Origin of the sequence: Thioalkalivibrio sp. AKL17 (genome assembly GCF_000377885.1) — a bacterium.
GTDB lineage: Bacteria > Pseudomonadota > Gammaproteobacteria > Ectothiorhodospirales > Ectothiorhodospiraceae > Thioalkalivibrio > Thioalkalivibrio halophilus.
On the sequence record NZ_KB898764.1, the window covers coordinates 590,075 to 646,533 of the forward strand.

Consider the following 56,459-nt stretch of genomic DNA (forward strand, 5'->3'; position numbering starts at 1 on the left):
GGCCGTGGCGGTCATCTCGTTCATCGAGGTCGCCACCTGCTCGATCTCCCGACGCTGACGATCCCCGCCTTCGCGCGTGCGATCGGACACGTTCGAGACCTCTTCCGCGGCCGAAGTCAGCTGCCCGCTGGAACCGACCACCGCACCGATCAGGGAGCGGAACTGTTCCATCACGTCGTTGAACGCCCGGGCCGCACGCCCGACCTCGTCATCGCCGTGCACGTCCAGCCGCCGGGTCAGATCGCCCCCGCCCCCGGCGATGTCACGCAGCCCTTCCGTCATCTCGGCGAGGGGGCGCGTAACGAAACGGCGGATGAACAGAAAGATCGCACCCAGCAGCGGCAGGCTGACCAGGATCGCGAAGCCGAACAGCTGGATCCCGAAATTCGTCGCTCCCTCGTGCACCTCGGTCATGTCGAGACGCATGGACGTGGCCCCGAGAACCTCGCCTTCCTCCGCGACCCCGTGACAGGTCATGCAGTTGCGCCCCAGGTAGTCGCGCTCATTGCGGATCGGCATGACCACGCGGAGCTCGTCCGTCTCGCGGTCCACGCTGACGAACGATTCGCCACCGGCGAGGACCTCGCGCTCGATTTCATCACGGGGGGCGCTTTCTTCCGTCCCCTCACCCCACTGTTCGATCACGCCGTCGCCGCGCACGGCACGGAGATCCCGCACATTGCCCATTTCCTGGATCTGTTCCATGAACTCGTGACGCTGGTCCATGGTGCCGGTGATCATCAGGGTCGTCAGTCCCGCCCAGGTCATCTCGTGCAGGCTGCCGGCAAAATGCCCGGCCTGCTCCTGTGCGGTGTCACGCTGCTCCAGCACCGCCCATCCGATCATGCCGGACCAGACGAAGACCAGGATCAGCCAGATGACGCCGAGCAGCCTCAGCCAGATGGGAAGATCGTACAGGCGACGCAGCATGCGGTTACCCCGAGGTCATGGATTGCGGGCGCCCGGACTCACCGGCGCCTCCATCCGGGTTTTCGGCCGTTCGGCCCCAACCTTGAATGGCCGAAGGGACCTGCGAAGACCCGGCAGGCACCCCGCAAACGAAAAGGCCCGCCGGCATAAAGCCGGCGGGCCTGCAATCGAAGATGGAGGCTGGGCCCGGAATCGAACCGAGGTACGCGGATTTGCAGTCCGCTGCATCACCACTCTGCCACCCAGCCGGGGCAAGGCTTGTTCGACGGTCATGGATGCCGCCGAAACAGAAAGCCCCGGCGGTGCCGGGGCTTCGGGAAATCGTTTGGAGCGGGAAACGAGATTCGAACTCGCGACCCCAACCTTGGCAAGGTTGTGCTCTACCAGCTGAGCTATTCCCGCCCGTCGACAGATGCGTATTCTACAGACAGCGCCGGCGTCGTCAACACCGGATACAAAAAATTCGTTCAGGCGTCCCGGGCCGCGGCCAGCATGTACTGCACCATGGACACCAGCGTCAGCACCGCCGCCAGGTACAGCAGCCATTCCCCGATCAGGAACAGCGACAACCCCGCCACCGGCTCGGCCCACAGCAGCAGGAAGATGGCCACCATCTGGGCGCTGGTCTTGAACTTGCCGATCCAGGACACGGCCACCTTCGCGCTCGTTCCGACCTCGGCCATCCATTCACGCAGCGCCGAGATCGCGATCTCGCGGCCGATGATCACGATCGCGGCCAGCGCCAGCCCCAGGCCGGGGTTGTGGTCCACCACCAGCACCAGCGCGGCGGCGACGATCAGCTTGTCCGCCACCGGGTCGAGAAAGGCACCGAAGCGGCTGGTCACCGACCAGCGCCGGGCCAGATAACCGTCCAGCCAGTCGGTCACCGCGGCCAGCGCAAAGATGATGGCCGCCACGATCCCCGCCACCGGCATCGGCAACGCATAGAAGGCCCCGATCATCAGCGGGATCATCACGATGCGCGACCAGGTCAGCCAGGTGGGGAGTCGTGGAAACATATCGGATCAGGCCTCGTGGAACTGGTCGTAGATCGCCTGCGCCAGGCGGCGATTGATGCCGGGCACCTTGGCCAGCTCGTCGACCCCCGCGCGGGAGACCCCGCGCAGCCCGCCAAAGTGCTTGAGCAATGCAGTGCGACGCTTGGGCCCCAGCCCGCGGACCGACTCCAGGGTGGACTCCTTGCGCGCCTTCGCCCGCCGCGCCCGATGACCGCTGATCGCGAAACGATGGGCCTCGTCACGGATCTGCTGAATCAGGTGCAGTGCACTCGAATGGGGCGGCAGTATAGAAGGCGCCTCCACCCCGCTCAACACCAGGGTTTCCATGCCGGGCCGGCGCTCTTCGCCCTTGGCCACCCCGACCACCCGGATGTGATCCAGCCCCAGATCGGCCAGCACGTTCAGCGCCTGGGTCACCTGTCCCTTGCCGCCGTCGATGAACAGGATGTCCGGTTCCCGGCCCTCGCCCTTTTTCAGCCGCGCGAAGCGACGGCTCAGCGCCTGGTGCATCGCGGCATAGTCATCGCCCAGCTCGATCCCTTCGATGTTGAAGCGCCGGTAATCGGATTTGATCGGCCCCTCCGGCCCGAACACCACACAGGACGCCACGGTGCCCTCGCCGCGGGTGTGCGAGATGTCGAAACATTCCATGCGCTGCGGCGGTGCCTCAAGTTCCAGCTCCGCGGTGAGCGCATCCAGGCGTGCGGTCTGCCCGGCCTGACTGGCCAGCCGGGTCTTCAGGGCCTGCTCGGCGTTGCGCTGCGCCATGTCGACCCAGCGGGCGCGTTCGCCTCGTAGCGACCAAGCCAGCCGCACGCGTGCCCCGCGGCGTTCGCCCAGCAGGGTCTCCAGGGCCTCGGCCCCTTCCGGCGCGTGCGACAGCAGCACCTGCGGCGGTGGCTCACGTTCGGCGTAGTACTGGGCGAGGACCGCAGCCATGATCTCGTCGTGGCCCGCCGCCTCGGGGACGTCCGGGAACAGTTCACTGTTGCCCAGATTCTGGCCATTGCGAACGAAGAACACCTCCACCGCGAAACTCCCGCCGGACTGTGCCAGGGCGATCACATCGGCATTGCCCTCGCCGCCGGCGACAAACTGCTGCTGCGAGATCTCGCGCAGCCGGCCGATCTGATCGCGCAGGCGCGCCGCCTTCTCGAACTCGAGTGCGGCCGAGGCGGACTCCATGCGTTCCATCAGATCACCGATGACCGCCTCGCTGTCACCCTCCAGGAAACGCACGCTGGCCTCGACGTCGCGGGCGTACTCCTCCGGTGAAATATAGTCCACGCAGGGGGCGGTACAGCGACCGATCTGGTACTGCAGACACGGCCGACTGCGATGCGCGAACACGCTGTCCTCGCACTGGCGCACCTGAAACAGCTTCTGCAGCAGTGCAAGGCTTTCGCGCACCGCCCCGGCCGACGGATAGGGCCCGAAATAGCGGACCCCCTTTTTCTTCGCCCCGCGATGAAACCCCAGACGCGGATATTCGTGTCCGGAAACAAAGATATAGGGGTAGCTCTTGTCATCGCGCAGCAGCACGTTGTAGCGCGGCCGGTGCTGCTTGATGAGATTGGCCTCCAGCAGCAGCGCTTCGGATTCGGTGTGCGTGACCGCGATGCGGATGTCCGCGATCTGCCGCACCATCGAACGGATGCGCGGACCGCGGTCATCCCCGCCGCGGAAATAACTGGTGACGCGGCTGCGGAGGTTGCGGGCCTTGCCCACATAGAGCACCTTCCCGTCCACGTCCAGCATCTGGTACACGCCGGGCGAACGGGTCAGGTTCTCGAGGAAGGGTTCGGGGTCGAATCCGGTCTCTGGCGCGCTCATGGCGCTGTCAGGATACCTGTTCACGGATGCGGGCGAACAGCGTCCGGAACATCGCCGGGGTCAGGCGCCCGGTCTGGGTGTTGTAGCGCGAGCAGTGATAGGAGTCCACCAGCACGGTGTCGTCATCCAGCCGGTGCTCCGCGGCGTGGGCAAACGGGTGCCGGGCGAGTGCCAGCCCGCGCGTGCGCAGCACCGCGTCGTGGGCGACCTTGCCCAGCGCCAGGATCACGCGCGGACGGACCCCGGCGATCTCCGCCGCCAGGTAGCCGTTGCATTCGCGGATCTCGGCGGTGGTCGGACGGTTCTGCGGCGGCAGACACTTCACCGCATTGGTGATACGGCAGTCGTGCAGCGCCAGACCGTCATCCGCCCGTTCGCTCTCGGGCGCGCTGGCGAATCCGTATTCGTGCAGGGTGGCGTACAGCAGGATGCCGGCATAATCGCCGGTGAACGGCCGCCCCGTCGCGTTGGCCCCGTGCATTCCGGGGGCGAGACCAACGATCAGCAGCCGTGCATCGACCGGTCCGAACGACGGCACCGGAGCCGCATGGTAGCGGGGGTGCTCCGCACGTACCTCGTCGAGGAACTGCGCGAGGCGGGAACAGCGCCGACAGTCGGGGGCAAACCCTCCGGACGGTTCCGGAGGCGCCCCCCCCCTCCGCCGGGTCACTCACCCCGCTCCCACTCGCTGTAGGGGTGGCGCGCCAGTTCGGTATTGTAATAGCGCGGATCGTGCGAGACCTCGTCGCCGAGCCATTCCGGACGCGGAAATTCGGCGTCCGCATCGTCGAGTTCCAGCTCGGCGACGATCAGCCCCGCATTCGCCCCGTGGAATTCGTCCACCTCGAACACCCAGCCGTGGTGATCGACCCAGTGGCGGGTCTTCTCCACCTGCGCTCCGGCAAGGGTATCCAGCATTGTGTGTGCTTCGGCTTCCGGAACCGGGTACTGGTATTCGTCGCGCTCCACACCCAGGGTCGCGCTCTTGATGTTGAGGTTGGCGGCCCCCGACTCCACCCGCACCCGGATGGAGGCCCGCTCGTTGCCGCACAGGTAGCCCTGGCGCATGTAACAGGACCGGTGCGCCTGCTCGCGCCAGCCGTCCCCTGCCAGCAGGAACTTGCGTTCGATTTCGCGTCCCATGTCGGTGTTTCCCCTACATGCGGATCAGGGCCGAGCCCCAGGTGAAGCCGCCGCCGAAGGCCTCGGTCAGGATCAGGTCCCCGCGCTTGATGCGTCCGTCGCGTACCGCCGTGTCCAGCGCCAGCGGCACCGAGGCCGCCGAGGTGTTTCCGTGTCGATCCACGGTGACCACCACGTCATCCATGGACATGTTCAGCTTCTTCGCGGTGGCCTGGATGATGCGAATATTGGCCTGATGCGGGACCAGCCAGTCCAGTTCCGACTTGTCGATCCCGTTGTGCTCCAGGGTTTCGTCGACGATCTGGTCCAGGGTATTGACCGCCACGCGGAACACCGCCCGGCCTTCCATGCGGATGAAGTCCAGATCGGGGTTGTCACCGGGCTGCGAGATGCCCCCCGGGACTTCCAGCAGGGACCGGTGCTGGCCGTCGGCATGCAGGTGGGTGGAGATGATGCCGGGATCAGTGGACCGCGAGAGCACCACCGCGCCGGCACCATCGCCCCACAGGATGCAGTTCGAGCGGTCGGTGTAATCGGTGATGCGCGACAGCGTCTCGGCCCCCACCACCAGCACGTGCCGTGGCCCGCCGTTGCGCATGAAACGGTCGGCGGTCGCCAGGGCGTACACGAAGCCGCTGCACACCGCCTGGATATCGAACGCCGGGCAGCCACCGATGCCCAGCTTGGCCTGCAGGATACAGGCGGTGCTGGGGAAGATCTGGTCGGGCGTCGTGGTCGCCACCAGGATCAGGTCCAGGTCGGAGGCCTTCAGGCCGGCTGCATCCAGAGCACGCTGCGACGCCTGCAGCGCCAGATCCGAGGTCAGCTCCTCTTCCGCGGCGATGTGCCGCTCGCGGATCCCCGTGCGCTCGCGGATCCAGGCGTCGGAGGTCTCGACCATGGATTCCAGTTCCTCGTTGGTGAGGATGCGCTCGGGGAGGTAGCTCCCGGTTCCGGCAATACGGGCGTGGTTCACTCCGGCGTCTCCTGCCGCAGCAGCCGCTCCAGCTGCTTGTCGATGCGGGTCGCGATATTGGCCTCGGCCTCGATCCGCGCGATGCGAATGGCATTGGCGAAGGCCAGCGAATCCGCGCTCCCATGACTCTTGATCACGATGCCCTGCAGCCCCAGCAGCGAGGCGCCGTTATAGCGCCGGTGATCGAACCGCTGGCGCAGTCGGCGCAGCACCGGCAGGGCCATCAACCCGGCCAGACGCGAGTACAGCGAGCTGCGGAACTCGGCCTTCATGTTGCTGGTGATCATCTTCGCCACGCCTTCGCTGGTCTTCAGCGCGACGTTGCCGACGAAGCCGTCGCACACCACCACGTCGACGTCACCGCAGTAGACATCGTTGCCCTCGACAAAACCGACGTAGTTCAGTGAGGACTCCTCGAGCATGCGCCCGGCTTCGCGCACGCGGTCGTTGCCCTTGATCGCCTCCGAGCCGATGTTCAGCAGACCGACCCGCGGGCTGTCCAGGCCGTCCACGGCCTTCGCCAGCACCGAGCCCATCACCGCGAACTGATACAGGTGCTCGGCCTCGACATCGACGTTGGCGCCCAGATCCAGCATGTGGGTATGGGTGTTCATCGACGGCAGGGCGGTGGCGATTGCCGGCCGGTCGATCCCGGGCAGGGTCTTGAGCACGTAACGCGCGGTGGCCATCAGTCCACCGGTGTTGCCGGCGCTCACGCAGGCCTGGGCCTCGCCCTTGCGCACCTGGTCGATGGCAACCCGCATGGAGGAGTCCCGCTTGGTACGCAGGGCGACCGCGGGCAGTTCCTCCATGCCCACTACCTGGGACGCATGGACGATCTCCACCCGCTCACGCTCCGCAGCGTTCCAGTCCTCCAGCTCCGGCTCGATCACCGCCTGATCGCCGACCAGCTGCAGCCGGAAGTCACCCTTGCCCTTCAGGGCCTGACGCGCCGCCGGAAGCACCACGGGCACGCCGTAATCGCCGCCCATCACGTCAAGGGCGATGGTGTAGCTGCTGCTCATGCCGAGTACCGTTGTGGCTGCCGGAACCGGGGCTCCCCGGAAACAACGGGGCCACGAGGCCCGTTACCCCATGGCCCCCGCATGTCCTGCAATTCAGTCTTCGTCGTCGTCGACTTCGACCGGCTGCTGCACGACCTGACGGCCGCGGTAGAAACCATCCGGCGTCACGTGATGCCGGCGATGGATCTCGCCCGTGGTCGGATCGGTGGACAGGGTCGCGCCCTTGAGCCCGTCGTGGGAACGGCGCATGTCGCGCTTGGAACGGGTCTTGCGGCGTTGCTGAACGGCCATGATGAATCTCCAGATTGAAGCCAGTTGGTACGGATAGCCCGTAAAACGGGCGGCAGTATAGCGTTTCACCGCGGCGAATGCCCGCCCCGGTACCTGCGGTCGGGTCAGGAGTCGTCCCCGCGGCCGGCGAGGTCGTCCTTCAGCCCGGCCAGCACCGCAAATGGATTCTCGCGTCCCTCGCCCTCGGCGAATTCGTCCGTCCGACCGGTGTTGCAGTCCTCGTGGCGCGGCACCAGCGGCCAGGCCAGCAGGACCTCTTCCTCCACCCAGTCGCGCGGGCGCAGCAGGCCCTCGGCATCCAGCTCGACGAAGTCGTCACCGGCATCGAGGCCCTCGATGGATCCCTCCAGCGGCACCAGCACCGCATCCGGCGTCAGGCGGAAATGCCAGGCCATCGGCTGCAGACAGCGCTGGCACTCGTGCCACAGCTCGCCCTCGATGGTCCCGGAGAGCCTCAGCTCGCCCAGCGCCCCCCGCCGGATCTCGAACCGCGCCGCCACATGCAGCGGATGACCCTCCAGCGACTCGGCACGCAGACGCGGCAGATCGCCGGCCACGAGCGCGTCCATGACGAACTCGCGCTGCTGGACGCGGGGCTGCTGCGGATCAAGTGAGGCGGGGACGCGGCTCATACAAACGGGACCGTGTACAAGGGCGCGGATTATGCGCGCGCGCGAACGAGGCGTCAAACCGAAACAGAAACTTGCGGGCACCCCCCGGGCGTGTCGATACTGCGGTTTCCAGGGTCGCCCGGAGAGCGATGTTGATCCGCAAACTCCTGATCGCCAACCGCGGCGAGATCGCCGTCCGGATCATCCGCGCCTGCCACGAGCTGGGCGTCACGCCGGTGGCCGTGCATACGGACGCCGACCGCCACGCCCTGCATGTCCATCGCGCGACGGAAGCGGTCGACCTCGGCCCCGACACCGAGTCCGGTTACCTCGATATCGCCCGACTGGTGGAAGCCGCCCGGACGCGGGGTTGCGACGCCGTGCATCCGGGCTACGGCTTCCTGTCGGAAAACGCCGATTTTGCCGAGGCCGTCACGCAGGCCGGCCTGATCTGGGTGGGTCCGCCGGCCGAGGTCATCCGCCGCATGGGCGACAAGGTCGCCGCGCGGGCGACCATGCAGGCGGCCGGTGTCCCGGTTACGCCCGGGTCCGAAGGCAACGTCGCCGACGCCGCCGATGCACGCGCGGTCGCCGACGCAATCGGTTATCCGGTAATGCTCAAGGCGACCAGCGGTGGTGGCGGCCGCGGGATCCGCCTGTGCGAGGACCCCGAGGCGGTGGAACAGCAGTTCGAGCGCGTGCGGTCGGAGGCAACCCGTGCCTTCGGTAACACCGAGATCTTCCTCGAAAAGGCGGTGGTCAATCCGCGCCACATCGAGGTCCAGATCCTCGCCGATACCGAGGGGCGCGCCGTCCACCTCTACGAGCGCGACTGCTCCATCCAGCGGCGTCACCAGAAGCTCCTGGAGATCGCCCCCTCGCCGGCCCTGACGAGCGACCAGCGGGAACACCTCGGCGCCCTGGCGGTGCGCGCCGCCGAGGCGGCGGGCTACCGCAATGCCGGGACGGTCGAGTTCCTCCTGGATCACGACGGATCCATTCATTTCATGGAGATGAATACACGACTTCAGGTGGAACATCCGGTCACCGAGATGATTACCGGTGTCGATCTGGTGCAGGCACAGCTGCGCGTGGCGGCCGGTGAACCGCCGGGTTTCACCCAGGCCGACATCCGTCCACAGGGGATGGCGATCGAATTCCGCATCAACGCCGAAGACCCGGCGAACGATTTCCTCCCCGACATGGGCCGGATCACCCGTTTCGTTCCGCCCGGGGGCCCGGGCGTGCGTACCGACAGCGCCCTGTACGATGGCTACGTGATCCCGCCGAATTTCGACTCCATGTGCGCCAAGCTGATCGTTCACGCCAGCGGCTGGGCATCCCTTCTGCCACGCTGCGAACGTGCGCTGAACGATCTGGAACTGCGCGGCGTACGCAGTACCGTGCCCTACCATCTGGCCATCCTGAATGACACGGACTTTCGCCGGGGGGTGTTCGATACCGGGTTCATCGCCGCCCGACCGCACCTGGCACGGGCTCAACCGCCACCCGACCCGCGTCACCGCGCCGCGGTGGTGGCAGCCGCCATCGCTGCTCACCACGGACTTTAGCAGGCTCACATGTCCGGACCGTTCACTTGTTCCCAGCCAATGGATCGCCCATGGACCGCGTTCGCCTGACCGACGTGACCCTCCGCGACGGGCACCAGTGCCTGATCGCGACCCGCCTGAGGACCGAGGACATGCTGCCGGCCTGTGCGCAGCTGGATGCCATCGGCTTTCATTCCCTCGAGGTCTGGGGCGGTGCCACCTTCGATGCCTGCCTGCGCTACCTGGGCGAGGATCCGTGGGAGCGTCTGCATCGCCTGAAGGCGGCCCTGCCCCGCACCCCGCTACAAATGCTTCTGCGTGGCCAGAACCTGCTGGGCTATCGCCATTACGCCGACGACGTGGTGCGCGCCTTCGTGGAGCGCGCGGTGGCCGGCGGGATCGACATCATCCGCATCTTCGACGCGATGAACGATGCGCGAAACCTGAGGGTGGCGATCGAGGCGACCCGCGAGACCGGGGCGCACGCCCAGGGTACGCTCTGCTACACCACCGGGCCGGTGCATGACAGCGGCCAGTTCGTGGCGCTGGCGCGCGAACTCACGGCCATGGGGGCGCAGAGCATCGCGATCAAGGACATGGCCGGCCTGCTGACACCTTCGGCCACGCGCGAACTGGTCACCGAACTGGTCGACGCCCTGGACGTACCCGTGCATCTGCATGCCCACGCGACCTCGGGCCTGTCCGAGCTGTGCCACTGGGAGGCGATCCGTGCCGGCTGCCGGCACATCGAAACCGCGCTGACGCCATTCGCCGGCGGTACCAGCCACCCGCCGACCGAGAGCATGGTGGCCGCGCTGGCCGGCACCGAACACGACACCGGCCTGGATCTGGAGGCCCTGCAGACCGTCGCCCGCCATTTCCACGACGTGCGGCCGAAATACCGCCGCTTCGAGAGCCGCTTCACCGGGGTGGACACCCGGGTTCAGGTCAACCAGGTGCCCGGCGGCATGGTCTCCAATCTCGCCAGCCAGCTGCGCGAACAGGGTGCCCTGGACCATTTCGACGCGGTGCTGGAGGAAGTGCCGCGGGTCCGCGAGGACCTAGGATACCCGCCGCTGGTCACCCCGACTTCGCAGATCGTGGGCACCCAGGCCGTGCTGAACGTGCTGAGCGGAGAACGCTACGCCCGCATCACCAACGAGGTGAAACGCTATCTCGGCGGCCACTACGGCCGGGCCCCGGGGCCGGTGAACGAAGCCGTCCGTCGTCAGGCCATCGCCGACGGGCCGATCCTGGAAGAACGCCCCGCCGACCGGCTGGAGCCGGAAATGGAACGGCTGACCGCCGACGCCGGCGACCTCGCCGAATCCCCCGAGGACGTCCTGACCTGCGCGCTGTTCCCCGAGATCGGACGGCGCTTCCTCGAGGACCGACGCGCCGGGACCCTCGCCCCGGAACCCCTGGACCTGCCCGGCGATGACCGTCCCGGCTGCCCCGCCCCGCGGCGTTTCACGGTGCAGCTCGACGGCGAAGCGCACGAGGTGGAAATCCGCGGCAGCGGGCCGCGCGACGATGGGACCCGGAACCTGTTTCTGAGCGTGGACGGCGTTCCCGAAGAGATCGGCCTGGTCACCCACGACAGCATCGAGCTGGCCCCGTGGGGCAGTAGCGCGACGGCGCCGCCGGCGTCGTCGCCGGTCGCAAAAAGCAAGCCGGGCCCGAGCGCCGGTCCGGGCGATGTCACCACCACCATGCCCGGAACCGTGGTGGACATCCTGGTGGCCCCGGGAGATCCGGTGGAGGCCGGGCAGGCGGTGGTGGTGGTCGAGGCGATGAAGATGGAATCCGAACTCGTCGCCCCCGCCGGAGGCACCGTGACCGCAGTACATGTGGAACGCGGCGCCGCGGTGACCGCCGGGTGCGTGCTGGTGACGGTCGAAACCGCCGTCGCCACGGGAGACTGAGCCATGCCATCGCCGGAACGCAGCGTCATCCTCGCCTCGACCTCGCCCTATCGCGCACAGCTGCTGCAGCGTCTGGCGCTGCCGTTCGGCACCGATGCCCCCACCGTTGACGAAGGGCCGTACCCTGGCGAAGCACCGGCGGATCTGGTCCGCCGCCTGGCCGAAGCCAAGGCACGCGCGGTCAGCGGGCGCCACGGCGACGCGCTGATCATCGGTTCCGACCAGAACGCCGCCCATGCCGGGCGCATCCTGGGCAAACCCGGAGACGAAACAAGCGCCCGCGAGCAACTGGCGATGCTGTCGGGGGGCACGGTCACCTTCCACACCGGGCTTTGCCTGCTGGACACCGCAACCGGCGAGGCGCGAGTGGAAGAGGTCCCCTGCCGGGTGACCTTCCGCGATCTGGACGCCGCCGAGATCGCCGCGTACGTACGCCAGGACCAGCCGCTGGACTGCGCCGGCAGTTTCCGTTCGGAAGGCCTGGGCATCAGCCTGTTCGAGCGCATGGACACCGAGGACCCCACCGCACTGGTCGGCCTGCCCCTGATCCGCCTGGCCGCCCTGCTGCGCGCGGCGGGCGTGAGCGTTCCCCCGCGTACCTGAATCCGGGACATTGGTCCCGCAGCGGTTTGCGAGTATGATTCGCGCGACTGACTGCAGCCATTGCCCGGTGATCCCCTGATGAATTCGTCGCAGGAGCTGCTCGACCATCTGAGCCGCAACAGCGCGCCCTACGAGGATCCGCTCCTGCGAGTGGAATGGGAGACGTTATCCCTGGACGATTTCTGGATCCCGGAACAGGCCATCTCGCTCTACGGGACACCCGAATACGAGCAGCTGCCCGAGGCGCTCAAACGGCGCCTGTCGCAATACGAATTCATCTACTTCATCAGCGGGGCCCTGTGGCTGGAGGGGCTGTTCATGGAGCGCATCGCGCGCATCTCGATGCACTCCGCCGACCGCCTCGACCGGCTCAATTACCGTCTGCACGAACTGCGCGAAGAAGCCGGTCACAGCCTGATGTTCATCGAGTTCATGCGGCGCAGCGGTCTGGAACTGCCGATCCGGCGGTTCCCCAAGCCGCGCATGGCCACGCTGGTCGGACGCTTCGCCCCGTTCGAATCGGCGATTTTCTGGATCGCGGTGATGATCGGCGAGGAGGTCCCCGACCGCATGAACCGGCTGATCCGCCGCCACCGCGAGGACATCAGCCCCGCCGTGCATGACGTGGTCACCACGCACATGATCGACGAGGCCCGGCACATGGCCCACGCCCGGGATACGCTGGAACAGCACATGGAAACCCTGCCGAACTGGCAGAAGATGCTGTACCGCCCCCTGATGCGCCGGGTGTTCCGCCAGTTCGTGCACGCCTTCTATTACCCCACACCGGACATCTACCACCTTGCGGGACTGCCCGAAGGCCCCGATTACCGCCGGATCGCGCGGAACAACCCGCAGCGGGCCGCGTTCATCGACGACTGCGTGGACCCCGCCCTGCAGATCCTGCGCCAGCAGGGTCTCGTACTCCACTGGCGCTGACCCGAACCGGCCGCTGATCCGAATCACGGATCCGGAGCGGCACGATGCGCTACCCTTCGGCCCATGCGCCCGACCCGCCGCCTCCGCCCCGCACTCTCCACGCGCCACCAGATCGAACTGGGCGTGTTCATCGTGGTGCTGGTCGCGCTCGCCCTGCGGGTGTGGCTGCAGCCCGCGCCGGTCACCGAGCAGATCCAGTTCCGCGAGGAACTGCGGGTGGCCTTCGTGGAACACGCCCTGGGCCGCTCCGACCTGGCGGACTACGGCGGGCGCGAACAACTGGAACTGGAGCTCCTCGACCGCCTCGCCGAACGTCTGGGCGTTTCCCTGGAGGTCCGGCGCGTGGAACGCCCCGCGGATGTCCACGCCCTGCTGCGGGCCGGTCGCGTCGATCTTGGAGCCGGTCTTCTGGTACCGCCGGGCGACGATTCCGGACTACGACGGGGCCCCGAGATTCTCGAGGTTCAGCGTATCCTGGCCTACTGGCGGGGTTCCGCGAACGGCGGCCCCCTGCTGTCGCCCATGGACATCCCCGCAGGCAGCCGGATCGGCGTCCCCGCGGGGGCATCGCTGCCGCCCATGCTGCATCGCCCGCACCGGGAGGATGGCCAGGATGACGTCGCCACCACGGACCCGCACGAGATCCTGCCCCTGCCCGGGCCGCAGCTCATGCGCGACGCCCTGGAGCGCGGCGAGATCGATTTTGCCCTGATGACATCGCTGGAATACCGGCGCCTGCAGCGGCTGCATCCCGAACTGCGCGCCGGGTACGAACTGTCCGGAAACACCCCGGTAGTCTGGCTGTTGCCCGACCGTGGCGACACCAGCCTGGAGCGCGAGGCACGGGCACTCCTGGATGAACTGCGGGGGCACGGTGCGCTGGAGCGGCTCATCGATCAGTATCTGGGTCACCTGGAAACCCACGACCTGGTCGATACCCTGACCTTCGAACGACGCGTCCATGACCGTCTGGAACGCTTTCGCGATCTGTTCGAGGCCGCCGGCGAGAAATACAACCTCGACTGGCGCTTCATTGCCGCCGTGGCCTATCAGGAATCGCACTGGAACCCCGACGCGGTCTCGCCCACGGGGGTGCGGGGTCTGATGATGCTCACCCGGGCCACCGCGCAGGATCTGGGGATCCCCGACCGCACCGATCCACAGGCCTCGGTGGACGGGGGCACGCGCTACCTGCTGCAGATGCGCGAACGCCTCCCCGAAAGCATCCCCGAACCGGATCGCACCTGGATGACCCTGGCCGCCTACAACGTGGGCCTGGGGCATGTGAACGACGCACGTGCGCTGGCCGCCAACAACGGCGACGATCCGGACCGCTGGGTCGACGTGAAGGAATGGCTGCCGCGACTGGCCGAATCCCGCTGGTACGAACAGACCCGGCACGGCTACGCCCGCGGCTGGGAGCCGGTCAGCTACACCCGCAATATCCGCAGTTACTACGACAAGCTGATGCAGCGCTTCCCCGAACCCGGCGATCGCGTGCAGCCCCCCGCCCCCGGTTACCGCAACACCCCCCTGGCACTGTAGCCGGGTTATTCGGCACGCCCGCCCGACGATCCGGCACAGTAGCGTGCCAGCAGGGACACGTCGGCGTCACCGCGCCCGTCCGCGCAGGCGGCGTCCACGGCAGCGCCGATACGCCGGACCCCGTCCAGTTCCAGACCCGTGCGCCGGGCCAGCTCGGCCACAATCCCGGCGTCCTTCTGGTAGAGTCCCAGCTGGAACCCGGGCTCGAAGTCGCCGTCCAGCAGCCGCTGGCCGTGTACCTCGAGGATCCGCGATCCGGCAAAGCCGCCCAGCAGCGCCTCGCGAATGCGTGCGGGATCCACGCCCTGCCCCTCGGCCAGCGCAAAGGCCTCGCCGATCGCCGCCAGGGTCTCGCCGACCACCAGCTGGTTGCAGGCCTTGGCGATCTGCCCGGCACCGCTGTCACCGACATGGGTGAGCGTGGAACCCACGGCCTCCAGCAGGGGCCGGATCTGCTCGACCGCGTCCGCGGGCCCGCCGATCATCAGGCTCAGGGTACCGGCGCGAGCACCGGGCTCGCCCCCCGAAACCGGGGCGTCGATAAACACCATGTCACGCTCCGCCGCGGCGCGTGCGAGCTCGCGGGAACGTACCGGCTCGATGGTGCTGTGGTCGATGATGATCAGGCCCGGACGACCGTGTTCGAGCACCCCGCCGGGCCCCTCCATCAGGGCCGCGACGTCGGGCGTATCCGAAACGTTGAGCACCAGGACACGGACCTGCGCGAGCAGCCCGGCCAGATCCCCGTGCACCCGGGCACCCTCCGGTTCGAAGGCCCGCGCCTGTTCCGGACGTCGGGCCCAGACATGCACCTCGGCCCCCGCAGCAAGCAGGTTGCGGGTCATGGGCGCGCCCATGATGCCCAGGCCCACGCAGCCGACCGGCTGCAACGCGGCGGGGATCGTCGCTGACGACATGGAAAACTCCTCGGACTGGAAATCCGGCCAACGTAGCAGAAAAGGAGCCCGCATTGATTCGCAACCTCAGTCCGCACGCCACCGGTGCCCTGTTCGCGTTCATCGGAGTCATGGCGATCAGCTTCGACGGCCTGCTGGTACGCCTCGCCGATGCCAGCGCGCCGGACATCCTGTTCTGGCGCGGCCTGTTCATGGCGATCACCCTCACCGTCGTGCTGCGACTGATGAACGGGCGCTGGACCTGGGCCTGCATGCAGCGCGGCGGCATGGACGCATGGTGGACCGCGACCGGATTCGCTGCCACCAACTATCTGTTCGTCCTCGCGGTTTTGCATACTACCGTCGCGAACGCCGTGGTCATCCTCGCCGCCTCGCCGCTGTTCGCGGCCCTGTTTTCGGGCCTGATCCTGCACGAATGGATCCCGCTGCGGACCTGGGTCGCGATCCTGCTCAGCCTGGCCGGCATCGTCGGCGTGTTCGCCGGCTCGCTGGAAACCGGCGGCTGGCTGGGGGACCTGTTCGCGCTGGGCGCGGCCATGGTGGTCGGCCTCAAGCTGACCCTGCTGCGCCGTTCGCCGCAGATCGACCGGCTCGCGGTGATCGCCACCGGCGGCCTGCTGGGCGCGGTGATTGCGCTCTTCTTCGCCGCGCCGCTGGCGGTGTCGGCCACCAGCCTGGCCACACTGCTGCTGATGGGCGCGGTGCAGCTGCCACTGGCGCTGGTGATGATCGCCCTGGCCACCCGCCACCTCCCGGCCGGGGAAGTCGCCCTGTTCCTGGTCCTGGAAGCGGTGTTCGGTACCCTGTGGGTCTGGCTGTTCCTGGCCGAGGCGCCGCCGCTGATGACGCTCGTCGCGGGGACGGCCGTTCTGGTAACCCTGGCTCTGCACGCGCTGGCCAGCTGGCGCGACGACGAGGCACGCTGAAAGCCGGTTATACTCGGCGACAGGGAACAGTACGGGGAGCCCCATGCCGGGAAGGCACGATCCACCCGCGAAGAGTCACGGACATCCGGCACGGAGGTACGCGTTACTGGCCTGGATATTGATGGGCTTCCTGCTGCTGTCGCTCGCCGGCGGCACCGCCCAGGCCCAGACCCCGGGTGGCGAACCCGACGACGCCGACGGGGCCTCCCCTGCCATCACCCTGCATTTCTTCTGGACCCGCGAGTGCCCCCGCTGCCTCGACGCACTGCCCGTGGTCCATCAGCTGGCGCAGGACTACCCCTGGCTGGACGTGCGCAGCTACGACCTGACCGCACACCCGCAACTGGGCTCGCTCTACCGCCAGATGGCCGCCGAACGCGGCGAACAGGCCCGGGCGGTGCCCGGTTTCCTGTTCTGCGGCGCGATGCTCGAGGGGTTCGACACGCGCGGACGCCAGGAGGCCCGGCTGCGCGAACTGCTGGAGACCTGTCACCGGCGGGTTCAGGCCGGCGAACCACCCGAGCTGGAACGCGCGCTGTGGACCGAGGCCGAACCGCTGCGCCTGCCCCTGTTCGGCGAGCTGCACCCCGACCGGCTGTCCCTGCCGGCGCTGACGCTGATCCTCGCGGGCTTCGACGCGTTCAATCCCTGCGCCTTCTTCGTCCTGCTGTTCCTGCTGAGCGTGGTAGTGCACAGCCGCAGTCGGGGCCGCATCCTGCTGATCGGCGGGGTCTTCGTGACCATCTCGGGGGTCATCTACTTCACCTTCATGACCGCCTGGCTGAACGCCTTTCTGGTGCTCGGCGAGATGCCTCTGATCACGCGCATCGCCGGGGCCGTGGCGCTGGCGATGGCGCTGATCAATATCAAGGACTACTTCCTGTTCAAGCGCGGAGTATCGCTGAGCATCCCGGACTCGGCCCGGCCCGGACTGTTCCGCCGCATGCGCGAGCTGACCCAGGCCGACAGTCTGCCCTGGGTGCTGGGCGCCACCGTGGTCCTGGCGGTGGTGGTCAACCTCTACGAGATCCTGTGCACCCTGGGCTTACCGATGATCTACACCCGGATCCTGACCACCCACGACCCCGGGGCCGTGGGCTATTACGGCTATCTGCTCGCGTACAACCTGATCTACGTGCTGCCGATGCTGGCGATCGTCGCGCTGTTCGCCTTCACCCTGGGCAACCGCAAGCTGCAGGAACACGAGGGGCGCCTGCTCAAACTGCTGTCCGGGATGATGATGCTGGCGCTGGGCCTGTTACTGCTGCTGCGCCCGGACCTGCTCTCCAGCCCCGCGTTCGCGATCGGGGCGATCGGCGTGGCCGTCCTGCTGACGCTGATCATCCGCCGGTTCACCCGAGCGCGCGCCTCGAGCTGAGGAGGTTCCTGTCACACCCGGGCCGTCGGCTCGAACGGGACGACCAGAGCCTGCTCCTCCTCCTGCATCCGCTCGCGTTCTTCCTCGGCCGCATCCTGCAGCCCGAAGAACCACACCACGAACAGCAGCGTGAACACGATGAAGAACGTCATCCCCGCCCAGGACAGTACATGCATGACCGGACCCGGGCGGTCCTTCTCCGCCACCTCGGGGCGCTGGATGGCGCGGTAATTGAGCCAGGCGAACACCGGGGAAGTCAGGAACGACACCACCATCGCGAACTGCAGCATCGCCAGCAGATCGGTCAGCAGAAACTGAATAATCACGATGCAGACCACCACCGTGAACAGCAGCCATGCGACCAGCGCGCGCCGCAGCCCCGCCTCCGGGCGGTCGAACAGCAGCAGTGTGCTCATCGCCAGCGAGCGCGGCCAGCCGTCCATGCAGGTCAGGGTGGTACTGAACATCGCGGAAAACGCCGCCAGCACGATCAGCCAGTGCGCCCAGTCGCCGATGGTCGAGGTGTACATCTCGATGAACCGGCCGGAGAACTCGCCGGCGGTCATGTCGGCCAGCCCGATGCCGGTCCCGGAGTGGTACATCACCAGCGCCCCCAGGGCGAGGAAGAACACCGCCAGGACCACGGTCACGATGTAGCCGATGTGGAAATCGGTGGTCGACTCGCCCACCGTGGCGCGGTGGCCGGTCTCGATCTCGCGCGAAGTCCGCCACAGCGACGGCCACGCCGCGATGTCGATGGGCGCCGGCATCCAGCCCATGAACATGATGATGAAGCCGATGGAGGCAAGGTCCCAGGGGTCGCGTCCGACGAACCCCTCGGGGATCTCCGCGCTCTGCCAGATCGCCACGATCACCGCGGTCAGGGTGGACACCGCCAGCAGGAAAACCACGACCTTGGCGATCTTGTCCAGCAGCTGATAATGCCCGGCGATGATGATGGCGGCACACAGCAACAGGATGCCGATGGCGATCCCGGTTACATGCTCGGCCGCATCCACGAACGGGAACGCCAGAAACAGACTGGCGGAGATGAACGCGACCCCCGCGGTATTGAGGAAGGCATTGACCAGATTCAGGCCAAAGAAGGCCGCGAGGAAGCCCTTCCCCATGCGCCGGTAGCCATGCAGGATCGTGTCGCCGGTGGCCGCGCGGTACTTCACCGCGTACAGGAAGAACGGGTACTTGAACAGGTTGGCCAGCAGCAACAGTCCCAGCAGGGACCAGCCGTAGAGCGCCCCGGCCTGGGTCGAGGACACCAGATGGGAACCGCCGATCGCGGCGCCGGCCATCAGGATGCCCGGACCGATGGCCTTGCCCAGATCCGTCCGGGGCTGCCAGAACAACTGCATGGATCACCTCGCGTTGGCCGGAACAGTCTGCCGCAGAGCTGCTGCCTTTACAGGAGCGCGCTTGCGCGCGAACGCGGCGAAGGGTAGCGCATTGCCCCGGCAACGACCATGGGCACCGGAAATCCCCGTGCTGTCCTGCCCCCTTCGCGGCACCCGGCGGGAACACCTTACACTGTGCGGGATCCCGACTACTCGTTTTGCGAAAAGGACACCCCTTGACCGCCATCCGCATCCAGGACCTGCGCAAGTGGTACGACGGCACGCCGGTGGTGGACGGCGTCAACCTGGACATCCCGGAGGGCGAGTTCTTCGGCCTGCTGGGCCCCAACGGGGCGGGCAAGACCACCACCCTGCGCATGCTGCTGGGCCTCACGCCCATTGATGCCGGTCACATCGAGGTCCTCGGCCGGAGCATGCCCGAGGGCGAGCGGGCGGTCCGCCACCGACTGGGCGTGGTGCCGCAGTTCGACACCCTGGATCCCGATTTCACCGTCAGCGAGAACATGAGCACCTATGCCTCGTATTTCGGCCTGTCCGGCCCCTCGCTGCACACGCACATCGACCGGCTGCTGGAACGGGTGAACCTGAGCGACAAGCGCGACGCGCCGATCCAGTCACTGTCCGGGGGCATGAAGCGCCGCCTGACCCTCGCCCGCGCGCTGATCAACGACCCGGCCGCGGTGATCCTCGACGAACCCACGACCGGACTCGATCCCCAGGCCCGTCACCACCTCTGGCGACAGCTGCGCGAGCTGCGTGCCTCGGGCGTCACCCTGGTGCTGACCACGCACTACATGGAGGAGGCCGAGGAGCTGTGCGACCGCATCGCGATCATCGACCATGGCCGCATCATCGCCTGTGACACGCCCGCCGGGCTGATCCAAGAGCACGTCGAGCCGTGGGTGGCCACGGTCGCCGGCCACGGCGCCGCGGCCTCCATCGAAAACGAACTGGGGCCGCGCGACCGCGCCCACCAGGTCGCCGACACCTGGCTGATCTACACCCCCGACCCGGAAGGCCTGCGCGGCCGGCTGGAGGCGCGCGGGGAACGCATGGGCCTGCGCGAGGCCAACCTCGAAGACGTCTTCCTCAAGCTCACCGGCCACGACCTGCGGGACTGAATGCCCATGCGCCAGCGCACCCACCCCCTGCTGCCCCGCCCCGGCCCGCGCCTGTTCACGGTGTGGCGCCGCAATCTGCGGGTGTGGCGCAAACTGATGCTGCCGGCGGTGGTCGGCAATTTCGGCGAACCGATCCTCTACCTGCTCGCGTTCGGGGTCGGCTTTGGCGCCATGGTGGGCGAGGTCGACGGCATGCGCTACATGGTGTTCATCGCCTCCGGCATCGTCGCCTCCAGCGCGATGATGACCGCCAGCTTCGAGGGCATGTACTCGGCCTATACGCGCATGGCAGAACAGAACACCTGGCTCGGCATGCTGGCGACCCCGCTGACCCTGGACGACATCGTCTTCGGCGAGGCGATCTGGGCGGCCACCAAGGGCCTGGTCAGCGCCATCACCGTGCTGATCGTCGCCAGCCTGCTGGGCCTGGTGACCGACGCGCGCGCCCTGCTCGCACTGCCGGTGATCTTCCTCGCCGCCTTTACCTTCGGGGCGCTGGCGCTGGTCGTCACCTCGCTGGCGCGCAGCTACGATTTCTTCCTCTACTATTTCACCCTGGCGGTCACGCCCATGCTGCTGCTCTCTGGAGTATTCTTCCCGCTGGAACAATTGCCCGACTGGGTGCAGACCCTGGCCTGGATGCTGCCACTGGCCCACGTAATCGAGCTGGTCCGACCCTTGATGACCGGCAGCTGGCCAGTGCAGTGGCTGCCCCATCTTGCCGTCATCACCGGCTACGGCGCCGTGGCCATCAGCCTGGCCAGCTACCGCATCCGTCGCCGCCTTCTTCGCTGACCCCGAAAAATCAATTGACAGCGTTAACAAAAGGGATTTAGCTTCAGTTCCGCCCGCAGCCGCCGTAAGCCTGCAAGAGACCCGGCAACACGGCCTTTCCCGAGGGGGAAACATGAAGAAGAATCTTCCGGTCACCCAACGTGAGGTGGACTACCCCGAGAGCGCCAATATTCTTTCCACTACCAACCTCAAGGGCGCCATCACCTACGTGAACCCGGATTTCCTCCGGATCAGCGGTTTCGAGCACGAAGAGCTGATTGGCAAGAACCACAACGTCATCCGCCACCCGGACATGCCGCCGGCCGCCTTCGCCGATCTCTGGAACACCATCAAGAGCGGACGCTCGTGGATGGGCATGGTGAAGAACCGCTGCAAGAACGGGGACCACTACTGGGTCAGCGCCTATGTCACTCCGGTCATGCGGGATGGTCAAGTGGTTGAATACCAGTCCGTACGCACCAAACCCCGGCGCGAACACGTAGAAGCGGCCGAACGCGTCTATGCCGATCTGATGCAGGAGCGCACGCCACTGGCCCTGCGCCTGCCCCGGATGGGCATCAAGACCCGGGCCCTTGCTTCCATCGCCGGCGGGCTGGCGGCCGGGCTGGGCGTGGCCGCCGCCTTTACCGGCCTGACAGCCCCCAGTGCCGCAGTGATCGCCGCTTCGGGACTGGTGGTGGGTGGCGGACTGGCGTGGAACGGTCTTTCTCCGTTATGCAACGCGGTCGCCCGGGCGCGCCGACTCACCGGCAACCCGATCAGCCAGTACATCTATACCGGCCGCATGGACGAAGCCGGGGAACTGGAATTCGCCATGCGGATGCTGGAAGCCGAAGCCGGCGCGGTGGTCGGCCGCATGGGCGACGCGGCGGAACAGCTCGGCGAGACCGCCGAAGGCCTGACGGCCGCGGTCAATGAAAGCCGCTCCGCCTGCGACCGGCAGCAGCAGGAGACCGAGGAGGTCGCCAGTGCGACCAACCAGATGGTCAACAGTGTGCAGGACGTTGCCCGCAGCGCACAGAGCACCGCGGACGCCGCCGATCAGACCGATTCCGAGGCCCGCGAAGGCCAGGAAATCGTCCAGAAAAGTACCCGCTCGATCGAAACCCTGGGTGAAGAAGTTGCGCGCGGAGCCGCGGTCATGAGCGAACTGGGGGAAGAAAGCGAGAAAATCAGCAGCGTTCTGGACGTCATCCGGGGTATCGCGGAGCAGACCAACCTGCTCGCCCTGAATGCGGCCATCGAGGCCGCCCGCGCCGGCGAACAGGGTCGCGGGTTCGCCGTGGTCGCCGACGAGGTCCGCACCCTCGCCAGCCGAACCCAGAACTCCACCTCCGAAATCCAGGCGATGATCGAAAGGCTTCAGGACCGGGCCCGGGCCGCCTCGGAAGTCATGAACCAGAGCCATGAACAGGCCCGTGCGAGTGTCGACCAGGCCCGCCGAGCCGCCGAATCCCTGACTCATATCACCGAAGGGATCGCGCGCATACGCGACATGAGCAATCAGATCGCCGCCGCCGTGGAAGAACAAGGGACCGCCGGAGGCGAGATTAACCGCGGCGTGGAAACCATTCGCAGTGCGGCCGACACGACGGCCACGCGCGCCGGGGACAGCCATGGTGCCGCCCGTTCCGTCAGCGAACTGGCGGCCGGTCTGCAGAATCTCTCCCGACAATTCTGGGAGCAGCGGCGTCAGGGTTGAAGAGACACGGATTCATGCGCGCACTCACCGGGCCCGGTCTGGTAGGTTATTCCTCCTGCCAACTGGTTCCGGAGGGCTCATGAAGGCCTGGTTGTTTGCAATTTTCATCACTCTGATCCTGCCCGCCACCGCGCTGGCGGAAAACGTCCAGATCCGCGACCTCGAAAAAGGCGAAGGCCCCGAGGTCGTGCGTCATGACACCGTGACCGTACATTACACCGGCTGGGTGTACGAGGATGGCGAGGACCAGGGCGAACCCTTCGACTCCAGTCGCGACCGCGGCCAGCCGTTTACCCTGACCCTGGGCGCCGGCGAGGTCATTCCGGGCTGGGAGAAGGGCCTGGAAGGCATGCGCGAGGGCGGGAAGCGCGAGATCATCATCCCGCCGGAACTGGGCTACGGGTCACGCGGCGCCGGTGACGTGATCCCGCCGAACGCCACTCTGCGCTTCGAAGTGGAGATCCTGGAAGTGGAGCGGGCGCCCTTCGGCGGCCTGAACAATAACGAGCTGGCCGGGATGCTCGAACGCGACGACGTCACGATCATCGACATCCGCCGCCCCGACGAATGGGCCGAGACGGGGGTGGTGAAAGGAAGTCTGCGCATGACCGCCTTCGACGAACGCGGCCAGTTCATTCCGCAATTCGGTCAGGCGTTCACCGATGCGGTAGACCCGGATGACACCGTAGTCCTGATCTGCCGCACCGGCAGCCGCACCGGCGTACTGGCCCGCGCGCTGGCCGACGGTCTGGGGTACGGGGACGTCCATAACGTCACCGACGGCATCAAGCACTGGCTGGAAGAAGACCGCGTGGTGCAGCACGACTGCCCCGATACCGAGGAGACGGCGGTTTGCTGATGCGGCGACATGGCGGCCCCGGTGCCCTGGGTCTGGCCCTGCTGCTGCTTGCCGCCCCGGCCCCGGGCGAAGAAGACAACCGCGAGGAACTGCCGGCGGTCATTCCCGAGCCGGTGACCACCATGCATTCGCTGGAAACGGTGGATGGCGAACGGCTTGAATACCGCGCGACGGTCGGCTACACCCCGCTGGGCGAGGATCGCGAACACCCCGAGGCACGGGTCTTCAGCGTGGCCTACACGGTGGAGGATGAAGACACCGACCGCCCGGTGACCTTCCTGTTCAACGGCGGCCCGGGGGCGGCCTCCGCCTATCTCAACGTCGGCGGGCTTGGCCCGCGGGTGCTGGAGACCGACGAGCGTGGCCTCTCGGCCACCACCCCGCCGCGCCTGGTGGACAACCCGAAGACCTGGCTGGCATTTACCGACCTGGTCTTCGTGGATCCGCCGGGCACCGGCTTCAGCCGGGTGATGGAGGCCGGCGATCCCGAAGATTTCTTCGAGCCGGAGGGCGACCTGGCCGCCCTGGAAGAAACCCTGGAACGCTGGCTGGACGACCACGGACGGCGCGGCGACCCGGTGTACCTCGGCGGGGAAAGCTATGGCGGCTATCGCGCCGGTGCCCTGCCGGCGCGGCTGATGCGCAACTCCGGCATCAGCGTCTCGGGCACGGTGCTGGTCTCCCCCGCGCTGGATTTCGGCATGCTCGAGGGCGGCACCGGCCGCCCGCTCCCGCACGCACTGATGCTGCCGGCGCTGACCGCCTCGGCACGCGCGCATGACCGCCTGGGCGATGACCCGCCGAGCCTCGAGCAGGCGGAGGCATTCGCGCTGGGGGACTATCTCGAAGGCCTGCTGCATCCGGACCGGATCGACGCGGACTGGATCGATGAAGTGGCCCGATTCACCGGGATCGACCGCGACCACCTGCGCGCGACCGGCGGCCGCGTCACCCTGAACATGGCGCAGCGTGGCCTGCTGCGGGACGAGGGCCGGCTGGTCAGCCTGTACGATGGCGGGCTCGATTCGCCCGATCCGGTCCCGACCCGCGCGCGACCGCGGGCCGATGCCATCCTCGACGGTCTGGTGGCCCCGCTGTCCACCGCCATGCTGGACCACCTGCGCAACACCCTGGACTGGTCACACGGGCATCAGTATCGCCTGCTCAGCCGCGAAGTCTTCGGTGCCTGGGACTGGGACAGCTCGCAGCGGACCGGCCCGGCCTCGGCGATGGACGACCTGGCCACCGCGCTGGCACTGGATCCCCGCTTTCGCATCTTCAGCGTGCACGGCGAGGCCGACCTGATCACCCCCTATTTCGCCACCGAATGGCTGCTGGGGCAGATCGCGCATGCCGCGGACCCGGGCGACGACGAGCGCATCGTCACCGGCCGCTATCCCGGCGGGCACATGCTGTACATGCGTGCCGACACCAACGCCGAGCTGTTCGACGACGCCCGGCGCTTCTACACCGGGCACGCAGCAGACGAGGACGGGGCCGCAGCGGACCCCGACTGACCGCTTGCCGACCCGGGCGCCCTCCGGTTACTGTAATTATGAACAGTATCCGGAGCCGCCCCCGTGTCGTCCGTCCCGTCGCTCACCCCGCGCCAGCAGGCCATCCTCGACTACATCACCGAGGTGGTCACCACCCAGGGCACCGCGCCCACGCGCAACGAGATCGCCACGGCCTTCGGTTTCCGCTCGCCCCATGCGGCGGAATGCCACCTCAAGGCCCTGGCGCGCAAGGGTGCGATCGAACTGGTGGGCGGGGCGGCCCGCGGGATCCGCCTGCCTCCCGACACGCGCCCCTCGCCCGCCACGCCGTCCGGGGCGGAGGGCATCCCCCTGATCGGCCGGGTTGCGGCCGGCTCGCCGCTGCTGGCCACCGAACACATCGAGGGGCACTACCAACTCGGCGACGCACTGTTCCGGGCCCGTCCCGACTACCTGCTGCGGGTGCACGGCGAAAGCATGCGTGATGCCGGCATCCTCGACGGCGACCTGCTGGCCGTGCGCCGCACCCCGGAGGCCCGGGAGGGCCAGATCGTGGTCGCGCGCATCGAGGACGAGGTCACGGTCAAGCGCTTCCACCACGATGGTTCGCGGATCCGCCTGCTGCCCGAAAACCCGGACTTCGCCCCCATCGAGATCGACCCCGAACGCCGCGAACTCGCGATCGAGGGGATCGGCGTAGGGGTACTGCGAAATCTGGAAGGCGAATGACCCGCGCCCTGGACTCGCTGCTGGAGCACCCGGCCCTGTGGCGCGGCCGCCAGGGCGCCCCCGCCAGTGGCGACGCGGTCTGGCCGGCGGGGACACCCGAACTGGAAACGGCCCTGGGCGGCGGCTGGCCACGCGGCCAGCTGGTGGAACTGCTGGGCGCGCCCTTCGGCAGCGGCGAGACCCGCCTGCTGGTCCCGATGCTCGCCGCCTGCGCGCGCGCGCGGCTGTGGATCGCCCTGATCGGCCCGCCGGCCACCCCCTGGCTGCCCGGCTGGCAGCAGCTGGGCATTCCCCCGGAGCGGGTCCTGCTGGTGCGGGCCGACCAGGACGGCGAACGCCTGTGGAGTGCGGAACAGTGCCTGCGCGACCCGGCCTTTGGCGTGTTGCTGATCTGGATCCACGGTCCCGCGGAGACCGCACGACTGCGGCGTCTGCGCCTGGCGGCCGGCGAAAGCCGCGCCTGTGCCGTGCTCTACCGTCCGCCGCAGGCGGCCGAACAGCCCTCGCCAGCGCATCAGCGCCTGCAGTGGCAGCCCCATGGCCGGGGCCTGCGCCTGCACTTTCTCAAAGGCAACGGCGCACAGTACCGACGCGGTCGGCCGCTGGATATCTCCGTTGCACACCCGCCCCCCGCGGAGGACGCCCCGTGATCCCGGACGCGCACCCGTCGCAACCGGCGCCCGCCCACGACCGCGGCCCTTCGGGCCCCGCCCTGCAGCTGCTTCCGGGGCTCCCGGAGCTGCCCCGCGATTCTGCACCCGCCCCGTCCCCGAACGCCGCGCCGGGGGCCCCGGAGTGCTGGCTGGCCATCCAGCTCCCGCATCTGGCCCTGGACCTCCAGGCCCGCCGCCGCGCGGATGCCGCCCGTCTCGCGCAGCATCCCCTGCTGATCGTGGAACGCGGGGAACGACCCCGGGTGCATGCCGCCAACCGTGCCGCGCGCCGCGCCGGCGCCCGCCCGGGCATGCCCCTGGGCGATGCCCTGGCCCTGCTGGACGCCCCGGAACTGATCGAGGACGACCCGCCGGCCCGTGAACGCGAGGTCCAGCAGCTGGCCGCCGCCCTGCTGCAGTTCAGCGACCATGTGCATCCCGAACCCGGAGCACAGCGCATCCTGCTCGAAGCCGGGCGCAGCCGGCGCCTGTTCGGCGGGCTGCCGGCCCTGCGCCAGCGCGTGGAGGCCTTGCTGCGCGAACTGGGTTTCCAGCCTCGTACCGGCATGGCCCGCAGTCCGGCCGCCGCCCGCCTGTTCGCCACGCACCGGCACCCGGAGATTCCCGAGGACCGTGATGCCCTGCGTCGCAGCCTGGCTCGCTTCCCGCTGGGCACCCTGCCTCTGCCCGCAACCACCCGCGAGGCCCTGCAGGCCACCGGGCTGCGGGTGTTCGGCGAGCTGCTGCGCCTGCCCCGTGCGGAGCTGGCCCGGCGCCACGGGCCGGACCTGCTGCAGACCATCGACCGTCTGCTGGGCGATGCCTGCGAAACCCTGCCGCGTTTCGTCCCGCCGGCGACCCTGGAACTCACCCTGCGTCTGGATCACGAGATCCGTGCGAGTACGGCCCTGGTCTTCCCCTTGCGGCGCCTGCTGCAGCAGGCCGAGCAGCAACTGCGCGGCCGGGCCCTGAGCCTGCAGGGCATGCAGCTGGATCTGCAGCATCGGGAGGACACCACCCGCCTGAATCTGGAGCGCGGGCAGCCGGGCATCCGTGCGGCGGACTGGCTGAGCCTGTGGCAGACGCGGCTGGAGCGCGAGACCCTGCAGGCCCCGGTTATCGGCCTGCGCCTGCACTCGGCCGAACTGCTCGAGCCGCCCGCCACCGATGACGGGCTACTGACCGGAGACCCCGCCGGGGACCACGACGATGCCGGGCACGGCGCCGGCCACCCCGGGCACCTGCCCGCCGTGCTCGCACGCCTGCGCGCGCGTCTGGGGGCGCAACAGGTCGGACGCCTGGTCAACCGCGGCACCCCGGCCCCGGAAGATGCGCAGGAACCCGTGTTCGCCGCCATGCGGCCGGGGCCGGACACCGCCACACATCCCCCCAGCCCCGCGCAGCAAGCTTGCGGTACGGCCCTGTGGGTGCATGCCCCGGAGCCGGTGCCGGCACCCCGAAGCGGCGACACCCAGCCACTGGGGCGGCTGGAAAACGGCTGGTGGGACCGGGAGAACGACCGACGCCGCGACTATGCCCTGACCCGCGATGTCCGCGGCCGCTGGATCTGGCTGTTTCGCTGCCTGCGCAATGGGGGCTGGTTTCGCCAGGGGTACTGGGGGTAAGACCCGCTCCTTGTGTGCGGCACCGAACAGAACCCACACCGACACAAATGCATTCTCGTCCCGGCACGGGGAAGCGAGTCGTGATCATCGGCCCTGCCCCTGCCCAGGAAATATCCCGAACCCACCCCGCACAGGGACACACGACGAGGCATGCATTATGAAAAAACCTTTCACGCTCATGCTCGGCTATGCCGGGACCATCCCGTTCGCCGCCCGCGTCCAGATGGTGCCGGCGGCCGGCCTGGCCCCCTCCTCGAAGGGCCTGGCTGGATATTCATGCCCGACCCCCCGTCCGCAAACCCGGAATCAGCACGCTGAGGTAAACCCATGGATCTGATGATCAACGAACCCTTCCCCGGGTTTAACCGTCCTCTGGAGGTCCTGCGTACCTGTCACCGCCGCCTGCTGGCCTGTCTGGAGCGGCTGGAACACCTGCATGCGCACGTCCCGGAACACGGAGCGGATGCCACGGCCCAGGCCGCCGCCCAGCGCCTGCTGCATTATTTTTATTCGGCCGCTCCGCACCATCATGCCGACGAGTACGAGGACCTGTTCCCGAGGCTCAAGCGCCTGGGCGACCATCCGGCGTCTCACCCCCAGCTCCCCGCCTGGCTGGACAGCCTGACCGCGGATCACGAGGCCCTCGAAAGGGGCTGGGCCCGGCTGGAGCCGGACCTGCTGGACATCGCCGAAGGCCGCCCGGCTTCCCTCGCGGGAGCCCCGGAATGGGTCGCCCGCTATCGCCGGCACCTGAGCCTCAAGGAACAGGCCGTGCTGCCCCTGGCCGAGCACCTGCTGGACGCCGATCAGTGCCGCGCCATCGGCGAAGCCATGGCTCGCCGGCGTGACATCGAAATTGAATGCCGTGCCTGACCCCTCCGGAACGGGAGCGGGTTAAACCAACCTTTCTTTAACCCTTCCCCGACTCCGGCGGGTTCTGCGGCCCGCCGGAGTCGGCGGCATCTTCGGATTCGTCGCCGGGGACGACGAGCATGTGTCGGGCCTTGTCGAAGAGCTCGCGGGATACGTCGGGTTGTTCCTTCAGGCGCCGGCTCCAGTGCGGGAACAGGTTCTGTTCCTCGCGCCCTTCGTGCTTGGCCAGTCCGCCCGAGATCAGGGCGAAGAAGGGCGCGATGACCCCGGGTTCGTCGACCCCCTCGGAGAATTCGTGTTCCAGCATCGCGGTCTGATCCAGCAGTTCGTCATGTTCGCGCAGCATGATGGACGTCGGGTCGTCTCCGCCCGGATGGCGCGGCAGATCAAGCAGCGGAACGATCAGTTCATTCTCCACGTGAACGTGGCGTCGCAGTCCGGCCACATAGGCGTGGAATGCCGGAGCGGCACCCTCGGCATCGCCGGCATTGACCCGGTGAAGGGCGCTGGCGAACAGGCGGTCGATGCGCAGGTGGTCACGAGTGAGGAGGTCGACCAGGTCGACGGGTTCGGTGTCGTCGCGCCGGCGCACGCGCAGGGTCCACAGCGGTGGCCCGGCTTTTACGGTTTCCCAGTGGATGGCGTGGCGCAGCTGCTGCGCGACGGCGGCCATCAGCAGTTCGGGCTCTTCCTCTACCAGTACGTCGAAGGTCTGGCCGGGGCCGAGTTCGCGCAGGGTGTAGTAGGCGCGGGTATGGGCGTGGTCGCCCAGTCCGCGCAGGTCCAGGGTGAAATCAGTCATGGGATTCGGGGTCCAGGTCGCGCCGGCGAGCCATGGCTTCGCCGATGGCGCGGCACTGATCGGCGTCCAGCAGGTGTTCGGCCAGGGGCAGCACGGCCTCGTCCTCGAGGGACAGATGGCGGCGGTATTGTTCGATCCATTCCGCGGCCCCCTCCAGCGGGGCATCGCGTCCTTCGGCGATGTCGAGCAGGTCCGGCTCCAGGCGGGACCAGCCATTTTCCAGCGTTTCGTGCTCCGCGGTAAGACGGTCCAGCCAGTCGGGCAGCTGGGGATGGCAGTCGGGCTGATCGCCCAGGCTCCTGAGCCGCGGGAACAGGTCCTCGTCCTCGTCGGCGTGATGATGCGGCGCGGAGGCATGGAAATATTTCAGCAGCCGCTGGGCCGCAGCCTGGGCCTCGGCATCCGCGCCGTGTTCCGGGACGTGCGCATGCAAGCGTTCGAGCGTCTCCAGGCAGCCCCTGAGGCGTCGATGGCAGGCGCGCAGGACCTCGACGGGACGGTCGAAACCGGGTAATGGCTCGTTCATCTGGAGATTCATGCAAGGGCTCCCGGGTACAGAACGTCTTCCCCTGTGTAGCAGTTCGACGGCCGTGTGGCCTTGATACGGATCACATCGTGCTTCCGGGTTTGTCTTTTGCGTCATTCGACCCCAGAATCGGTCGTCAGAGGCACCGCATCCGCGTGTCCCGCCGGGCCGCCAGCGTCCCCGGTATGTGGTGTCCGTCGGCTTCCCGGCGGCCTTTTCCCTGCATGCTTTACCGGTCACCGCAGTGGCGTTGACCGGCCTCGAGAGGTGGAGTTGTGGACAAGCCCGAGATCGTTGTTTCGGCAACCGACATGGAGCGGCTGGACCAGTTGCTGGAATCCGTGTCCGCGGAGGAGTGGCCCGGCAGAACGGAGCTGGAAGCCGAACTGGATCGTGCGCGGGTGGTGGACTCGCACGAGATGCCGGCGTCGGTCGTAACCATGAACTCCAGCGTGCGCTTCCGGGTGGTGGAATCCGGGGAGGAATTCACCATGACCCTGGTCTACCCGCGTGACATGGATGACAGCGGGCAGACGCTGTCGATCATGGCGCCGGTGGGCAGTGCCCTGCTCGGACTCTCGGAAGGCGAGGAGATCGAGTGGCCGCGTCCGGGCGGGGGCGTGATGCACGTGCGCATCGACAAGGTGCTGTTTCAGCCGGAGCGGGCGGGCGAACACCATCGTTAGATTACCACGGACGCACTGCACTCACGACGCTCTCCCGGAAGCGGCGGGCTCCTGACCGGACGCGTCAGGGCCCCCCGTGCCGGGCGTCAGGGTCTCCAGCCGGCCGTCCGGATACAGGCCGACCACCCCGGCCCGCCCGACACCGCGCACCCGCACCCCGTCCGGGGTATATGCCTCGTAGTCCTGGTGATGGTGCCCGTGAACGATCAGTACGGCCCCCAGCAGCTCGGCCAGGCCGTCGATGGTGTCGAAGCCGCTCGCATGCGGCGACGGCGCCTCGTGGGTGATCAGGATATCGGCCCGCAGCCCGCGCAGGCGTTCGATGTCTTCGGGATAGATGGAGGTGCGATGGCGCCGGGGCAGGCCCGGCTCGCGATCCCCGGCGCCCTGCCAGCGATCGCGTTCCGGGAGCTGCGCCACATGTTCGTTTCGGGTGAAGAAGACCGGCGCCTTGCAGCGCGGGCCCCGCGGGTACCAGACGCGTCCACGGAACACCCCGCCGAGACCCGCTACCGGCCGGCCGGCCACTTCCGCGACACGCGCGTGCAAATTGCCCGCCACATAGGAACTGCCGAACACATGCGCCCAGGCCGCATCGGTATCACTCTCGTGATTGCCGGGGATCCAGTAGATCTCCGGCATCGTGGCGCCCGCCGCCACGGCTTCGCGCAACGGCGCCAGTACGGTATCCAGCGACTGTTCGCGCAGCTCCATGTCCCCCAGCAGAATCACCGCCCGTGGACGATGGCGGGCCACCGCCTCGATCAGGGGATCGAAGAGGCCATGGGGATCGCCATAGAACAGAATATCGGGTGCCACGCCGCTCCCGGGGGTTCGCGAATGCGCCTACCCTAACGCATCCCCGCCCCCGGGCGCGCGCTGCCCGCGATCAGCGGAGGTAACGCCCCCGCAGCATGTTGTAGTACAGCGGCTTGATCATGTGCACCTTCAGTCGCCACCACATCCAGCTTGGCTGTCCCTGATCGATGAAGCCGAAGGTCGGGACCTCTTCCAGGGTGTAGTCAAACTCGACCAGGGCCGCCTTGCCGACCTCGGTGATCAGCGGGCAGGAGGTGTAGCCGTCGAAACGCTGTTGCGGTTCGCGATCCTGCAGCACCGACACCAGGTTGTCCGGGGTCACCGACCCGTGGGCCCGGACCGTGGAGGCCGTCTTGCCAATCGCCGTGTCCACCACGTCGCCGGCGCCGAACACGTTCGGGTAGCGGGCATGCTGCAGGGTCTGGTCGTCCACGGCCAGCCAGCCGCCTTCCGCCAGACTGCCGTCTTCCACCGCCAGACCGGCCTCGCGCACCCAGTCGTGGGCGCGCATGGGCGGCACCACGTGCAGGTAGTCGTAGTCCACCGTCTCGCGATTGCCGTCGCCATCCACGAAGGTCGCACGGCGCAGCTCGGGCTCCACGCCCTGCAGCACGGACCCGGATTCGATCCCGACTCCGCGCTCGCCATAGATGTCGCGCACCATCCCGTCAAAACGTTCGACGCTGAACAGCGCGCCTTCCGGGGCATGATAGTGGAATTCCACGCGATCCCGCTGTCCCGCCTTGCGCAGCAGGTCCTCGGCGATCAGGGTCGCCTTGATCGGCGCCCCGGCACACTTGATCGGCGTATTCGGGATATTGAAGCGGGCCACCCCGCCCTGCTCGCCCAGGCGCTGCGTCTGCTCGTAGGCATGCCGCGCCTGCTCGGGACCGGCATAGATACTGGTCAGGCCGTTCTGCCCGATATCCGCGCGCTCCAGGCCTTCGATCGCCTCGTAATCCAGATGGATCCCGGTGGCCACGACCAAGAAATCGTAATCCAGACGATCCCCGCCGGCGGTCTCGACCACCTGGCTCTCCGGATCCACCGCGGCCACGTAGTCCTTCTTCCAGTCGACGCCGCGCGGGATGTAATGCTCGTTGCGCGCGGTCACGTCGCTGACCGAATAGGTCCCGGCCGCGACCAGGGTCCAGCCGGGCTGGTAGTGATGGGTCTCGCTCGGTTCCACCACGGTGATGCGCGCCCCGTCCAGCAGGTCGCGCAACCGCGCCGCCACGGTCAGCCCGGCGGCGCCGCCGCCCAGCACAACGATCCGCGCGCGGGTCTGCACACCGGCCTGCGCCGCCGCCGGCGCAGACCCTACGGCTGCCGCCGCAGTCAGCCCGCCGGTCAGTTTCAGGAAATCCCGCCGCGAAAGTCCGTCCCGCAATACCAGCGGTGCCTTTGACGAACCTGCCTTATTGCGATCTGTCATGTGTATGCCTCCTCGCGACCCCGTCATCCCGCGGGGCGTCTTTTTTCGGAGCGGTCGCCGATGGCGCCGCGTTTCAACCCTTCTGGCATACAGATTTCGTGCCAGCATCACAAACCCCGCCAAACCTGCATCGCGCGCGCCTCGGTCAGCCTGTTGCGGACGCTTTGTCTGCCGCCAGTGTCACTTCAATGTTCCAGACTGTCATGTGCGGCATGCACAACACCCCGGGGATTCCCTGTTCCCCGCGGGGTGCAGCCGCAAACCGCGTCGCAGCGCGAACACGCACCCCAAAGCGAGAACTGGCACGCAACTTGATTGTCATCCGGGCGGAACGCACAGCGCGTCCTCTCTCAATCGTTCACGGAGGCAATGCCATGGAGCTTGACCCCTTACTCCTGTCACGACTGCAGTTCGCATTCGTCGTGTCATTTCACGCACTGTTCCCGGTATTCACCATCGGGCTCGCCTCGTTCATCGCCTTCCTGGAATTCCGGGCCTGGCAGACCGGCGACGCCCTGTACACCCGGATCTCGAAGTTCTGGATCAAGATCTTCGCGGTCGTGTTCGGCATGGGGGTGGTCTCCGGGATCGTGATGTCCTTCCAGTTCGGCACAAACTGGAGCGTGTTCTCCTATGCCACGGCCAATTTCCTCGGGCCGGTGCTGTCCTACGAGGTGATCACCGCATTCTTCCTGGAGGCGGCATTCCTCGGCGTACTGCTGTTCGGGCGTGACCGTGTCCCGCAGGGCGTGCATGTGTTCGCCGCGCTGATGGTGGCGCTGGGTACCTTCATCTCCTCGTTCTGGATCCTGGTGGCCAACAGCTGGATGCAGACCCCGGCCGGCCTCGAACTGGTTGACGGCGTGTTCCAGGTCACCTCGTGGATGGAGGCGATCTTCAACCCCAGCTTCTGGCCGCGTTTCTTCCACATGGGTCTGGCCTCGCTGCTGACCGCCGGCTTCGTGGTGGCGGGGGTCTCCGCCTACTACCTGCTGCGCAACAAGCACGTCGAGATGAACCGCAAGGCGCTGGGGACCACCATGTGGATCCTGCTGTTCGCCGCCCCGGCGCAGCTGGTGGTGGGTGACATCCACGGCCTCAACACCTTCGAGCACCAGCCGACCAAGGTGGCGGCAATGGAAGGGGTCTGGGAGACCGAACGCGGGGCCCCGTTCCTGCTGTTCGCCATCCCGGATTCGGCCAACGAGACCAACCACTTCGAGATCGGCCTGCCCAACATGGCTTCGCTGGTGCTGACCCACGAGCTGGACGGCGAGGTGCCCGGGCTGAAGGAAGTGCCCGCGGAGGAACGTCCCCCGGTCGGCATCACCTTCTGGTCGTTCCGCATCATGCTGGCCATCGGCTTCGTGATGATCGGGTTCGCCCTGTGGAGTGCCTGGCTGCGCTTCCGTGGTGACCTGTTCGGCTCGGAGCGTTTCCTCAAGGGCCTCACCTGGATGATCCCGACGCCGTTCGTCGCGGTGCTGGCCGGCTGGTTCGTGACCGAAACGGGCCGTGCGCCCTGGCTGGTGTACGAAATCATGGACCACGCGACCGGCCTCACGCCGTCGCTGACCGGCGGCATGGCGCTGTTCAGTCTGCTGGGTTACATCGCGGTGTATGCCGTGGTCTTCACCGCCGGCGTCTATTACATCGTGCGCATCGTGCGCAAGGGTCCGGAGCCGGACCACCCGGTGCAGGAGCCGCAGCACGCCAAGCGCCCGCTGTCGGCGGCCGATACGCCGTTCAACGACAACCCTGCCGCTGACGCAAGGAGCTGAAACCATGGTCGATATCACACTGGTATGGGTCGTGATCATCGCCGTCGGACTGGTCGGCTACGTCCTGATGGACGGGTTTGACCTGGGCGTGGGGATCCTCTTCCCCTTCGCCCCCGGCGAGCAGTCGCGCGACATCATGATGAACACGGTCGCCCCGGTCTGGGACGGCAACGAGACCTGGCTGATCCTCGGGGGGGCCGGCCTGCTGGCGGCCTTCCCGCTGGTCTACTCGGTGTTCCTGCCGGCGCTGTACATCGGGGTGTTCCTGATGCTGGCGGGGCTGATCTTCCGCGGCGTGGCCTTCGAGTTCCGCTTCAAGGCGAGTTCGGCGAAATCCCGGCGCGGCTGGAACGCCTCCTTCGCGATCGGCTCGATGGTCGCGGCCTTCGCCCAGGGGGCGGTCGTCGGGGCCTATATCCAGGGCTTCCAGATGGACGGGCTGAACTACGCCGGCACCGCGCTGGACTGGCTGACCCCGTTCACGGTGCTCACCGGTCTGGGTCTGATGGCGGGCTACGCCCTGCTGGGCGCGACCTGGATGATCCTCAAGACCGAGGGTGAAACCCAGGCCTTTGCCTACCGCGTGACCCCGTGGCTGCTGGGTGCCGTGCTGGTGGTGTTCGGGCTGGTCAGTGCGATCACGCCGTTCATCGATGCCAAGGTCATGGAACGCTGGATGGGCACCTTCGAGATCCTGTGGGTCCTTCCGGCCCTGGCGCTGCTGGCGGCCTGGCAGATCCTGCGCTCGGTGCGCCGGCGCCACGAGGGGCTGCCCTTCGTGTCCACGATCGCCCTGTTCATCTTCACCTTCCTGGGGCTGATCGTGAGCAAGTGGCCGTACGTGGTTCCGCCGGACTACACCTTCTGGGACGCCGCATCCTCCCCGGATGCGCAGCTCTTCATCCTGATCGGGGCGCTGTTCATCATCCCGATCATTCTCGGCTATACCGCGTGGACCTACTGGGTCTTCCGCGGCAAGGTCACGGCGGACGCGGGTTACCACTAGCGCCGCTGCCTGACCGTTCAGGGTTTGCGACCGGGTCTTTCTCTCTCTCTCCGGACCCGGCTCGCAGGCAACCGCCCGCTGCGGGGCGGACACGAGGCGCCACGAACCTTCGGGTTCGTGGCGTTTTTTGTTTGCGGAGCACCGCAACACGATGCGGGAACATGACTCCAACCGGGAACACGGGAGATACTGCCACACGCAGGGACCCATTCCCGGACACCGGAGCCGTCAGCATCGTGAACGAAAAGTTGCCCACAGAATCCGTGCCTCAATGGACACGCGGCCTGGACCGCGACGAGGTGGTCAACATCCTCGACGTGTTTCAGGAGCCCGCCATCCTGCTGTCGCCGGACTACGACATCCTGGGCGCCAATCAGGCCTATCGGCATCTGTACGAGGTAGATGCCGGGGGCAACGGGCAACGCTGCTACGAAGCCTCGCACGACTTCCGCCGGCCCTGTGATGAAGCAGGCGAGACCTGCCCTCTGCGTGACACCCTGGCCACCGGCAAGCCCAACCGCACGCTGCACGTCCACCACACGGCTCGCGGCAAGGAACACGTGGACGTCGAGATGTTCCCGATCCACGGTTCCGACGGCAAGCTGCGCTACCTGATCGAGGTCCTGCACCATCTGCCGGTCTCGTCTCCGCAGGCCGGGGAACAGGGGCTGGTCGGACAGTCCGCCGCCTTCAACGAGATGCTGGGGCTGGTCAGCCGGGTCGCGCCCAGCGAGGCATCGGTGCTTCTGCAGGGCGAGTCGGGCACCGGCAAGGAGCTGGTGGCCCGTGCCGTGCACGACCAGAGCCGCCGCGCGGAAGGCCCGTTCGTGCCGGTGGAATGCTCCGGCCTGACCGAGACCCTGTTCGAAAGCGAACTCTTCGGCCATGAACGCGGCGCCTTCACCGGGGCCACCCATGCCAAGGCCGGGCTGGTGGAGTCCGCCGCCGGTGGCACACTGTTCCTCGACGAGATCGGCGACGTACCCCACGGGCTGCAGGTCAAGCTGCTGCGCCTGCTGGAGACCCGGACCTTCCGGCGGGTGGGCAGCACCGAACCGCGGCGCGCCGATTTCCGCCTGGTGTGTGCCTCGCACCGTGATCTCCGCCAGCTGGTCCGCGAAGGGGAGTTTCGCGAGGACCTCTATTACCGGCTGAGCACCTTTCCCATTCGCGTACCGCCGCTGCGCGAACGCAAGGCGGACATCCCGATCCTTTCCCAGGCCCTGTTCGAGCGTCTCGAACTGCCGGCCCGCCCGTATCTCAGTCCGGGGGCGCGCGAGGTGCTGGAACGCTATCCCTTCCCCGGCAACATCCGCGAGCTGCGCAATATCCTGGAACGCGCCGCGCTGCTCAGCGACGGCGAGGAGATCCGCGCGGAACACCTGGGCACCGAGGTGACCGAAGGCGTGGACGATCGCGACCTGCCGCCGCCGCGCGCGCTGGCCGACGGCGAGATCCGCCCGCTGGAGGAAGTGGAACGCGAATACCTGCGTTACGCGGCCACCGTACACCGGGGCGACCGGCGCTCACTGGCGGCGCGTCTGGGACTCAGCGAGCGCAGCCTGTACCGGCACCTGCAGCGGCTGGATGACGCCCTCTGAGCCGCACCCGCCGGTGCCACTTCGCGTGGCGCATCAGCCCGTGACAACCCCGTAACAGCGATCCCCCAGCGGGCAGCCGTCGCACAGCGGCCGTGGCCGACAGCGCTGTTTGCCGTGCTCCACGATCAGCGCATGGAATTCGTTGAACGCCACGGTATCCGCACCCAGCTCGGCCTCCACCGAGGCCCGCAGCGTCTCGTAGCCGTCCCGCGCATGCGGTCGCCCGAGGCGTTCGAACAGGCGCCGGGTGTAGGCATCCACGACGAACACCGGACGGTGGAAGGCGTACAGCACGATGTCATCGGCCGTTTCCGGACCGATGCCCTTCACCTCCAGCAAGGCCTCGCGCAGTGCTCCGGTCTCCAGCGCAGACAGCGCCTCGATCCCGCCCGTCCGCTCGAGGAACGCCAGCAGGTGCCGCAGGCGCCCGGCCTTGACGTTGTAATACCCCGACGGGCGGATCCGCTCGGCCAGTTCCTCCGGCTCCAGGGCCGCCATCCCTGCCGGCGTCAGCGCATCCGCCTCGCGCAGGGCCGCAAGCGCGCGCTCCACGTTGCTCCAGGCCGTGTTCTGCGTCAGCACCGCCCCGACCATGACCTCGAACGCGGTCTCGGCGGGCCACCAGTGCAACGGGCCATAATGCGCATGCAGCCGTTCCAGCACCGTGCGACAGTCCGGCGCCGCGGTGTCAACCCCGTCGGTCATGATTCAGCGCCCCGGCCGGCCGCGTCCGCCGCGCGCTCCCCTGCCCTGGCGCGCGCCGGGCTTGCCGGGCTTGCCGGATTTGGCGGTCTTCGCCCCGGCACCCGGACGTGACGAACTCCAGCCCTCGCCCTTGTCGCGACCCCCGGCTGCCCCGCCCTTCTTCTTTTTCGGCCGTGTGCCGCGACGTTTCTGCGGCGGCTGCAGGTTCTCCGGCACATTCAGCCCCGCCTCGCGATACAGCGCGGCCACTTCGCCCACCTCGAGGTCACGCGCAGCGCCCGATTTCAGCCCGCGCCCCAGCACCACCGGCCCGTAGCGCACCCGGATCAGGCGGCTGACCGTCACCCCGACCGCATCCCACAGCCGCCGCACCAGCCGATTGCGGCCCTCGGTCACGATCACGTGATACCACTGGTTGGCGCCATCGCCACCCCCGGCCTCCAGGGCATCAAATCGGGCCGGTCCGTCCTCCAGCTCCACGCCCTCCAGCAGCATGCGCTGCGTCTCCTCCGGCACCTGGCCCAGCACACGCACCGCGTATTCGCGCTCCATGGCGCCGCCCGGATGCATCAGCGCATTGGCCAGTTCGCCGTCGGTGGTGAACAGCAGCAGCCCGGAGGTATTGAGGTCCAGGCGGCCCACCGCCACCCAGCGCTGGCCCTTGAGCTTCGGCAGGCTGGCAAACACCGGCCGCCGGCCCTCCGGATCGGAGCGCGAACAGATCTCGCCGACCGGCTTGTGATAGGCGATCCAGCGGTGCGGATATTCCGGTCGCGTGACCACGCGGCCGCGCACCCGGATCACGTCATCCGGCCCCACGCGATCGCCCAGTCCGGCGGTGCTCTGGTTGATCTGCACCTCGCCGCGTTCGATCCAGCCCTCGATCTCGCGCCGCGATCCCAGACCGCGCGCCGCGAGGACCTTCTGTACCCGTTCCTGCATCGGCTCCTGCCACTGTTTATGATGGGCGCCCACGATACACCAACGGGAACCCGCCATGAGCCCCAATGCGCCCGAAACCGGTGACGCCGTCACCACACCGCTGAATATCGCCGTCCTCACGGTCTCCGACAGCCGTTCGGCGGCCGAGGATCGCTCCGGCGATGCCCTGGTCCAACGCCTGGAAGCCGCCGGCCATCAACTGGCCGAGCGCGACCTGCAGCCGGACGACATCTACGCCCTGCGCGCGGTAGTCTCGCGCTGGATCGCCGATCCGCGGATCGACGCCATCCTCACCACCGGTGGAACGGGTATCACCGGCCGCGACGGCACCCCCGAGGCGGTGTCGGTGCTGCTGGACAAGACCATTGATGGCTTCGGCGAACTGTTCCGCGCGCTGTCGTACGAAGAGATCGGCACCTCCAGCCTGCAGTCGCGGGCCCTGTCAGGCGTAGCCAACGGCACTTACGTGTTCGTGCTGCCGGGCTCCACCGGGGCCTGCCGGACGGCCTGGGACCAGCTGATCCGCGCCCAGCTCGACGACCGCACCATGCCCTGCAACCTGACCATGCTGATGCCGCGCCTGAAGGAAATCTGAGACGCGTAGGAGGTCAGCCCCCTGACCGATCCCCTGACCGCTCCGGCACGGCATTCAGCCATCCACGTGGACCTGCAGCCAGTACTCCAGCAGTGCCGCGTGCCACAGCTTGGAGCCCTGGATGCGGGTGAAATACTGGTCCGGGGCGTCCAGCAGTTGGTCGATGTAGGCCGGCTGATACAGCCCGCGCTCGCGCGCCGCACGCGAGTTGAGGATGTCGCGCATGAAGTCGAGGAAATCCCCGCGCACGTATTTCAGCGCCGGCACCGGGAAGTAGCCCTTGGGTCGGTCCAGCACCGCGTCCGGCAGACGGCCGCGGGCGATGCGCCGCAGCACGTCCTTGCCGCCGTCGCCCAGCTTCAGATGCGGCGGCATCGCCGCGGCGGTCTCCACCAGTTCGTGGTCCAGGAACGGCACCCGCGCCTCCAGACCGAAGGCCATGGTCATGTTGTCCACCCGCTTGACCGGGTCGTCGACGATCAGCGTGGTCACGTCCAGCGCCAGCACCGCATCAATGAACGAGTCCGCGCGGTCGGACTCCAGACGATGGAACTGTTCGCGCAGCCACTCCCCGGTCACGTCATTCGGCGGCGGATGGCGCAGCATCTCGGCCATCTCGGGGTGGTCGCGATCGAAATAGTGCCGGCGGAAGCGTTCCACCCAGTCGCCGTGGCGATCCTCCGCCATCTGCGGGTACCAGAAATAGCCGCCGAAGACCTCGTCCGCCCCCTGGCCCGACTGCACCACCTTCACGTGCTGCGAGACCTGTTCGGACAGCAGGTAGAATGCGACCGCGTCCTGCCCGAACATCGGTTCGGCCATGGCCTCCACGGCCTCCGGCAGCCGTGCGAGCACCTGGTCGTTGGGGATCAGCGTGGCCTGGTGATCGGTGGCGTAACGCTCCGCCACCGGATCGGAATACTCGAACTCGGAGCCCTTTTCCTCGGGCTGATCCTCGAACCCCACGGTAAAGGTGCGCAGATCCTGCGCACCCTCTTCCATGGCCAGCGCCACCAGCAGGCTGGAATCCAGGCCGCCCGACAGCAGCACCCCCACCGGTACATCCGCCACCTCCAGTCGGCGGCGCACCGCGCGGCGCAGGCCCGCCTCGATGCGTTCCTGCCATTCGGCGTCACTCACCGCCTCCGCAGGACGTCGGGCGTTCAGTTGCCAGTAGCACTGCTGGCGCTCCTGGCCGTGCGCATCGATGGTGATGTAATGACCGGGTTCCAGCTTGCGCACCCCCCGCAACACCGTGCGCGGCGCCGGCACCACGGCATGCAGCGAGAACAGCATGTGCAGGCCCTCGGGATCCAGCTCGGTGTCCACACCGCCGCCGGCCAGCAGGGCCGCGGTATTGGAGGCAAAACGGATCCCGTCACCGGTGCGCGCAAGGTACAGGGGCTTGATGCCCATGCGGTCGCGCGCCAGCAGCAGGCGCTGGTGTTCCCCGTCGAACAGTGCGAAGGCGAACATGCCGTGCAGCCGCGCCACCACGCCCTCGCCCCATTCGGCATACCCGCGCAGGATCACCTCCGTATCACCGCTGGAGAAGAAGCGGTGACCGCGCCCCTCGAGCTCGCTGCGCAACGCGCGGAAATTGTAGATCGCCCCGTTGAACACCAGCGACAACCCGGTTTCGGGGTCGAACATCGGCTGGTGCGCCCGCTGCGACAGGTCCAGGATGGACAGCCGCCGGTGTCCCAGCGCCACCCGGCCCGAGGCCCACAGGCCATCGGCATCCGGGCCGCGGCGTTCCAGACAGGGCAGCATGCGCGCGACCGCATCCGCGTTCGCGCGTCGCTCGCCCCAGACGAATTCTCCGGCGATTCCGCACATGGGTTATGGATCCATCCCGGTCGAAGTTGGCAAAGATTGAAAGGCCGTGCGCAGCGCGTCGGCCAGCGTCCGCCCGGCTACCCCGGCCGCGTCACCGTCGGCCAGCGTGAGATAGAACGGCACCCGCATACGCCCGCCGGCCTCCAGCACCAGTTCCGCCAGGCGACCGGAGGCCAGATCATCCGCCACACGGTCCAGCGGCACCCAGGCGAACCCGACTCCGGAACGCAGCACTTCCAGCACCGTGGACACATGCCCCACGGTCCAGCGCTGATCGGCATCCAGCCAGCCGCCTTCACCGTTGCCACGGGCACCCGAATCGCGCAGCACGACCTGGCGATGAGGCCGCAGGTCACGCCGGGTGAGCACCGCACCCGACCTCGCCAGCGGGTGCCCCGGATGAGCGACACACACCATGGTCTGTTCCCCGATTTCCTGCGCCAGGAAATCCGAGGGCACCTGGGGCGCCAGCAGCATGTCCACTCGCCCCTGCTCCAGACGCTGGGGACCGTCCTCCAGCACCACCTCGTGCAGCTGGATGCGGGTCGCCGGCTGTTCGCGCGAAAACGCCTCCAGGGCATGGATGACCCGCGCGGCGGGGATGATCTGCTCCACCGCCAGGTGCAGTTCCGATTCCACGCCGGTGGCCAGCGCGCCGGCCAGGGCCTCGATGTCCGCGGCCTCCTCGAGCAGGTGTTCCGCGCGCCGCAGCAGCGCATGGCCCGCCGGCGTCAGTTCCGCCTTGCGGCCCTGCAGCTGGAAAACCTCGACCCCCAGCTGTTCCTCCAGCTTCTGCACCGCGTGGTTCACGCTGGAGGCGCTCTTGTGCACCCGCTCGGCGGCGCGGGCGAAACCACCCGCATCCACCACCGCCTTGAGCATGCGCCACTGCTCGAGGGTTACCCGGGACATCCGCAGTCCGGGCTGTGCGTGCGCGCATGCCATTCCGCACGCATGCGCTCCACCGCCCGCGTCCCCAGCAGGACCACGTGCACGGTCGACGGATAGATGGTGCCGGCCGCCCGCCATTGCTCGGCAAGCTCGGGCTCCTCGCCCCGACGGATCAGGAAGAAGTCACGCCCCTCTTCCAGCTCACCCTCGCGGGCCCGAAACATGCGGAACGCCGTGCCCTTGGGCTGGCCGTTCCATTCGTCGACCTGACGCAGCGTCAGCACCGGAACATCGCGGTAGACCACCGGCTCGGGCTCCGCCCCCCCGGCATCCTCGCAACCATGAAAACGACCCGGAGCGCGCGGGTCCCAAGCGTCGGAAGCAATCATGGTGGCATTATGGCACGCACAGACGATGCGTCGACCACCCGCCGACCCCGAGGAATCGCATGGAACTGCTGCAGGATTTCGGACTGTTCTTTGCCAAGGTCGTCACTGCCGTCATGGCGGTGCTGATCCTGATGAGCGCCTTTGTCGGGCTGATTGCCCGCAGCCGCGAGCGCCGGCCCGACCAGCTCAACGTCAAACGCCTGAACGACCGCTACGCCCGCATGGAAAAAACCGTGCGCCGCGCAGTGGAAGGGCCGCGCACCCGACTGCAGCGCCTGCGTGACCGCCTGCGCCGGCGCCGCCAGCCCGGACACCCCTTTGATGGCAACGGCCAGGGCAACGGGACCCCCGATGGCGGGACCCCCGATGGATCGACGCAATCCGCCGGGGTAAGCGACGCCGACACCGCCGAATCGCCGGCCGACCCGTCCGGTTCTTCCGCGCCCGGGGGAAACCCGGTCAGCGAATCACCAACCGTGGTCGAACTCGAACAGGAAGAGGCCCCGGCGCCGCGGGTGTTCGTGCTGCGCTTTCAGGGCGACATTCGGGCGTCGGCGGTGGACAACCTTCGCGAAGAAATCACCGCCGTGCTCACCCTGGCCGAGCCCGGCCGCGATCAGGCCGTCGTGTGCCTCGAGAGCCCCGGGGGAATGGTACCCTCCTACGGCCTCGCGGCCTCCCAGCTCGTCCGCCTGCGCGAGGCCGGGCTGGATCTCACCGTGGTGGTCGACCGCGTGGCCGCCAGTGGCGGCTACATGATGGCCGCGGTCGGTCATCGCATCGTCGCCGCCCCGTTCGCCATCCTCGGCTCCATCGGGGTGGTGGCGCAGATCCCCAATCTGCATCGCTGGCTCGACCGCCACGACATCGACTTCGAACTGCTGACCGCCGGGGACTACAAGCGCACCCTGACCGTATTCGGCGAAAACACCGACGCCGCCCGGCGCAAGTTCCAGGATCACCTCGACGAAACCCACGAACTGTTCAAGCAGTTCCTGCAGCGATACCGCCCGCAGCTGGAACTGGACCGGGTCGCCACCGGCGAACACTGGTACGGGGACCAGGCCCGCGCCCTGGGGCTGGCCGACGAGATCGGCACCAGCGACGACCTGTTGATGAAACTGGCGCGCGAGGCCGAGGTCTTCGAGGTCTCCTATACCCGCGCGCAACCGCTTGGTCGACGGGTCGGCATGGCCGCCGAACAACTGCTGGAGCGCGTGCTGCACGCCCGCAGCCCCGAAGATCACGCCCGCGGGCCGGGCGAGCCGCCACGCTGACGGAATGGATCCGGCCCGTCCATGCGTCTTGTTGGTATCGCCAGCCACATTGCAAGGGAGAACGTGATGTCCGCACATGCAAGCCGTATCGGTCCCCTCGCCAGCCTGGTGGCCGGGGCACTCCTGCTGGGCGCCCCGCTTACCACCCCGGCACAGGACGACATGCCCTGGGGCTCCGCCGAGGTCAACCAGAAGGAGTACGAACCGGCCCGCGTGGTGTATGACGTGGCCGTGGATACCGCGGACGAGATGGATTTCGTCCTCGACCGCGTCAGCATGCTCAACAACGTGTACGAGGCCGATCCGTTCGATTCGCACATCGTGCTGGTGCTGCACGGCCGCGAAGTGCCCTTCTTCACCCGCGATCAGTTCGATGAACATCGTGACCTGATGCGCCGCGCCGAGTCCCTGACCCGTGCCGGCAACATCGACATCCGCATGTGCGAGGCCTCCGCCGCCCTGCGCGGCATCGAGCCCGAGGACGTGCACGGGTTCGTGGAGATCGTCCCCATGGCGGACTCCGAAATCATCCATCTGCAGCAGGAAGGCTATTCCTACATGCAGTAAACCGATCCCGGCCGACGCCGAACCCGTTCGGCGCGCACAAAAAAGGCCGCCGGGGACTCCCCCGGCGGCCTTTTTACTGTCCTGTTTGGTCGGGACGGCAGGATTTGAACCTGCGACCCTCTGCACCCCATGCAGATGCGCTACCAGACTGCGCTACGCCCCGAACGCGACATATGGTAATCGAGAGCGGCCATTCGCGAAAGGGGGCGAACAACCCCGTCTTCCGCGTGTTTCAGTTCCGCAGCACCTTCAGTACCGATTCCAGTTCCTGAATCGTGTCCTGGATGATCTGCTGGGCCTGCTGGTGATCCTCGCGCGCCTCGTCCCCGGAGAGCTTCTGCCGCGCGCCACTGATGGTATAGCCTTCTTCGTACAGCAGCGCGCGGATCTGGCGGATCAGGATGACATCCTGACGCTGGTAGTACCGGCGGTTGCCGCGCCGCTTGACCGGCTCCAGCATCGGGAACTCCTGCTCCCAGTAACGCAGCACGTGCGGCTTGACCAGGCACAGCTCGGCGACTTCCCCGATGGTGAAATACCGCTTGCCCGGGATCGCCGGCAGCTCCTGGTGGTTACTCGCTTCCAGCATAGCTCTCGACCCGTTCGCGCAGTTTCTGGCCCGGGCGGAAGGTCACGACCCGGCGCGCGGAGACCGGGATCTCTTCCCCGGTCTTGGGATTGCGCCCCGGGCGCTGGTTCTTGTCGCGCAGCACGAAATTGCCGAACCCCGAGAGTTTCACGCCCTCGCCGTCTTCCAGCGACTGACGCATCTCCTCGAAGAACATTTCGACGAATTCCTTGGCCTCGCGCTTGTTCAGGCCCAGTTCCTCGTTCAGCGTGGCGGCCAGATCCGCCTTGGTCACAGCTGCCATCGATCAGTGCCTCAGGGTCGCATTGAACCGGCTTTCGAGGTGCGCCACCACCGCATCGGTCACGGCGGTCACATCGGAGTCATCAAGCGTGCGATCAAATGCCTGCAAAATCAAGCCCAGAGCCAGACTCTTCTCGCCCGGATTCAAGCCCTTGCCCTGGTAGACATCGAACAGCCGGACGTCACGCAGCAGCTCCAGCTCGAGTTCGCCGATCGCCGCCAGCAGATCCCCGGCAGGCACGTCCTCCTGCACGACCAGGGCCAGATCCCGCCGGATCGAGGGATAAGCCGACAAGGGCCGGAACTGCGCTACCGGGTCGGTACTGACGGTCCGTGCATCCAGGTCGAACAGGAACACCGGGGCCCCGAGGTCGAAATGTTCCGCCAGCGACGGATGCAGCTTGCCCACCCAGCCGATCGGCTGTTCGCCGGCCAGCACACGGGCACTCTGACCATCGTGCAGCGCGGGATGCTTCTCCGCGCGGAAGCGCAACGGCTCCGCCAGGTTGCCGCAAAGGGTCTCCACCTCGCCCTTGGCGTCGAAGAAGTCCAGCTCGCGGGATGCCGTCTCCCAGTGCTCGGGCATGGCCCGTCCGCTCAGCAGCCCGGCCAGCCGGGGTTCCTGGGACAGGCCGGAGGCCCCGGGCACGAAACGCAGGCCGTGTTCGAACAGCCGCAGGTCGTACTGCTGCCGGGCCGTATTCCAGGCGGCCGTGCTCACCAGCCCCGGCCACAGGCCGGGGCGCATCACGCTCATGTCGGAGGCGATGGGGTTGGCCAGCGCCAGCGGCTCCACCTCGGGATAGAAGCGCTGCGAAACCTCGCGGTCGATGAAGCTGAAACTGATCACCTCGTGGAACCCGCGCCGGGTCAGACCTTCCCGCAGCGCCTTCAGGCCACCCGGCGGCGTCACCGGCGGCACCGCGCCCGGCAGGGTGCGCGGCAGACGGTCATACCCGTGCACCCGCGCCAGTTCCTCGATCAGGTCTTCCTCGCGCTCCAGGTCGAAGCGCGCACGCGGGGCCAACACCCGCCACGTGCCATCGCCACCGGGCTCCACCACGCAGTCCAGCGCCCGCAGGATCCGCTCCACCTCGCCGTCGTCCAGGGCGACCCCGAGCAGCCGCTCAATACGTCCGGCGCGCAGGGTGATCGGCCGTTCATCGTGCGTCGAGGGGATGTCGCCGACCGTCTCCACGGGCCCGCAGGCGCCGCCGCAGATCGCCAGCAACAGCTCGGTGGCCCGTTCCATCGCGCGCGGCACCAGGGTGGGATCCACACCCCGCTCAAAGCGATGCGACGCATCGGTATGCAGCCCGTGTTCGCGAGCCCGGCCCGCCAGCGCACGCGGCGCGAAATGGGCACATTCCAGGACCACCCGGGTGGTGTCGTCATCCACCGCCGAAGCGGCTCCGCCCATGATTCCGGCCAGCGCCAGCGGTTGGGTCTCTCCGGCGATCACCAGATCCCGCGCCGACAGCTCCACCGTCTGCTCGCCGCCCAGCAGGGTCAGGGACTCGCCCTCGCCGCCCCGGCGCACGCGAATCACCTCGTCGGCACGGTCGGCATCGAAGGCATGCAGCGGCTGACCCAGCTCCAGCATCACGTAGTTGGTCACGTCGACAATCGCGGAGAGCGGGCGCACCCCGGCCCGGCGCAGGCGTTCGGACATCCACAGCGGCGTGGGTGCCCGGGCATCCAGACCCTCGAGGATCCGCCCCGAATAGATCGGACAGGCCTGCGCATCGTCGACGGTCACGCGCACACGTCGATCCAGCGTCGCCTCCACCGCGGGCGCCGGGCGGACCTGCAGCGGCCGGTCCAGCAGGGCCGAGCACTCGCGGGCGATCCCGCGCATGCCCAGACAGTCCGCGCGATTGGGCGTCAGGTCGACCTCCAGCACATGATCATCCAGCCCCAGCGCCGTGCGCAGGTCGCTGCCGACTTCCAGGTCCGCGGGCAGATCCAGGAGGCCCTCGGCGTCCTCGGCCAGGCCGATCTCGCGTGCGGAACAGAGCATCCCTTCGGAGGCCACGCCGCGCAGCTTCGAGCGCTTGATGCGGAACTCGCCCGGCAGCTCCGCCCCGACCACCGCGACCGGCGCCACCATTCCCGTGTAGACATTGGGTGCGCCACAGACGATGTTCAGCGGTTCCGCCTCGCCCGCCTCCACCTGACAAACCCGCAGGCGGTCGGCATCCGGGTGCGGCTCCACGCTGATCACCCGGCCGACCCGCACGCCGTGAAAGACCGGCGCCGCCGCTTCGATGGCGTCCAGCTCCAGCCCCGCCATGGTCAGGCGGTGCCCGAGCTCCCGCGGGGTCTCGTCGATCTGCAGCCAGTCCTGCAGCCATTCCATACTGATGCGCATTAGCCTGCCTGCCCGAATTGCCGAATGAAGCGGATGTCGTTGTCGAAGAACAGCCGGAGGTCATTGACCCCGTGGCGCAGCATGGCCATGCGTTCCACGCCCAGGCCAAACGCGAACCCGGTGTATTCCTCCGGGTCGATCCCGACGTGACCCAATACGTTGGGATGCACCATCCCGCAGCCCATCACCTCCAGCCACCCCGTGTGCTTGCACACGCGACAGCCTCCACCGCCGCAGTGCACGCACTGGATGTCCACCTCGGCCGAAGGCTCGGTAAACGGGAAATACGATGGCCTGAAGCGCGTGGCCAGATCGTCGCGCTCGAAAAAGCCCCGCAGGAACGCATCCAGCACCCCGCGCAGATCGGCAAAGGTGATGTCACTGTCCACGCACAGCCCCTCGATCTGATGGAACATCGGGCTGTGCGTCAGATCGGAATCGCAACGGTAGACCCGCCCGGGCGCGATCGCGCGCAGAGGAGGTTTCTGCTGTTCCATCGCCCGGATCTGCACCGGCGAGGTATGCGTCCGCAGCACGCGGTGGGCATCGAAGTAGAACGTGTCGTGCATCGCCCGCGCCGGATGATGCGCCGGGATGTTCAGGGCCTCGAAATTGTGGGTGTCGTCTTCCACCTCCGGGCCCTCCGCCACGCGGAACCCGAGACCGGCGAAGAAATGCTCGATGCGTTCGATGGTCGAGGTAATGGGATGCAGCGCCCCGCCGGCGGGACGGCGCCCCGGCAGGGTCACGTCCACCCGCTCGCGCGCCAGCTGCGCCTCGCGCTCGACCTCGGCAAGCGCCGTCCTGCGCGCCTCGATGGCCTCCGCCACCCGTTCCTTGGCCGCGTTCACCGCCTGCCCCGCGGCCGGCCGTTCTTCCGCCGGCAGCCGGCCCAGCTCCTTGAGCTGCGCGGTCAGCACACCCTTCTTGCCCAGATAGTGGACCCGGACATCATCCAGCGCCTTCAGGTCCGTGGCGGCCTCGACCCGCGCCAGCGCCTCGTCGGTCAGCTCCTGCAATTGCTCCACGTACTGCCCCCTTTGCAAACAAAAAAGGGAGGGCCTGAACCCTCCCCTTTCGGGATCCCCGCATGATCCGGGGTTGCCGGCCTTTCCCGCCCGCGCTCCGGCGGGCCGTCGAGGCCGGCGATGATCCTGCGGGATCTCAGGCCGCCTGAGCGGCTTTCGCCTGTTCGGCCAGCTTGCCGAAAGCGGTCAGATCGTGCACCGCCAGATCGGCCAGCGACTTGCGGTCGATCTCGATGCCGGCCTTCTTCAGCCCGCTCATGAAGCGGCTGTAGGACAGGTCGAACTGCCGCGCGGCGGCGTTGATGCGAACGATCCACAGCGAACGGAAGTCGCGCTTTTTCTGGCGACGGTCACGATAGGCGTACTGGCCGGCCTTGATGACCGCCTGGTTGGCAACGCGATAGACGTTCTTGCGTGCCCCGTAGTACCCCTTCGCCTGCTTGAGGACCTTCTTGTGACGGGCGTGAGCGGTTACACCGCGCTTGACTCGTGGCATATCTCGATTCCTCGGTCAGTTCAACGATGGTTGGGCAGCATCTTGCGCACGGCGGCCGTGTCGGCCTCGTGCACCATCGCCGGGCTGCGCAGGTGACGCTTACGCTTGGTGGACTTCTTGGTCAGGATGTGGCTGCGGTGCGACTGGAACCGCTTGTACTTTCCCGACCCCGTACGGGTGAAGCGCTTGGCCGCACCCCGGTTGGTCTTGATCTTGGGCATTTTCTTCTCCGGCATTTCGGACCGGTTCCCCGCAGGGCCGGTCGTTTGTGAAAAGGGCGATCAGGTATGCGGAAACCCGCCGCCCCTTGTCGATGTCCGCCCTACTGCTTCTTGCGGGCCGACATCACCATGATCATCTGGCGTCCTTCCATTTTGGGGCGCTGTTCCACCACCGCGATGTCGGACACGTCCTGTTCGATCTTGTCCAGCAGCTGATTGCCCAGCTCCTGGTGGCGCATTTCGCGACCACGGAAGCGGATGGTGACCTTGGCCTTGTCACCCGCCTCGAGGAAGCGCCGCAGATTCCGCAGCTTGACGTTGTAGTCGCCCTCGTCCGTTCCGGGACGGAACTTCACTTCCTTGATCTGGATCTGCTTCTGCTTTTTCTTGGCTTCCTGAGCCTTTTTCGACTGTTCGAACTTGTACTTGCCGTAGTCCATGATCCGGCAGACCGGCGGCTCGGCATTCGGCGAGATCTCCACCAGGTCCAGGCCGGAATCGCGGGCCATCTCGAGGGCCTCGTCGCTGGTGGTAATCCCCCGGTTCTCGCCTTCGGCGTCGATCAGCCGGATTTTCGGGCTCGTAATCTGATCGTTCAGGCGAACGGTTTTCGCTGCGCTAATGGCCTTTTCTCCAGTTCAGGTTCCGGTGCCCCGGCTGGCAACCTCTTTCCCGAGGCGTTCGCTCAGTTCGTCCAGGGACATGGTGCCGAGGTCTTCCCCGTCGCGGGTACGAACCGCGACCTTGCCCTCTTCCATCTCCCGGTCTCCGAGCACCAGCAGGTACGGCACGCGCTTAAGCGTGTGCTCGCGGATCTTAAAGCCGATCTTTTCGTTTCTCAAGTCGGGCTCGACCCGAAAGCCCTGCTCGCGCAGGCGCCGCGCCACGTCCCGGGCGTAATCATCCTGGCGTTCGGTGATGGTCAGCACCGATGCCTGCACCGGGGCCAGCCAGGTCGGGAAATGCCCGGCGTAGTGCTCGATCAGAACGCCGAAGAAGCGTTCCACGGAGCCCAGCAGGGCGCGATGGATCATGATCGGCCGCCGCCGCTCATTGTCTTCGGCGACGTACTCCATGTCGAAACGCTCGGGCAGATTGAAGTCGAGCTGAATGGTGGAACACTGCCACTGGCGACCGATCGCGTCGTGGATCTTGATGTCGATCTTGGGACCGTAGAACGCACCGCCACCTTCATCCAGGGTGTATTCCAGCCCCTTCTTCTCGATCGCGCCGCGCAGGGCCCGGGTCGCGTGATCCCAGATCTCGTCCGACCCGACCGCATCATCCGGCCGGGTCGACAGGTTCACGTCGAAATCCTCGAAGCCGAAGGTCCGCAGGGTCTCCAGCGTGAGGTCGATGACGCCCATGACCTCGTCCTCGATCTGATCCTCGCGACAGAAGATATGGGCGTCGTCCTGGGTGAACCCGCGCACGCGCATCAGGCCGTGCAGCGCCCCGGACATCTCGCGCCGGTACACCGTGCCCATCTCGCCCCAGCGGATCGGCAGATCACGATAGGAATGCAGCCGGTCCTTGTACATCAGCACGTGGAACGGGCAGTTCATCGGCTTGAGCTGGAACGCCTGGTGCTCGTCCTGCATCGGCTCGTACATCGAGTCGGCGTAAAACTCGGCGTGCCCGGAGGTATGCCACAGCTCCAGATTGGCGATATGCGGCGACACGACGAAGTCGTAGCCGGCCTTCTCGTGCATCTCGTACCAGAAGTTCTCGATCTCGCGGCGGATGCGCGCGCCCTTCGGGTGCCAGAACACCAGGCCGCCGCCGGCCTCGTCCTGGATGGAGAACAGGTCCAGCTCCGCGCCGATCTTGCGATGGTCACGGCGTTCGGCTTCCTTCAGGCGATGAAGATGCTCCTCCAGCTGCTGCTTGTTCGGCCACGCGGTGCCATAGATGCGCTGCAGCATCTCGTTGTCGGAATCGCCGCGCCAGTACGCCCCGGCCACGCTGGTCAGCTTGAAGGCCTTCAACTTGCCGGTGGACGGGATGTGCGGGCCCCGGCACAGGTCGATGAAATCGCCCTGACGGTACAGCGAGATGGTCTCGCCCTGCGGGATGGATTCGATGATCTCGGCCTTGTATTCCTCCCCCATGTTGCGGAAGTACTCCACCGCCTCGTCGCGGTCCATGGTCGAGCGCTCCACCGGCAGATCCTGCTTCGCCAGCTCATTCATGCGCTTCTCGATCTTTTCCAGATCTTCCGGCGTGAAGCCGCGGTCATACGCGAAGTCGTAGTAGAACCCGTTCTCGATGGTCGGGCCGATGGTCACCTGGGCATCGGGAAAGAGTTCCTTGACCGCCTGCGCCATCAAATGCGCGGTGGAGTGGCGGATGATCTCCACGCCTTCCGGATCGCGGTCGGTGACGATCGCGACCTCGGCGTCGTCATCGATCTCGTGGCGCACGTCCACCAGTTCGCCATTCACCTTGCCGGCGACGGCAGCCTTCGCCAGGCCGGTGCCGATGTCCTTCGCCACGTCCATGATGGTGACGGGTTGATCGAACTCGCGGCGGCTGCCGTCGGGGAGGGATACTGCAGGCATTGCGAAACTCCTTCGCCGACCCATACGCGGGGTCGAACGTCGCTGATTCAGAAAATGAAAAGGGTTCGGACAACCGAGTTGCAGAGGTTATCACGAACCCCGCACAAACCGACACGAATCCCTGCCCGCAGCGGGGCGGGGGCCCCCGGCCCGTCGGCCCCTCACCCTTCGGGCACGGCCTGGTCCAGCGGTACCGGCGCATCCGGCCCCGAGTCCCCACCGATGATGTCGGTCGACCCCCCGCCCGGATCGGCGTCGTCATCGTCCATAAGCAGCACGTCCACCCGCCGGTTGCGGGCGCGGCTTTCGGCATCCACGTTCGGGCGCAGCGGGCGGGTATCCGCATGGCCGGTCGCACGCATGCGGGCCGGCTCCACCCCGGTGCCCTCCATCACGTGCACCACCGAGACCGCCCGCGCGGTCGAGAGGTCCCAGTTGGAGCGGAAACGTTCGCTGCGGATCGGCAGATCGTCGGTATGCCCGGCAATCACGATCTGGCCCGGGGTCTCGGCCAGCACCTCGGCCACCCGTTCCAGCACCGGCACGAAGTCCACGTTCAGATCCTTCTCCCCGATCTCGAAGGCGGCCTGCTCCTCGAAGCGCAGCAGGATACCGGCGTCTTCTTCCGCCATGTCGATCAGCCCCTGCTCGAGCTCATCCTGCAGGGCCTCGCGCAGGGCCTCGGTGATCTCGTCCTGCTCGCGGTATTCCGGTTCGGGTTCCGGCTCCTCGACGGTGCGCGGCTCCGGCGAGCGGCCTTCGAGGTCGATAACGGTGGGTTCCGGAATGGCGGGCACTTCCTCCTGCACCTCGGTGGAGCCCAGCACCTCGCGCAGCGAATCGGCCATCTGCTCGTACTTCTCCGCATCGATGGTGGAAAAGGCGTAAAGCATCACGAAGAACACCACCAGCACCGCCATCAGATCGGCGAAGGTGGTCATCCAGCGCGGTGCGCCACCCTCGCCTTTCTTGCTCCTGCGCACGGCCATCTACGAAGACGAACCCTGAGGCTGCCCCTCGGCCTGTCCCTGCTTTTCGAGCTCCTCGGCCGCCTTCTCGCGCTGCTTGCTGGGCAGGTACGGGAGCAGCATCTCCTCGATCATGCGCGAATTGAAGCCCTGGTGGATGCAGTTGACGGCATCCACGATCAGGCTCCGAGTGATGTGCTCGGAGCGCGCCCGCATCTCCAGATTGTCCGCGATGGGCAGGGCCACAAGCTGCGCGAAGATCGCGCCGTAAAGGGTTGTCAGAAGGGCCACGGCCATGCCGGGGCCGACCGCTTCGGGGCTCTCCAGGTTGCCCAGCATCTGCACCAGCCCCACCAGCGTTCCGATCATGCCGAAAGCCGGCGCCTGCTCGCCGATGGACCGGAACACCTTCTGTCCGGTCTCGTGACGCTCCAGCGACAGCTCCAGATCCTCGCGCAGCACGTGCTGGATACGCTCGGGCTCGAAGCCGTCCACCGACAGCTGCAGGGCCTTGGCGTAGAACGCGTTGGGGGTCTCCTCGTCCTCCAGTGCCAGCAGCCCCTTCTTGCGCGCGACCTGCGCCAGTTCCTTGGTGCGCTCGATCAGCGCACGCGGGTCATCCTCCTGGTGATAGAGGGTCTTCACCGCCACGCGGAACGAGCTCATCACGTGGCGGAAGGGGAACTTGATGAACGTAGCGGCCATGGTGCCGCCAAACACGATCAGCACCGCCGGCAGGTGCCAGAAATCCGCCGCCTGACCGCTCAGGACAATGGCGCCGAAGATCACGCCCAAGCCCAGCACCACGCCGAAAAGGGTTGCCTTGTCCAAGTGGGACTCCGCAGAAAAAGACCTGGATGGAATGGCGTCATCCTAATATATGCGCTCGACCCGTGCGCGGCCGCACGGGTCGCGGCTGTGTCACAATCGCGCCATGAGCAGCCACCCCTACGACGCCCTGACCCCCGAAAGCATCCTGGATGCGGTGGAATCCACCGGCCTGCGCTGCGACGGGCGGCTGCTGGAGCTCAATTCCTTCGAGAACCGGGTCTACCAGATCGGCACCGAGGGGGACGACGGCCGCTCGATCCCGGTGATCGGCAAATTCTACCGCCCCGGGCGCTGGTCGGATGCCGCCATCCGCGAAGAGCACGCATTCGCCCTCGAGCTGGCGGCGGCGGAGATCCCGGTGGTCGCCCCCCTGCCCGATGCCGACGGCGAGACCTTCCACGAACACGCCGGCTTCCGCTTCGCGCTGTATCCGCAGCGCGGGGGCCGCAGTCCCGATCTGGAACAGCCCGAGGTGCTGGAACGCATCGGACGCTTCATCGGCCGCATCCACACCGTCGGCGCCGCCGCCCCGTTCCTGCATCGCGAGGCCATGGACCTTACCGGTCTGGCCACCGCGGCCCGCGAGGATGTCCTGTCCGGCGAGCATCTGCCGCCGGAGCTGGTATCGGTCTATCGCGACCTCAGTGCCGATCTGATCGAGCGTCTGCGGGACTTCGAGCCGATACTGGGCGAAGTCCCGGCGATCCGCCTGCACGGCGACACCCATCGCGGCAACCTGCTGTGGACCGACGCCGGGCCGCATTTCGTCGACCTCGACGACGCCCGCACCGGGCCGGCGGTCCAGGATCTGTGGATGTTCCTGTCCGGCGATACGCCGACCATGACCGGACAGCTGCTGGACCTGCTGGAGGGCTACGAGGACTTCCGGCCGTTCGACCGCCGCGAGCTGTCCCTGATCGCACCCCTGCGCGCGCTGCGGATTCTGCGCCATGCAGCCTGGCTGGCACGCCGCGCCGACGACCCGGCCTTCGTCCAGGGCTTCCCGGTGTTCTACACGCCCCGTTTCTGGGAGGAGCACATCCTCACGCTGCGCGAACAGCGCGCAGCCCTGGACGAGCCGCCCCTGGCACTGCCCTGAGCCGGGCCGCTTTCCGGCTCGGCCGCGTTCGCCGGGTCAGTAGCGCGCGGGGATGTACTTGCCGGTCAGCAGCGGCCCACGGGCATCCTGGTCGTTGGCCCAGACGCGCGGCTCCAGCACCGGCTTTTCCGGCGGGTGATCGCTGTAGGGGATATTCTCGAGGATATCCGCGATGCAGTTGAGCCGCGCGTGGCGCTTGATGTCCGCATCCACCATGCGCCAGGGGGCATGCGCGGTATCGGTATGGCGCAGCATGTCGTCCTTGGCCTTCGAGAACTCGTGCCACAGTTCCCGGGACTTCAGATCCATGGGCGAGAGCTTCCAGCGCTTGACGGGGTCCTCCACCCGCGCCTGAAAGCGGCGTTCCTGCTCCTGCTCGCTGACCGAGAACCAGTACTTGTACAGCTCGATGCCGTCTTCCACCAGCAGCCGCTCGAACGTCGGACAGGCATGGAGAAAGCGCTGCACCTCTTCTTCCGAGGCGAAGCCCATCACCCGTTCGACCCCGGCCCGGTTGTACCAGGAACGGTCGAACAGCACGATCTCGCCCGCCGTCGGCAGATGCGCGGCGTAACGCTGGAAATACCACTGCCCGCGTTCGTGGTCCGAGGGTTTCCCCAGCGCGACGGTACGCACGATGCGCGGGTTGCTCTTCTCCATGATGCGCTTGATCACCCCGCCCTTGCCGGCCGCGTCACGGCCCTCGAACAGGATCACCACGCGGCGCCCCTCGGCCTTGACGCAGCGCTGCAGCTTGACCAGCTCCACCTGCAGCCGCCGCAGCTCGCGTTCATAGACCTTGCGCCGCAACACGCCATCCTTGTTGTAGTCCTCGTCGTCGAAGCGGAGCAGACGCTCACGTTCTGCCATATCCACGGCCTTTTCGGGGTCATCGGGGTCGAGTATGCCAGCCAGCGCCACCCACCACACCCCCCCTGCGCGCACACACCCCCGGATTGCAACCAGCGGCGGACTCGGGCAGGGTCGACCCACACAACGGAAGGAACCGAATCATGGCCGACATCGCCTCCTGGGCCGGCGCGCTGGACCCCTGGCAGATCTGGCTGCTCGCCGCCCTGCTGATCCTGATCATCGACCTCGCCATCCTCGGCGGACTGATGTCCGGCGGTGGCGGCATCACCCTCGTACTGGCCGGCGGCGCCCTCGGTGCCATGGTGGCCGCCGCCTTCGGTGCCGAACTGGCCGGCCAGCTGAGCGCCGGGGTGGTCGGCATGATCCTGGCCGGTGCCCTGGCGTTCTGGGTCGGCCGCCGCTGGGCCGGCCGCCCGCAACAGGGGCCGCCGGATGACCCCCGAGT

At 67.5% G+C, this 56,459-nt stretch carries 56 protein-coding genes and 3 tRNA genes (2 of these 59 running past the window's edge); 25 read left to right on the forward strand and 34 right to left on the reverse strand.

Annotation, left to right across the window (positions count from 1 at the left end; all coding sequences use genetic code 11):
* From D577_RS0102695 to D577_RS0102745, 11 genes are all read right to left on the reverse strand, one after another.
* Positions 1–930, reverse strand: the 5' portion of a protein-coding gene (locus tag D577_RS0102695) for a methyl-accepting chemotaxis protein (protein WP_018946048.1). 690 nt of this gene lie to the left of the window's left edge; 930 of the gene's 1,620 nt are visible here — the first part of the coding sequence; it begins with the start codon at positions 928–930; the stop codon falls past the left edge of the window.
* A 174-nt stretch (positions 931–1,104) separates the two neighbouring features.
* Positions 1,105–1,178 (reverse strand) — tRNA-Cys (locus D577_RS0102700).
* Positions 1,179–1,256: 78 nt separating this feature from the next.
* Positions 1,257–1,332: transfer RNA gene (locus D577_RS0102705), tRNA-Gly, on the reverse strand.
* A gap of 65 nt (positions 1,333–1,397) precedes the next feature.
* Entirely contained in the window at positions 1,398–1,949 is a 552-nt protein-coding gene (gene pgsA, locus D577_RS0102710) for a CDP-diacylglycerol--glycerol-3-phosphate 3-phosphatidyltransferase (RefSeq protein ID WP_018946049.1), read from the reverse strand.
* A 6-nt stretch (positions 1,950–1,955) separates the two neighbouring features.
* On the reverse strand, positions 1,956–3,782 hold the full coding sequence (gene uvrC, locus D577_RS0102715) for an excinuclease ABC subunit UvrC (RefSeq protein ID WP_018946050.1): 1,827 nt from the start codon (positions 3,780–3,782) through the stop codon (positions 1,956–1,958).
* Positions 3,783–3,789: 7 nt separating this feature from the next.
* Positions 3,790–4,320 (reverse strand): uracil-DNA glycosylase, encoded by a 531-nt coding sequence (locus D577_RS0102720; protein ID WP_018946051.1) that lies wholly within the window; start codon positions 4,318–4,320, stop codon positions 3,790–3,792.
* A gap of 128 nt (positions 4,321–4,448) precedes the next feature.
* Positions 4,449–4,925 carry a CYTH domain-containing protein gene (locus tag D577_RS0102725; protein ID WP_018946052.1) on the reverse strand — a complete coding sequence of 159 codons (477 nt, stop codon included), beginning with the start codon at positions 4,923–4,925 and terminating at the stop codon, positions 4,449–4,451.
* Positions 4,926–4,938: 13 nt separating this feature from the next.
* Positions 4,939–5,901 (reverse strand): beta-ketoacyl-ACP synthase III, encoded by a 963-nt coding sequence (locus tag D577_RS0102730; protein WP_018869360.1) that lies wholly within the window; start codon positions 5,899–5,901, stop codon positions 4,939–4,941.
* Positions 5,898–6,926: a phosphate acyltransferase PlsX gene (plsX, locus tag D577_RS0102735; RefSeq protein ID WP_018946053.1), complete on the reverse strand. Its 1,029-nt coding sequence runs from the start codon at positions 6,924–6,926 to the stop codon at positions 5,898–5,900. Before plsX ends, D577_RS0102730 begins: the two co-directional genes overlap by 4 nt.
* 93 nt (positions 6,927–7,019) lie before the next feature.
* A complete protein-coding gene (gene rpmF, locus D577_RS0102740) occupies positions 7,020–7,217 on the reverse strand; it encodes a 50S ribosomal protein L32 (RefSeq protein WP_018869358.1) in 198 nt (65 codons plus the stop codon).
* A gap of 104 nt (positions 7,218–7,321) precedes the next feature.
* Positions 7,322–7,786 carry a YceD family protein gene (locus D577_RS0102745; RefSeq protein ID WP_018946054.1) on the reverse strand — a complete coding sequence of 155 codons (465 nt, stop codon included), beginning with the start codon at positions 7,784–7,786 and terminating at the stop codon, positions 7,322–7,324.
* A 194-nt stretch (positions 7,787–7,980) separates the two neighbouring features.
* Between D577_RS0102745 and D577_RS0102750 the strand changes: the two genes are divergently transcribed.
* The 5 genes from D577_RS0102750 to mltF all read left to right on the forward strand — a co-directional run bounded on the left by D577_RS0102750 (position 7,981) and on the right by mltF (position 14,390).
* On the forward strand, positions 7,981–9,399 hold the full coding sequence (locus D577_RS0102750) for an acetyl/propionyl/methylcrotonyl-CoA carboxylase subunit alpha (protein WP_026288870.1): 1,419 nt from the start codon (positions 7,981–7,983) through the stop codon (positions 9,397–9,399).
* 50 nt (positions 9,400–9,449) lie between these two features.
* Positions 9,450–11,303, forward strand: coding sequence for a sodium-extruding oxaloacetate decarboxylase subunit alpha (oadA, locus tag D577_RS0102755; RefSeq protein ID WP_018946056.1), 1,854 nt, complete (start codon positions 9,450–9,452; stop codon positions 11,301–11,303).
* A gap of 3 nt (positions 11,304–11,306) precedes the next feature.
* Complete coding sequence (locus D577_RS0102760) at positions 11,307–11,906, forward strand: nucleoside triphosphate pyrophosphatase (RefSeq protein WP_018946057.1); 600 nt, start codon at positions 11,307–11,309, stop codon at positions 11,904–11,906.
* Between the two features lie 78 nt (positions 11,907–11,984).
* On the forward strand, positions 11,985–12,845 hold the full coding sequence (locus D577_RS0102765; protein ID WP_018946058.1) for a diiron oxygenase: 861 nt from the start codon (positions 11,985–11,987) through the stop codon (positions 12,843–12,845).
* A 63-nt stretch (positions 12,846–12,908) separates the two neighbouring features.
* Positions 12,909–14,390, forward strand: coding sequence for a membrane-bound lytic murein transglycosylase MltF (gene mltF / locus D577_RS0102770; RefSeq protein ID WP_018946059.1), 1,482 nt, complete (start codon positions 12,909–12,911; stop codon positions 14,388–14,390).
* Positions 14,391–14,395: 5 nt separating this feature from the next.
* Here the strand turns inward: mltF and D577_RS0102775 are convergent, their stop codons facing one another.
* The gene (locus tag D577_RS0102775) at positions 14,396–15,307 is read right to left on the reverse strand and encodes an NAD(P)-dependent oxidoreductase (RefSeq protein ID WP_024328836.1); all 912 of its coding nucleotides are present in this window, start codon (positions 15,305–15,307) and stop codon (positions 14,396–14,398) included.
* 53 nt (positions 15,308–15,360) lie between these two features.
* On the opposite strand from D577_RS0102775, the gene D577_RS0102780 reads away from it, so the two are divergent.
* Entirely contained in the window at positions 15,361–16,233 is an 873-nt protein-coding gene (locus D577_RS0102780; RefSeq protein WP_018946061.1) for a DMT family transporter, read from the forward strand.
* Positions 16,234–16,354: 121 nt separating this feature from the next.
* The gene (locus tag D577_RS0102785; protein ID WP_018946062.1) at positions 16,355–17,611 is read left to right on the forward strand and encodes a thioredoxin family protein; all 1,257 of its coding nucleotides are present in this window, start codon (positions 16,355–16,357) and stop codon (positions 17,609–17,611) included.
* Positions 17,612–17,622: 11 nt separating this feature from the next.
* On the opposite strand, the gene D577_RS0102790 is transcribed toward D577_RS0102785, so the two are convergent.
* Positions 17,623–18,981 (reverse strand): NRAMP family divalent metal transporter, encoded by a 1,359-nt coding sequence (locus D577_RS0102790; RefSeq protein ID WP_018946063.1) that lies wholly within the window; start codon positions 18,979–18,981, stop codon positions 17,623–17,625.
* A 215-nt stretch (positions 18,982–19,196) separates the two neighbouring features.
* Here D577_RS0102790 and D577_RS0102795 point away from each other — a divergent pair, with 215 nt between their 5' ends.
* The 9 genes from D577_RS0102795 to D577_RS0102835 all read left to right on the forward strand — a co-directional run bounded on the left by D577_RS0102795 (position 19,197) and on the right by D577_RS0102835 (position 28,834).
* On the forward strand, positions 19,197–20,102 hold the full coding sequence (locus D577_RS0102795; protein ID WP_018946064.1) for an ABC transporter ATP-binding protein: 906 nt from the start codon (positions 19,197–19,199) through the stop codon (positions 20,100–20,102).
* A gap of 6 nt (positions 20,103–20,108) precedes the next feature.
* Positions 20,109–20,897, forward strand: a complete 789-nt coding sequence (locus D577_RS0102800) for an ABC transporter permease (protein ID WP_018946065.1) — start codon at positions 20,109–20,111, stop codon at positions 20,895–20,897.
* A gap of 112 nt (positions 20,898–21,009) precedes the next feature.
* Positions 21,010–22,599 carry a PAS domain-containing methyl-accepting chemotaxis protein gene (locus tag D577_RS0102805; RefSeq protein WP_018946066.1) on the forward strand — a complete coding sequence of 530 codons (1,590 nt, stop codon included), beginning with the start codon at positions 21,010–21,012 and terminating at the stop codon, positions 22,597–22,599.
* A gap of 79 nt (positions 22,600–22,678) precedes the next feature.
* Positions 22,679–23,458 (forward strand): FKBP-type peptidyl-prolyl cis-trans isomerase, encoded by a 780-nt coding sequence (locus D577_RS0102810; RefSeq protein WP_018946067.1) that lies wholly within the window; start codon positions 22,679–22,681, stop codon positions 23,456–23,458.
* Positions 23,458–24,975 (forward strand): S10 family peptidase, encoded by a 1,518-nt coding sequence (locus D577_RS0102815; RefSeq protein ID WP_018946068.1) that lies wholly within the window; start codon positions 23,458–23,460, stop codon positions 24,973–24,975. The genes D577_RS0102810 and D577_RS0102815 overlap by 1 nt, the downstream gene beginning before the upstream one ends.
* Before the next feature lie 63 nt (positions 24,976–25,038).
* Complete coding sequence (gene lexA / locus D577_RS0102820) at positions 25,039–25,683, forward strand: transcriptional repressor LexA (protein WP_018946069.1); 645 nt, start codon at positions 25,039–25,041, stop codon at positions 25,681–25,683.
* Positions 25,680–26,333: a translesion DNA synthesis-associated protein ImuA gene (imuA, locus tag D577_RS0102825; protein ID WP_018946070.1), complete on the forward strand. Its 654-nt coding sequence runs from the start codon at positions 25,680–25,682 to the stop codon at positions 26,331–26,333. Before lexA ends, imuA begins: the two co-directional genes overlap by 4 nt.
* A gap of 152 nt (positions 26,334–26,485) precedes the next feature.
* Entirely contained in the window at positions 26,486–27,961 is a 1,476-nt protein-coding gene (locus tag D577_RS0102830) for a DNA polymerase Y family protein (RefSeq protein ID WP_026288872.1), read from the forward strand.
* Between the two features lie 327 nt (positions 27,962–28,288).
* On the forward strand, positions 28,289–28,834 hold the full coding sequence (locus tag D577_RS0102835) for a hemerythrin domain-containing protein (RefSeq protein WP_018946072.1): 546 nt from the start codon (positions 28,289–28,291) through the stop codon (positions 28,832–28,834).
* A 37-nt stretch (positions 28,835–28,871) separates the two neighbouring features.
* Here the strand turns inward: D577_RS0102835 and D577_RS0102840 are convergent, their stop codons facing one another.
* Complete coding sequence (locus D577_RS0102840; RefSeq protein ID WP_018946073.1) at positions 28,872–29,636, reverse strand: hemerythrin domain-containing protein; 765 nt, start codon at positions 29,634–29,636, stop codon at positions 28,872–28,874.
* A complete protein-coding gene (locus D577_RS0102845) occupies positions 29,629–30,174 on the reverse strand; it encodes a hemerythrin domain-containing protein (RefSeq protein WP_018946074.1) in 546 nt (181 codons plus the stop codon). Before D577_RS0102845 ends, D577_RS0102840 begins: the two co-directional genes overlap by 8 nt.
* A 263-nt stretch (positions 30,175–30,437) precedes the next feature.
* On the opposite strand from D577_RS0102845, the gene rnk reads away from it, so the two are divergent.
* Complete coding sequence (gene rnk / locus D577_RS0102850; protein WP_018946075.1) at positions 30,438–30,848, forward strand: nucleoside diphosphate kinase regulator; 411 nt, start codon at positions 30,438–30,440, stop codon at positions 30,846–30,848.
* Positions 30,849–30,869: 21 nt separating this feature from the next.
* Here rnk and D577_RS0102855 read toward each other — a convergent pair whose 3' ends face one another.
* Both D577_RS0102855 and D577_RS0102860 read right to left on the reverse strand, forming a co-directional pair.
* On the reverse strand, positions 30,870–31,667 hold the full coding sequence (locus D577_RS0102855; protein ID WP_018946076.1) for a metallophosphoesterase: 798 nt from the start codon (positions 31,665–31,667) through the stop codon (positions 30,870–30,872).
* A 70-nt stretch (positions 31,668–31,737) separates the two neighbouring features.
* Positions 31,738–33,102 (reverse strand): NAD(P)/FAD-dependent oxidoreductase, encoded by a 1,365-nt coding sequence (locus D577_RS0102860; protein WP_026288873.1) that lies wholly within the window; start codon positions 33,100–33,102, stop codon positions 31,738–31,740.
* A 374-nt stretch (positions 33,103–33,476) separates the two neighbouring features.
* Between D577_RS0102860 and D577_RS0102865 the strand changes: the two genes are divergently transcribed.
* From D577_RS0102865 to D577_RS0102875, 3 genes are all read left to right on the forward strand, one after another.
* The gene (locus tag D577_RS0102865) at positions 33,477–34,883 is read left to right on the forward strand and encodes a cytochrome ubiquinol oxidase subunit I (protein ID WP_018946078.1); all 1,407 of its coding nucleotides are present in this window, start codon (positions 33,477–33,479) and stop codon (positions 34,881–34,883) included.
* A gap of 4 nt (positions 34,884–34,887) precedes the next feature.
* Entirely contained in the window at positions 34,888–35,889 is a 1,002-nt protein-coding gene (gene cydB, locus D577_RS0102870) for a cytochrome d ubiquinol oxidase subunit II (RefSeq protein ID WP_018946079.1), read from the forward strand.
* A gap of 236 nt (positions 35,890–36,125) precedes the next feature.
* Complete coding sequence (locus tag D577_RS0102875; protein WP_026288874.1) at positions 36,126–37,490, forward strand: sigma-54-dependent Fis family transcriptional regulator; 1,365 nt, start codon at positions 36,126–36,128, stop codon at positions 37,488–37,490.
* Between the two features lie 33 nt (positions 37,491–37,523).
* Here D577_RS0102875 and D577_RS0102880 read toward each other — a convergent pair whose 3' ends face one another.
* On the reverse strand, positions 37,524–38,195 hold the full coding sequence (locus D577_RS0102880) for an endonuclease III domain-containing protein (RefSeq protein WP_018946081.1): 672 nt from the start codon (positions 38,193–38,195) through the stop codon (positions 37,524–37,526).
* 3 nt (positions 38,196–38,198) lie between these two features.
* Positions 38,199–39,137: a 23S rRNA pseudouridine(2605) synthase RluB gene (gene rluB / locus D577_RS0102885; RefSeq protein ID WP_018946082.1), complete on the reverse strand. Its 939-nt coding sequence runs from the start codon at positions 39,135–39,137 to the stop codon at positions 38,199–38,201.
* 55 nt (positions 39,138–39,192) lie between these two features.
* On the opposite strand from rluB, the gene moaB reads away from it, so the two are divergent.
* Entirely contained in the window at positions 39,193–39,732 is a 540-nt protein-coding gene (gene moaB / locus D577_RS0102890) for a molybdenum cofactor biosynthesis protein B (protein ID WP_018946083.1), read from the forward strand.
* A 54-nt stretch (positions 39,733–39,786) separates the two neighbouring features.
* Here the strand turns inward: moaB and D577_RS0102895 are convergent, their stop codons facing one another.
* The 3 genes from D577_RS0102895 to D577_RS0102905 are packed head-to-tail and all read right to left on the reverse strand — an operon-like array spanning position 39,787 to position 42,851.
* On the reverse strand, positions 39,787–41,571 hold the full coding sequence (locus D577_RS0102895; protein WP_018946084.1) for an N-acetylglutaminylglutamine amidotransferase: 1,785 nt from the start codon (positions 41,569–41,571) through the stop codon (positions 39,787–39,789).
* A 3-nt stretch (positions 41,572–41,574) separates the two neighbouring features.
* Positions 41,575–42,483 (reverse strand): LysR family transcriptional regulator, encoded by a 909-nt coding sequence (locus D577_RS0102900; RefSeq protein WP_018946085.1) that lies wholly within the window; start codon positions 42,481–42,483, stop codon positions 41,575–41,577.
* Positions 42,471–42,851 (reverse strand): hypothetical protein, encoded by a 381-nt coding sequence (locus D577_RS0102905; protein ID WP_244263423.1) that lies wholly within the window; start codon positions 42,849–42,851, stop codon positions 42,471–42,473. The genes D577_RS0102900 and D577_RS0102905 overlap by 13 nt, the downstream gene beginning before the upstream one ends.
* A gap of 59 nt (positions 42,852–42,910) precedes the next feature.
* Here D577_RS0102905 and sohB point away from each other — a divergent pair, with 59 nt between their 5' ends.
* A complete protein-coding gene (gene sohB / locus D577_RS0102910) occupies positions 42,911–44,128 on the forward strand; it encodes a protease SohB (RefSeq protein ID WP_018946087.1) in 1,218 nt (405 codons plus the stop codon).
* A 66-nt stretch (positions 44,129–44,194) separates the two neighbouring features.
* A complete protein-coding gene (locus tag D577_RS0102915) occupies positions 44,195–44,695 on the forward strand; it encodes a DsrE family protein (protein WP_018946088.1) in 501 nt (166 codons plus the stop codon).
* An 86-nt stretch (positions 44,696–44,781) separates the two neighbouring features.
* On the opposite strand, the gene D577_RS0102920 is transcribed toward D577_RS0102915, so the two are convergent.
* The 11 genes from D577_RS0102920 to D577_RS0102970 form a co-directional block, all read right to left on the reverse strand.
* Positions 44,782–44,858 (reverse strand) — tRNA-Pro (locus D577_RS0102920).
* A 69-nt stretch (positions 44,859–44,927) separates the two neighbouring features.
* Positions 44,928–45,284 (reverse strand): MerR family transcriptional regulator, encoded by a 357-nt coding sequence (locus tag D577_RS0102925; RefSeq protein ID WP_018869324.1) that lies wholly within the window; start codon positions 45,282–45,284, stop codon positions 44,928–44,930.
* Positions 45,268–45,567, reverse strand: a complete 300-nt coding sequence (locus D577_RS0102930) for an integration host factor subunit alpha (protein WP_024329755.1) — start codon at positions 45,565–45,567, stop codon at positions 45,268–45,270. Before D577_RS0102930 ends, D577_RS0102925 begins: the two co-directional genes overlap by 17 nt.
* A gap of 3 nt (positions 45,568–45,570) precedes the next feature.
* Positions 45,571–47,937 carry a phenylalanine--tRNA ligase subunit beta gene (pheT, locus tag D577_RS0102935; RefSeq protein ID WP_018946089.1) on the reverse strand — a complete coding sequence of 789 codons (2,367 nt, stop codon included), beginning with the start codon at positions 47,935–47,937 and terminating at the stop codon, positions 45,571–45,573.
* Entirely contained in the window at positions 47,937–48,965 is a 1,029-nt protein-coding gene (gene pheS / locus D577_RS0102940; RefSeq protein WP_026288876.1) for a phenylalanine--tRNA ligase subunit alpha, read from the reverse strand. Before pheS ends, pheT begins: the two co-directional genes overlap by 1 nt.
* Positions 48,966–49,101: 136 nt before the next feature.
* Positions 49,102–49,461: a 50S ribosomal protein L20 gene (gene rplT, locus D577_RS0102945; RefSeq protein WP_018869320.1), complete on the reverse strand. Its 360-nt coding sequence runs from the start codon at positions 49,459–49,461 to the stop codon at positions 49,102–49,104.
* Between the two features lie 20 nt (positions 49,462–49,481).
* On the reverse strand, positions 49,482–49,682 hold the full coding sequence (rpmI, locus tag D577_RS0102950; protein WP_018869319.1) for a 50S ribosomal protein L35: 201 nt from the start codon (positions 49,680–49,682) through the stop codon (positions 49,482–49,484).
* A 101-nt stretch (positions 49,683–49,783) separates the two neighbouring features.
* Positions 49,784–50,305 carry a translation initiation factor IF-3 gene (gene infC / locus D577_RS0102955; protein WP_077243747.1) on the reverse strand — a complete coding sequence of 174 codons (522 nt, stop codon included), beginning with the start codon at positions 50,303–50,305 and terminating at the stop codon, positions 49,784–49,786.
* Positions 50,306–50,320: 15 nt separating this feature from the next.
* Positions 50,321–52,243, reverse strand: coding sequence for a threonine--tRNA ligase (gene thrS, locus D577_RS0102960; RefSeq protein WP_018946092.1), 1,923 nt, complete (start codon positions 52,241–52,243; stop codon positions 50,321–50,323).
* A gap of 161 nt (positions 52,244–52,404) precedes the next feature.
* Positions 52,405–53,232, reverse strand: coding sequence for a flagellar motor protein MotB (locus D577_RS0102965; protein ID WP_081618797.1), 828 nt, complete (start codon positions 53,230–53,232; stop codon positions 52,405–52,407).
* Entirely contained in the window at positions 53,233–54,042 is an 810-nt protein-coding gene (locus D577_RS0102970) for a motility protein A (protein WP_018946094.1), read from the reverse strand.
* Between the two features lie 103 nt (positions 54,043–54,145).
* On the opposite strand from D577_RS0102970, the gene D577_RS0102975 reads away from it, so the two are divergent.
* A complete protein-coding gene (locus D577_RS0102975; protein WP_038035946.1) occupies positions 54,146–55,141 on the forward strand; it encodes a serine/threonine protein kinase in 996 nt (331 codons plus the stop codon).
* Positions 55,142–55,177: 36 nt separating this feature from the next.
* Here the strand turns inward: D577_RS0102975 and ppk2 are convergent, their stop codons facing one another.
* Positions 55,178–56,011, reverse strand: coding sequence for a polyphosphate kinase 2 (gene ppk2 / locus D577_RS0102980; protein WP_018946096.1), 834 nt, complete (start codon positions 56,009–56,011; stop codon positions 55,178–55,180).
* A 143-nt stretch (positions 56,012–56,154) separates the two neighbouring features.
* Here ppk2 and D577_RS0102985 point away from each other — a divergent pair, with 143 nt between their 5' ends.
* A protein-coding gene (locus D577_RS0102985; protein WP_018946097.1) for an NfeD family protein crosses the window boundary here: on the forward strand, positions 56,155–56,459 show its 5' portion. 220 nt of this gene lie beyond the right edge of the window; only the first 305 of its 525 coding nucleotides appear in the window; its start codon is at positions 56,155–56,157; the stop codon falls past the right edge of the window.

Excerpts from the sequence above, each read along its gene's own strand:
- moaB (WP_018946083.1), top strand. The coding sequence starts at position 39,193 with ATGAGCCCCAATGCGCCCGAAACCGGTGACGCCGTCACCACACCGCTG.
- cydB (WP_018946079.1), top strand. The coding sequence starts at position 34,888 with ATGGTCGATATCACACTGGTATGGGTCGTGATCATCGCCGTCGGACTG.
- rluB (WP_018946082.1), bottom strand. The coding sequence starts at position 39,137 with ATGCAGGAACGGGTACAGAAGGTCCTCGCGGCGCGCGGTCTGGGATCG.
- D577_RS0102800 (WP_018946065.1), top strand. The coding sequence starts at position 20,109 with ATGCGCCAGCGCACCCACCCCCTGCTGCCCCGCCCCGGCCCGCGCCTG.
- D577_RS0102760 (WP_018946057.1), top strand. The coding sequence starts at position 11,307 with ATGCCATCGCCGGAACGCAGCGTCATCCTCGCCTCGACCTCGCCCTAT.
- D577_RS0102930 (WP_024329755.1), bottom strand. The coding sequence starts at position 45,567 with ATGGCAGCTGTGACCAAGGCGGATCTGGCCGCCACGCTGAACGAGGAA.
- D577_RS0102765 (WP_018946058.1), top strand. The coding sequence starts at position 11,985 with ATGAATTCGTCGCAGGAGCTGCTCGACCATCTGAGCCGCAACAGCGCG.
- D577_RS0102880 (WP_018946081.1), bottom strand. The coding sequence starts at position 38,195 with ATGACCGACGGGGTTGACACCGCGGCGCCGGACTGTCGCACGGTGCTG.
- D577_RS0102925 (WP_018869324.1), bottom strand. The coding sequence starts at position 45,284 with ATGCTGGAAGCGAGTAACCACCAGGAGCTGCCGGCGATCCCGGGCAAG.
- rplT (WP_018869320.1), bottom strand. The coding sequence starts at position 49,461 with ATGCCACGAGTCAAGCGCGGTGTAACCGCTCACGCCCGTCACAAGAAG.
- D577_RS0102965 (WP_081618797.1), bottom strand. The coding sequence starts at position 53,232 with ATGGCCGTGCGCAGGAGCAAGAAAGGCGAGGGTGGCGCACCGCGCTGG.
- D577_RS0102745 (WP_018946054.1), bottom strand. The coding sequence starts at position 7,786 with ATGGACGCGCTCGTGGCCGGCGATCTGCCGCGTCTGCGTGCCGAGTCG.
- D577_RS0102805 (WP_018946066.1), top strand. The coding sequence starts at position 21,010 with ATGAAGAAGAATCTTCCGGTCACCCAACGTGAGGTGGACTACCCCGAG.
- uvrC (WP_018946050.1), bottom strand. The coding sequence starts at position 3,782 with ATGAGCGCGCCAGAGACCGGATTCGACCCCGAACCCTTCCTCGAGAAC.
- plsX (WP_018946053.1), bottom strand. The coding sequence starts at position 6,926 with ATGAGCAGCAGCTACACCATCGCCCTTGACGTGATGGGCGGCGATTAC.
- D577_RS0102785 (WP_018946062.1), top strand. The coding sequence starts at position 16,355 with ATGGGCTTCCTGCTGCTGTCGCTCGCCGGCGGCACCGCCCAGGCCCAG.
- D577_RS0102835 (WP_018946072.1), top strand. The coding sequence starts at position 28,289 with ATGGATCTGATGATCAACGAACCCTTCCCCGGGTTTAACCGTCCTCTG.
- thrS (WP_018946092.1), bottom strand. The coding sequence starts at position 52,243 with ATGCCTGCAGTATCCCTCCCCGACGGCAGCCGCCGCGAGTTCGATCAA.
- mltF (WP_018946059.1), top strand. The coding sequence starts at position 12,909 with ATGCGCCCGACCCGCCGCCTCCGCCCCGCACTCTCCACGCGCCACCAG.
- D577_RS0102810 (WP_018946067.1), top strand. The coding sequence starts at position 22,679 with ATGAAGGCCTGGTTGTTTGCAATTTTCATCACTCTGATCCTGCCCGCC.
- rpmI (WP_018869319.1), bottom strand. The coding sequence starts at position 49,682 with ATGCCCAAGATCAAGACCAACCGGGGTGCGGCCAAGCGCTTCACCCGT.
- oadA (WP_018946056.1), top strand. The coding sequence starts at position 9,450 with ATGGACCGCGTTCGCCTGACCGACGTGACCCTCCGCGACGGGCACCAG.
- D577_RS0102865 (WP_018946078.1), top strand. The coding sequence starts at position 33,477 with ATGGAGCTTGACCCCTTACTCCTGTCACGACTGCAGTTCGCATTCGTC.
- D577_RS0102860 (WP_026288873.1), bottom strand. The coding sequence starts at position 33,102 with ATGACAGATCGCAATAAGGCAGGTTCGTCAAAGGCACCGCTGGTATTG.
- D577_RS0102725 (WP_018946052.1), bottom strand. The coding sequence starts at position 4,925 with ATGGGACGCGAAATCGAACGCAAGTTCCTGCTGGCAGGGGACGGCTGG.
- rpmF (WP_018869358.1), bottom strand. The coding sequence starts at position 7,217 with ATGGCCGTTCAGCAACGCCGCAAGACCCGTTCCAAGCGCGACATGCGC.
- D577_RS0102790 (WP_018946063.1), bottom strand. The coding sequence starts at position 18,981 with ATGCAGTTGTTCTGGCAGCCCCGGACGGATCTGGGCAAGGCCATCGGT.
- sohB (WP_018946087.1), top strand. The coding sequence starts at position 42,911 with ATGGAACTGCTGCAGGATTTCGGACTGTTCTTTGCCAAGGTCGTCACT.
- D577_RS0102905 (WP_244263423.1), bottom strand. The coding sequence starts at position 42,851 with ATGATTGCTTCCGACGCTTGGGACCCGCGCGCTCCGGGTCGTTTTCAT.
- D577_RS0102775 (WP_024328836.1), bottom strand. The coding sequence starts at position 15,307 with ATGTCGTCAGCGACGATCCCCGCCGCGTTGCAGCCGGTCGGCTGCGTG.
- pgsA (WP_018946049.1), bottom strand. The coding sequence starts at position 1,949 with ATGTTTCCACGACTCCCCACCTGGCTGACCTGGTCGCGCATCGTGATG.
- D577_RS0102915 (WP_018946088.1), top strand. The coding sequence starts at position 44,195 with ATGTCCGCACATGCAAGCCGTATCGGTCCCCTCGCCAGCCTGGTGGCC.
- pheT (WP_018946089.1), bottom strand. The coding sequence starts at position 47,937 with ATGCGCATCAGTATGGAATGGCTGCAGGACTGGCTGCAGATCGACGAG.
- imuA (WP_018946070.1), top strand. The coding sequence starts at position 25,680 with ATGACCCGCGCCCTGGACTCGCTGCTGGAGCACCCGGCCCTGTGGCGC.
- D577_RS0102895 (WP_018946084.1), bottom strand. The coding sequence starts at position 41,571 with ATGTGCGGAATCGCCGGAGAATTCGTCTGGGGCGAGCGACGCGCGAAC.
- ppk2 (WP_018946096.1), bottom strand. The coding sequence starts at position 56,011 with ATGGCAGAACGTGAGCGTCTGCTCCGCTTCGACGACGAGGACTACAAC.
- D577_RS0102900 (WP_018946085.1), bottom strand. The coding sequence starts at position 42,483 with ATGTCCCGGGTAACCCTCGAGCAGTGGCGCATGCTCAAGGCGGTGGTG.
- D577_RS0102975 (WP_038035946.1), top strand. The coding sequence starts at position 54,146 with ATGAGCAGCCACCCCTACGACGCCCTGACCCCCGAAAGCATCCTGGAT.
- D577_RS0102845 (WP_018946074.1), bottom strand. The coding sequence starts at position 30,174 with ATGAATCTCCAGATGAACGAGCCATTACCCGGTTTCGACCGTCCCGTC.
- D577_RS0102815 (WP_018946068.1), top strand. The coding sequence starts at position 23,458 with ATGCGGCGACATGGCGGCCCCGGTGCCCTGGGTCTGGCCCTGCTGCTG.
- D577_RS0102840 (WP_018946073.1), bottom strand. The coding sequence starts at position 29,636 with ATGACTGATTTCACCCTGGACCTGCGCGGACTGGGCGACCACGCCCAT.